Source organism: Mesorhizobium sp. M0518, from assembly GCF_040321125.1.
GTDB lineage: Bacteria > Pseudomonadota > Alphaproteobacteria > Rhizobiales > Rhizobiaceae > Mesorhizobium.
This window is the reverse complement of record NZ_JAMYQY010000001.1, coordinates 56,971-113,093: the sequence shown is the minus strand read 5'-3', so window position 1 is coordinate 113,093 and position 56,123 is coordinate 56,971. Positions and strand designations below refer to the sequence as shown.

Annotated in this window: 55 protein-coding genes and 1 tRNA gene (1 of these 56 running past the window's edge); 34 read left to right on the top strand and 22 right to left on the bottom strand. The window is 61.8% G+C overall.

The genetic code is table 11. From position 1 onward, the window contains the following. From NKI66_RS00540 to tkt, 7 genes are all read right to left on the bottom strand, one after another. Positions 1 to 257, bottom strand: the 5' end (the start) of a protein-coding gene (locus NKI66_RS00540; protein ID WP_023810962.1) for an SGNH/GDSL hydrolase family protein. The gene continues 511 nt to the left of window position 1, outside the view; the window shows 257 of its 768 coding nt (coding positions 1-257); it begins with the start codon at positions 255 to 257; its stop codon lies beyond the left edge, outside the window. A gap of 62 nt (positions 258 to 319) precedes the next feature. Further along, positions 320 to 1,063, bottom strand: coding sequence for a DUF899 domain-containing protein (locus NKI66_RS00535; protein ID WP_023810963.1), 744 nt, complete (start codon positions 1,061 to 1,063; stop codon positions 320 to 322). 165 nt (positions 1,064 to 1,228) lie between these two features. After that, the gene (locus NKI66_RS00530; protein ID WP_023810964.1) at positions 1,229 to 2,254 is read right to left on the bottom strand and encodes a class I fructose-bisphosphate aldolase; all 1,026 of its coding nucleotides are present in this window, start codon (positions 2,252 to 2,254) and stop codon (positions 1,229 to 1,231) included. A 134-nt stretch (positions 2,255 to 2,388) separates the two neighbouring features. Beyond that, on the bottom strand, positions 2,389 to 3,585 hold the full coding sequence (locus NKI66_RS00525) for a phosphoglycerate kinase (protein ID WP_352442025.1): 1,197 nt from the start codon (positions 3,583 to 3,585) through the stop codon (positions 2,389 to 2,391). Positions 3,586 to 3,730: 145 nt separating this feature from the next. After that, positions 3,731 to 5,620 (bottom strand): potassium/proton antiporter, encoded by a 1,890-nt coding sequence (locus NKI66_RS00520; RefSeq protein WP_352442026.1) that lies wholly within the window; start codon positions 5,618 to 5,620, stop codon positions 3,731 to 3,733. Positions 5,621 to 5,838: 218 nt separating this feature from the next. After that, a complete protein-coding gene (gene gap, locus NKI66_RS00515) occupies positions 5,839 to 6,849 on the bottom strand; it encodes a type I glyceraldehyde-3-phosphate dehydrogenase (protein ID WP_128305873.1) in 1,011 nt (336 codons plus the stop codon). A gap of 154 nt (positions 6,850 to 7,003) precedes the next feature. Next, the gene (gene tkt / locus NKI66_RS00510; protein WP_352750521.1) at positions 7,004 to 8,995 is read right to left on the bottom strand and encodes a transketolase; all 1,992 of its coding nucleotides are present in this window, start codon (positions 8,993 to 8,995) and stop codon (positions 7,004 to 7,006) included. Positions 8,996 to 9,259: 264 nt separating this feature from the next. Here tkt and NKI66_RS00505 point away from each other — a divergent pair, with 264 nt between their 5' ends. The 4 genes from NKI66_RS00505 (at position 9,260) to NKI66_RS00490 (ending at position 11,812) form a co-directional block, all read left to right on the top strand. Beyond that, positions 9,260 to 9,532, top strand: coding sequence for a DUF4164 domain-containing protein (locus NKI66_RS00505; protein ID WP_013529251.1), 273 nt, complete (start codon positions 9,260 to 9,262; stop codon positions 9,530 to 9,532). 12 nt (positions 9,533 to 9,544) lie between these two features. After that, complete coding sequence (locus NKI66_RS00500; protein ID WP_352750519.1) at positions 9,545 to 9,910, top strand: cell division protein ZapA; 366 nt, start codon at positions 9,545 to 9,547, stop codon at positions 9,908 to 9,910. A gap of 222 nt (positions 9,911 to 10,132) precedes the next feature. Beyond that, the gene (locus tag NKI66_RS00495) at positions 10,133 to 10,792 is read left to right on the top strand and encodes a peroxiredoxin (RefSeq protein ID WP_127260439.1); all 660 of its coding nucleotides are present in this window, start codon (positions 10,133 to 10,135) and stop codon (positions 10,790 to 10,792) included. A 147-nt stretch (positions 10,793 to 10,939) separates the two neighbouring features. Next, positions 10,940 to 11,812, top strand: a complete 873-nt coding sequence (locus NKI66_RS00490; protein WP_352750517.1) for an MBL fold metallo-hydrolase — start codon at positions 10,940 to 10,942, stop codon at positions 11,810 to 11,812. Positions 11,813 to 12,112: 300 nt separating this feature from the next. Here the strand turns inward: NKI66_RS00490 and rpoH are convergent, their stop codons facing one another. Further along, positions 12,113 to 13,024, bottom strand: a complete 912-nt coding sequence (gene rpoH / locus NKI66_RS00485) for an RNA polymerase sigma factor RpoH (protein ID WP_352611781.1) — start codon at positions 13,022 to 13,024, stop codon at positions 12,113 to 12,115. A gap of 190 nt (positions 13,025 to 13,214) precedes the next feature. Next, complete coding sequence (locus NKI66_RS00480; protein WP_352750515.1) at positions 13,215 to 14,255, bottom strand: RluA family pseudouridine synthase; 1,041 nt, start codon at positions 14,253 to 14,255, stop codon at positions 13,215 to 13,217. A 28-nt stretch (positions 14,256 to 14,283) separates the two neighbouring features. On the opposite strand from NKI66_RS00480, the gene NKI66_RS00475 reads away from it, so the two are divergent. The 3 genes from NKI66_RS00475 to NKI66_RS00465 all read left to right on the top strand — a co-directional run bounded on the left by NKI66_RS00475 (position 14,284) and on the right by NKI66_RS00465 (position 15,288). Continuing rightward, a complete protein-coding gene (locus NKI66_RS00475; protein ID WP_013529257.1) occupies positions 14,284 to 14,667 on the top strand; it encodes a fimbrial protein in 384 nt (127 codons plus the stop codon). 48 nt (positions 14,668 to 14,715) lie between these two features. Continuing rightward, a complete protein-coding gene (locus NKI66_RS00470) occupies positions 14,716 to 15,123 on the top strand; it encodes a VOC family protein (RefSeq protein WP_023810974.1) in 408 nt (135 codons plus the stop codon). A 90-nt stretch (positions 15,124 to 15,213) separates the two neighbouring features. Next, a tRNA-Glu gene (locus NKI66_RS00465) sits at positions 15,214 to 15,288 on the top strand. Between the two features lie 105 nt (positions 15,289 to 15,393). Here the strand turns inward: NKI66_RS00465 and NKI66_RS00460 are convergent. Continuing rightward, entirely contained in the window at positions 15,394 to 15,951 is a 558-nt protein-coding gene (locus tag NKI66_RS00460) for a Swt1 family HEPN domain-containing protein (protein ID WP_352750512.1), read from the bottom strand. 31 nt (positions 15,952 to 15,982) lie between these two features. Then, entirely contained in the window at positions 15,983 to 16,609 is a 627-nt protein-coding gene (locus tag NKI66_RS00455; protein WP_352750511.1) for a DUF5343 domain-containing protein, read from the bottom strand. Between the two features lie 179 nt (positions 16,610 to 16,788). Between NKI66_RS00455 and NKI66_RS00450 the strand changes: the two genes are divergently transcribed. The 4 genes from NKI66_RS00450 to NKI66_RS00435 all read left to right on the top strand — a co-directional run bounded on the left by NKI66_RS00450 (position 16,789) and on the right by NKI66_RS00435 (position 19,559). Beyond that, positions 16,789 to 17,121: a hypothetical protein gene (locus tag NKI66_RS00450; RefSeq protein WP_352750509.1), complete on the top strand. Its 333-nt coding sequence runs from the start codon at positions 16,789 to 16,791 to the stop codon at positions 17,119 to 17,121. Positions 17,122 to 17,338: 217 nt separating this feature from the next. After that, positions 17,339 to 17,920 carry a VOC family protein gene (locus NKI66_RS00445; RefSeq protein WP_352442033.1) on the top strand — a complete coding sequence of 194 codons (582 nt, stop codon included), beginning with the start codon at positions 17,339 to 17,341 and terminating at the stop codon, positions 17,918 to 17,920. A 22-nt stretch (positions 17,921 to 17,942) separates the two neighbouring features. Continuing rightward, the gene (locus NKI66_RS00440; protein WP_352750507.1) at positions 17,943 to 18,800 is read left to right on the top strand and encodes a glutathione S-transferase family protein; all 858 of its coding nucleotides are present in this window, start codon (positions 17,943 to 17,945) and stop codon (positions 18,798 to 18,800) included. Between the two features lie 390 nt (positions 18,801 to 19,190). Then, a complete protein-coding gene (locus NKI66_RS00435) occupies positions 19,191 to 19,559 on the top strand; it encodes a UCP034077 family protein (protein WP_128305017.1) in 369 nt (122 codons plus the stop codon). Positions 19,560 to 19,569: 10 nt separating this feature from the next. Here NKI66_RS00435 and NKI66_RS00430 read toward each other — a convergent pair whose 3' ends face one another. After that, positions 19,570 to 19,782, bottom strand: coding sequence for a hypothetical protein (locus NKI66_RS00430; RefSeq protein WP_023810978.1), 213 nt, complete (start codon positions 19,780 to 19,782; stop codon positions 19,570 to 19,572). A 317-nt stretch (positions 19,783 to 20,099) separates the two neighbouring features. On the opposite strand from NKI66_RS00430, the gene NKI66_RS00425 reads away from it, so the two are divergent. After that, on the top strand, positions 20,100 to 21,014 hold the full coding sequence (locus tag NKI66_RS00425; RefSeq protein WP_128305018.1) for a DUF2865 domain-containing protein: 915 nt from the start codon (positions 20,100 to 20,102) through the stop codon (positions 21,012 to 21,014). Positions 21,015 to 21,138: 124 nt separating this feature from the next. Continuing rightward, entirely contained in the window at positions 21,139 to 21,375 is a 237-nt protein-coding gene (locus NKI66_RS00420; protein ID WP_013529265.1) for a hypothetical protein, read from the top strand. Positions 21,376 to 21,448: 73 nt separating this feature from the next. Here NKI66_RS00420 and NKI66_RS00415 read toward each other — a convergent pair whose 3' ends face one another. Next, positions 21,449 to 21,799 (bottom strand): hypothetical protein, encoded by a 351-nt coding sequence (locus NKI66_RS00415; RefSeq protein ID WP_027037074.1) that lies wholly within the window; start codon positions 21,797 to 21,799, stop codon positions 21,449 to 21,451. Positions 21,800 to 21,989: 190 nt separating this feature from the next. Between NKI66_RS00415 and NKI66_RS00410 the strand changes: the two genes are divergently transcribed. From NKI66_RS00410 to NKI66_RS00365, 10 genes are all read left to right on the top strand, one after another. After that, complete coding sequence (locus NKI66_RS00410; RefSeq protein ID WP_352722438.1) at positions 21,990 to 26,549, top strand: PAS domain-containing protein; 4,560 nt, start codon at positions 21,990 to 21,992, stop codon at positions 26,547 to 26,549. A 509-nt stretch (positions 26,550 to 27,058) separates the two neighbouring features. Then, positions 27,059 to 28,087: a PstS family phosphate ABC transporter substrate-binding protein gene (locus NKI66_RS00405; protein WP_023810982.1), complete on the top strand. Its 1,029-nt coding sequence runs from the start codon at positions 27,059 to 27,061 to the stop codon at positions 28,085 to 28,087. 95 nt (positions 28,088 to 28,182) lie between these two features. Continuing rightward, positions 28,183 to 29,649, top strand: a complete 1,467-nt coding sequence (gene pstC, locus NKI66_RS00400) for a phosphate ABC transporter permease subunit PstC (protein ID WP_023810983.1) — start codon at positions 28,183 to 28,185, stop codon at positions 29,647 to 29,649. Beyond that, on the top strand, positions 29,646 to 30,962 hold the full coding sequence (pstA, locus tag NKI66_RS00395; protein ID WP_023810984.1) for a phosphate ABC transporter permease PstA: 1,317 nt from the start codon (positions 29,646 to 29,648) through the stop codon (positions 30,960 to 30,962). Before pstC ends, pstA begins: the two co-directional genes overlap by 4 nt. Positions 30,963 to 30,979: 17 nt before the next feature. Further along, a complete protein-coding gene (gene pstB / locus NKI66_RS00390) occupies positions 30,980 to 31,798 on the top strand; it encodes a phosphate ABC transporter ATP-binding protein PstB (RefSeq protein WP_013529271.1) in 819 nt (272 codons plus the stop codon). Between the two features lie 26 nt (positions 31,799 to 31,824). After that, positions 31,825 to 32,532, top strand: a complete 708-nt coding sequence (gene phoU, locus NKI66_RS00385; protein WP_023810985.1) for a phosphate signaling complex protein PhoU — start codon at positions 31,825 to 31,827, stop codon at positions 32,530 to 32,532. A 16-nt stretch (positions 32,533 to 32,548) separates the two neighbouring features. Continuing rightward, a complete protein-coding gene (gene phoB / locus NKI66_RS00380) occupies positions 32,549 to 33,238 on the top strand; it encodes a phosphate regulon transcriptional regulator PhoB (RefSeq protein WP_010911896.1) in 690 nt (229 codons plus the stop codon). A gap of 534 nt (positions 33,239 to 33,772) precedes the next feature. Next, positions 33,773 to 35,197 carry an endo-1,3-1,4-beta-glycanase EglC gene (gene eglC, locus NKI66_RS00375; RefSeq protein WP_023810986.1) on the top strand — a complete coding sequence of 475 codons (1,425 nt, stop codon included), beginning with the start codon at positions 33,773 to 33,775 and terminating at the stop codon, positions 35,195 to 35,197. Positions 35,198 to 35,241: 44 nt separating this feature from the next. Next, entirely contained in the window at positions 35,242 to 36,999 is a 1,758-nt protein-coding gene (locus tag NKI66_RS00370; RefSeq protein ID WP_023810987.1) for a type I secretion system permease/ATPase, read from the top strand. A 3-nt stretch (positions 37,000 to 37,002) separates the two neighbouring features. Then, positions 37,003 to 38,322, top strand: a complete 1,320-nt coding sequence (locus NKI66_RS00365; RefSeq protein WP_352750505.1) for an HlyD family type I secretion periplasmic adaptor subunit — start codon at positions 37,003 to 37,005, stop codon at positions 38,320 to 38,322. 33 nt (positions 38,323 to 38,355) lie between these two features. Here the strand turns inward: NKI66_RS00365 and NKI66_RS00360 are convergent, their stop codons facing one another. Then, on the bottom strand, positions 38,356 to 39,600 hold the full coding sequence (locus NKI66_RS00360) for an ROK family protein (protein ID WP_023810989.1): 1,245 nt from the start codon (positions 39,598 to 39,600) through the stop codon (positions 38,356 to 38,358). Positions 39,601 to 39,869: 269 nt separating this feature from the next. Between NKI66_RS00360 and xylF the strand changes: the two genes are divergently transcribed. The 4 genes from xylF (at position 39,870) to NKI66_RS00340 (ending at position 44,976) form a co-directional block, all read left to right on the top strand. Beyond that, positions 39,870 to 40,910, top strand: a complete 1,041-nt coding sequence (gene xylF / locus NKI66_RS00355; RefSeq protein WP_023810990.1) for a D-xylose ABC transporter substrate-binding protein — start codon at positions 39,870 to 39,872, stop codon at positions 40,908 to 40,910. 145 nt (positions 40,911 to 41,055) lie between these two features. Then, entirely contained in the window at positions 41,056 to 42,408 is a 1,353-nt protein-coding gene (locus tag NKI66_RS00350) for a sugar ABC transporter permease (RefSeq protein WP_023810991.1), read from the top strand. 11 nt (positions 42,409 to 42,419) lie between these two features. Further along, positions 42,420 to 43,220 carry an ATP-binding cassette domain-containing protein gene (locus NKI66_RS00345; protein WP_023810992.1) on the top strand — a complete coding sequence of 267 codons (801 nt, stop codon included), beginning with the start codon at positions 42,420 to 42,422 and terminating at the stop codon, positions 43,218 to 43,220. Between the two features lie 127 nt (positions 43,221 to 43,347). Next, positions 43,348 to 44,976: a CHASE domain-containing protein gene (locus NKI66_RS00340; RefSeq protein ID WP_023810993.1), complete on the top strand. Its 1,629-nt coding sequence runs from the start codon at positions 43,348 to 43,350 to the stop codon at positions 44,974 to 44,976. A 96-nt stretch (positions 44,977 to 45,072) separates the two neighbouring features. Here the strand turns inward: NKI66_RS00340 and NKI66_RS00335 are convergent, their stop codons facing one another. From NKI66_RS00335 to NKI66_RS00315, 5 genes are all read right to left on the bottom strand, one after another. Beyond that, positions 45,073 to 45,318 (bottom strand): YMGG-like glycine zipper-containing protein, encoded by a 246-nt coding sequence (locus tag NKI66_RS00335; protein WP_023810994.1) that lies wholly within the window; start codon positions 45,316 to 45,318, stop codon positions 45,073 to 45,075. Between the two features lie 83 nt (positions 45,319 to 45,401). Next, entirely contained in the window at positions 45,402 to 45,728 is a 327-nt protein-coding gene (locus tag NKI66_RS00330) for a hypothetical protein (protein WP_023810995.1), read from the bottom strand. Between the two features lie 424 nt (positions 45,729 to 46,152). Then, positions 46,153 to 47,184: a sensor histidine kinase gene (locus NKI66_RS00325; protein WP_352750502.1), complete on the bottom strand. Its 1,032-nt coding sequence runs from the start codon at positions 47,182 to 47,184 to the stop codon at positions 46,153 to 46,155. Positions 47,185 to 47,360: 176 nt separating this feature from the next. Continuing rightward, positions 47,361 to 47,528, bottom strand: coding sequence for a DUF1328 domain-containing protein (locus NKI66_RS00320; protein ID WP_013529282.1), 168 nt, complete (start codon positions 47,526 to 47,528; stop codon positions 47,361 to 47,363). A gap of 171 nt (positions 47,529 to 47,699) precedes the next feature. Further along, positions 47,700 to 48,494: a response regulator gene (locus tag NKI66_RS00315; RefSeq protein ID WP_023810997.1), complete on the bottom strand. Its 795-nt coding sequence runs from the start codon at positions 48,492 to 48,494 to the stop codon at positions 47,700 to 47,702. Positions 48,495 to 48,707: 213 nt separating this feature from the next. On the opposite strand from NKI66_RS00315, the gene NKI66_RS00310 reads away from it, so the two are divergent. Together NKI66_RS00310 and NKI66_RS00305 are read left to right on the top strand one after the other, a co-directional pair. After that, positions 48,708 to 48,911, top strand: coding sequence for a NepR family anti-sigma factor (locus NKI66_RS00310; RefSeq protein ID WP_023810998.1), 204 nt, complete (start codon positions 48,708 to 48,710; stop codon positions 48,909 to 48,911). A 3-nt stretch (positions 48,912 to 48,914) separates the two neighbouring features. Then, positions 48,915 to 49,466 (top strand): RNA polymerase sigma factor, encoded by a 552-nt coding sequence (locus tag NKI66_RS00305; RefSeq protein ID WP_013529285.1) that lies wholly within the window; start codon positions 48,915 to 48,917, stop codon positions 49,464 to 49,466. A 13-nt stretch (positions 49,467 to 49,479) separates the two neighbouring features. Here NKI66_RS00305 and NKI66_RS00300 read toward each other — a convergent pair whose 3' ends face one another. Continuing rightward, the gene (locus NKI66_RS00300; RefSeq protein WP_050592687.1) at positions 49,480 to 49,791 is read right to left on the bottom strand and encodes a response regulator; all 312 of its coding nucleotides are present in this window, start codon (positions 49,789 to 49,791) and stop codon (positions 49,480 to 49,482) included. Positions 49,792 to 49,996: 205 nt separating this feature from the next. Between NKI66_RS00300 and NKI66_RS00295 the strand changes: the two genes are divergently transcribed. From NKI66_RS00295 to NKI66_RS00285, 3 genes are all read left to right on the top strand, one after another. After that, complete coding sequence (locus NKI66_RS00295; RefSeq protein WP_023811000.1) at positions 49,997 to 50,743, top strand: Crp/Fnr family transcriptional regulator; 747 nt, start codon at positions 49,997 to 49,999, stop codon at positions 50,741 to 50,743. A gap of 126 nt (positions 50,744 to 50,869) precedes the next feature. Beyond that, positions 50,870 to 51,196, top strand: coding sequence for an ElaB/YgaM/YqjD family protein (locus tag NKI66_RS00290; protein WP_023811001.1), 327 nt, complete (start codon positions 50,870 to 50,872; stop codon positions 51,194 to 51,196). A gap of 9 nt (positions 51,197 to 51,205) precedes the next feature. Beyond that, positions 51,206 to 51,664 (top strand): hypothetical protein, encoded by a 459-nt coding sequence (locus tag NKI66_RS00285; protein WP_023811002.1) that lies wholly within the window; start codon positions 51,206 to 51,208, stop codon positions 51,662 to 51,664. Between the two features lie 13 nt (positions 51,665 to 51,677). Here the strand turns inward: NKI66_RS00285 and NKI66_RS00280 are convergent, their stop codons facing one another. Then, positions 51,678 to 53,189 carry a sensor histidine kinase gene (locus tag NKI66_RS00280; RefSeq protein ID WP_031213178.1) on the bottom strand — a complete coding sequence of 504 codons (1,512 nt, stop codon included), beginning with the start codon at positions 53,187 to 53,189 and terminating at the stop codon, positions 51,678 to 51,680. A gap of 170 nt (positions 53,190 to 53,359) precedes the next feature. Here NKI66_RS00280 and NKI66_RS00275 point away from each other — a divergent pair, with 170 nt between their 5' ends. Further along, positions 53,360 to 53,563, top strand: a complete 204-nt coding sequence (locus tag NKI66_RS00275) for a hypothetical protein (RefSeq protein WP_023811004.1) — start codon at positions 53,360 to 53,362, stop codon at positions 53,561 to 53,563. Between the two features lie 29 nt (positions 53,564 to 53,592). Here the strand turns inward: NKI66_RS00275 and NKI66_RS00270 are convergent, their stop codons facing one another. Further along, positions 53,593 to 54,513 (bottom strand): diacylglycerol/lipid kinase family protein, encoded by a 921-nt coding sequence (locus NKI66_RS00270; protein WP_023811005.1) that lies wholly within the window; start codon positions 54,511 to 54,513, stop codon positions 53,593 to 53,595. A 254-nt stretch (positions 54,514 to 54,767) separates the two neighbouring features. Between NKI66_RS00270 and NKI66_RS00265 the strand changes: the two genes are divergently transcribed. Continuing rightward, the gene (locus NKI66_RS00265) at positions 54,768 to 56,105 is read left to right on the top strand and encodes a PRC-barrel domain-containing protein (RefSeq protein ID WP_023811006.1); all 1,338 of its coding nucleotides are present in this window, start codon (positions 54,768 to 54,770) and stop codon (positions 56,103 to 56,105) included. The last annotated feature ends 18 nt before the right edge of the window (positions 56,106 to 56,123 follow it).

Sequence of the window (56,123 nt, the reverse complement as noted above, 5' to 3'; positions counted from 1 at the left end):
CGCACGGCGCGGCCTGTACTCTGTGAAATCAGCACGGCGAGTTGCGCGGCAAGCCCGTCTTCCGAATTGCCGATGCCGACCGACGCGGCGGAGGAATCGCCCAGCACCAGAAGCGAGATATCAGGCGCCTTGCCTGGTATTTCGTGCATGACCGGCCCTTGCGCCGGCAGCATGCGCGTGGTGCGGCGTCGCACGCCGAGGCCTTGCCAAATATAGACCGGGAAGGCGAGCCAGGTGAGTAAGGCCGGGAAGCGCATAGCAGTACCGTTAAACGATCAGCGGCAGCCTTAGCGCATGTTTTGGTCGACGGGAACGCTCTTCAATCGCAGCAACTCGCCTGCCCCGCTTGCTTGCCCTGATGATATTCATCGTGCAGCCGCACCCAATCCATCAGTCCGTGATAGGGGCCGTTCTCGTTGCGGCCCTTCGGCGTCATGTCGAGATAGTCGTAGGCGCCGATCTGCGCCTCGCCGCCGCGGGCGCGCGACATGAAGGTGAGCAAGATGTCGCCGGTCTCGTCCCGGTAGAAAACGCTGGTGCCGGGAAGCTCCTTCGATGTCCGTGGACGGGTCTCGAAATTGTAGGTGGTGTCGCCGGCGGCGATCTGCTTGTCGGTGAAGGAGACCTGCATGTCGAAGTTGAAATCCGAGGCATAGGACGACACCCAGTCGAACTTCCAGCCCATGCGCTGCTTGTAAGGCAGAAGTTCCGCCAGTGGGGCGCGCGAAACCACGACCAGCGACACGTCGTGATGCCGCAGATGCTGATTGGCGCCGTCGATATGGTCGGCAAGGAATGAGCAGCCCTCGCAATGATTGACGCAGCCCGGCCCGAACATGAAGTGATAGACGATCAGCTGGCTGTTGCCGGCAAGCAGGTCGGCCAGTCTCTTCGGCCCTTGCCCGGTCTCGAAGACATCGTCCTTCCGGATCTTCAGCCAGGGCAATTCACGCCGCTCAGCCGCGATCCGCTCGCGGAGCCGCGTCAGTTCCTTCTCGCGCGCCAGATGCGCCTTGTGCGCCTGGAACCGGTCTTCGCGCGAAACGACCTTGTTGCGATGCATGAACCTCTCCCTGAAGTGTCATTCCAAGGACGTTCGGGATGAGCACAACCCGACATCGCCCGAGAGGAAATAAGGACGGAGAGGCTCCGCCCCAAGCCCGGCAAGTCACAAACAAAAAACCCGGGCGCATCGGCCCGGGTTCGAAGGAGGAAGAAAGGACTGTGGTCAGGCGGCCTGTTCCAGGCTCGCCTTCCATTTTCCGAGCGCTGCCAGATGGTTCATGTGGGCGCGATGGGTGAAGGCAGCCTGACCGGCGGCGACGTTCGAGGCCTTGCCGCTCCAGGCTTTCTGTGGCGCGGCCTGCAGCGCGCGACCATAGGAGAAGGTCAGCTTCCACGGGTGCGGCCCGATGGCGTTGATGGCGTTGAGGTTGGCGGTCGCTTCCTCGTCCTCCTGGCCGCCGGACAGGAAGGCGATGCCCGGCACGGCTGCCGGTACGGTTTCGCGGAACAGCTTTATAGTCTTTTCCGCGACTTCTTCAGGGCCACTCACCTTGCCTGATTTCCTGCCGGCCAGCACCATGTTCGGTTTCAGGATAGTACCTTCCAGCACGACGCGCGCCGCGTAGAGTTCGCTATAGAGCTTGAGCAAAATCACCTTGCTGATCTCGTAGCATGTGTCGATGTCGTGGGCGCCATCCATCAGCACCTCCGGTTCGACGATCGGCACGATGCCGGCTTCCTGGCAAAGAGCGGCATAGCGGGCGAGCGCATGGGCGTTGGAGCCGATCGAGGTCCCCGAAGGCACGCCTTTGGCGACATCGATGTCGATCACCGCGCGCCATTTGGCGAAGCGGGCACCGAGCTTGTAGTAGTCGGCAAGGCGCTCGCGCAGGCCATCGAGGCCTTCGGTGATGGTGTCGCCGGGAAACCTGGCCAGCGGCTTGGCGCCTGCATCGACCTTGATGCCGGGGATGGCGCCGGCCGCCTTGATGATGTCGACCAGCGGCGTGCCGTCGGCGGCCTTCTGGCGGATCGTCTCGTCATAGAGGATGACGCCGGAGATGTAGCGGGTCATTGCCTCCCTGGTGCGGAACATCATCTCGCGGTAATCGCGGCGGCTGTCGGCTGTCGATTCGACGCCAATGACGTCGAAGCGCTTCTTGATGGTGCCCGAACTTTCGTCGGCGGCCAGCAGGCCCTTGCCATCGGCGACGATCGCAGCGGCAATGTCTTCGAGACGTTCGCTCATTGTGGCTTCTCCTGAAACGGTTGTTCCGCGCTTAACGGAAGTCTACCGCCAAAGGAATGGCATCGGAAAGCTCGAATCGATTGAAAGCCTCGGGCGGCCTTGTTCGCTCTCCGAGTGTTGATCGCCTCGGAGCCTCAGCGCTTCAAGACGTCGACGCCGGGCAGCGGCTTGCCTTCCATCCATTCCAGGAAAGCGCCGCCGGCGGTCGAGACATAGGTGAAGTCGTCGGCGACGCCGGCATGGTTGAGCGCCGCCACCGTATCGCCACCGCCGGCGACCGAGACCAGCTTGCCGGCCTTGGTGCGCGACGCCGCGTGCTTGGCAGCTGCCACCGTCGCATGATCGAAGGGCGCGATCTCGAAGGCGCCGAGCGGGCCGTTCCAGACCAGTGTCGCGGCGCGGTCGATCCATTCGCCGATGGCCGTCACGGTTTTGGCGCCGACATCGAGGATCATGCCGTCGGCCGGCACATCCGATATAGCGACGGTCTCGCAGGCCGCGCCCGCCTTGAACTCCCTGGCGACGACGCCGTCGACCGGCAGGATGATGGCGCAGCCGGCCTCGGCCGCCTCGATCATGATCTGCTTGGCGGTCGCGGCGAGATCATGCTCGCACAGCGATTTGCCGACATTGGTGCCACGCGCGGCAAGAAAGGTGTTGGCCATCCCGCCACCGATGACGAGGGCATCAACCTTCTTCACCAGGTTCATCAACAGATCGATCTTGGTCGAGACCTTGGCGCCGCCGACAATGGCGACGACCGGACGAACCGGTTTTCCCAAGCCCTTCTCCAGCGCCTCAAGCTCGGCTTGCATGGTGCGGCCGGCAAAAGCCGGCAACAGATGCGCCAGCCCCTCCGTCGAAGAATGCGCGCGGTGCGCGGCCGAGAAGGCGTCGTTGACGAAGATATCGCCATTGGCGGCGAGTTTTTCCGTGAAGGCCGGCTCGTTCTTCTCCTCGGCCTTGTAGAAGCGGGTGTTTTCGAGCAGCAGCACGTCGCCCTTGTTCATGGCGGCGACAGCGCTTCCGGCCGTGTCGCCGACGCAATCCGAGGCGAAACCGACGGGACGGCCGAGCACGTCGGCTGTCGCCCTGGCGATAGGCTCCAGCGAGAATTCGGGCGAGGGGCCATTCTTGGGGCGGCCAAAATGGGCGAGCAGGATGACCTTGGCGCCCTTGGCCGATAGCTCGGCGATAGTCGGTGCGATGCGTTCGATGCGGGTGGCATCGGTGACCTTGCCGTCGGCGACAGGCACGTTGAGGTCGACGCGCACCAGCACGCGCTTGCCGCTGATGTTGCCGATATCGTCGAGTGTCTTGAAGGCGGCCATGCGGGTTCCTTTCGCGAAAAACCGGGGGACCATACCCCGCATCGGTGACGATGCAAGGCTTAGGGCGCGCTCGAACCGAAATTTTGAAGTGGGTACGATCTTGCGCCGGCGGGGCGGATGAATGGCAGCGCTCAATAGCGGTTTGTCAGCTTTCGGTTGCTGCCTTTTCCGGCGCTGGCTCCGGGGCCGGTTTTTCGTCCGTCCGCGCCTCGGCCTCCTGCGTCTCGGTCGGCTTGCGCCAGTTGCGGATGAAGGCGGAAAGCCGATCGCCGATTTCGCCGGCGCTGAGGAAGACCGGCACCCGCGCCACCGGCGCGGTCGGCTCGAAAGACAGACCGAGGCCTATGATCTTGCCCTTGTCGTCGACGTCGCGGACGATCAGTTCTATCGGGCCGAGCAGGACGCGGTCGGCATATTCGGCATGGCCGCCGAGCCGCGCCGTGACCAGCGCGCCAACGGTGAGCTTTTGCTCCGCTTCGGTCAGGCCCGGCGTATAGGCCGCTTCCAGTTCGGCGGCTGAGCGCGCGGGGTCGACCGCGAACGCACCGAAGAAATCGGCATCCTCGGGATCGACCACGGCACGGCTGGCGAACAGCTTGTCGAGCAGGCGCGGATAGCGGTCCGGCACGAAAATATAGACCTGGTCGCCGGCGGCGAGCCGGCCCATGTCCTGGAAGCGCATCGAGCGGCCGTCGCGCAGCACCAGCGAGGGCCGTGCCCAGCGCGGGATGCGCTCGCCGCGCGCCACCGGGCTGCCGTGTGCGACCCGATAGGCGAGAAGCTCGTGATGGGCCGAGCCCGGCAGTTCCAGCTCGACCTTGTCCAGCGGTCCGAGCCGTGCCGGCACGATCAGGCCGAGGCGGCGCGCCAGCGGTCCGACCGTCCAGCCCTGGATGACCAGCGACACGAGCACGATGATGAAGGCGCTGTTGAAGATGACACGGCCGTTTTCCAGCCCGCCGAGCAGCGGGGTGATGGCGAGCAGGATCGACACCGCGCCGCGCAGGCCGACCCACGAGATGAAGGCGACTTCGGGGCGCGGCAGACGGAACGGGATCAGGCAGAGCCAGACGGCGACTGGCCGCGCCACGAACATCAGGAATAGGCCGAGCAGCACCGCCGGCACCATGATCGCCGGAAACTGCGACGGCGTCGCGAACAGGCCGAGGATGAGGAACATGATGATCTGCGCCAGCCACGACATGCCGTCCTGGAAACGCTTGAGGATGGTGACGGCTCGGATGTCGGAATTGCCGGCGATAAGGCCGGCGATATACACCGCCAGGAAGCCTGAGCCGCCAATGGCGCCGGCTGCTGCAAACACCATCAGCGACAAGGTCAGCACGAAGATCGGCAGCAGGCCGTGGTCGAGATTGAGCCGGTCGACGAGGCGCACGATGGCGAGACCGCCCAGCACGCCTACGATTGCACCGAGGCCCATATTGAGGAGGAAGCCGAGGAACAGGCTGGTGACCAGAACATTGGTCTCGGGGTTGGCGTGGGCGGCGATGATCTCTACCAGCGTGATGGTCAGGAAGATGGCGATCGGGTCGTTGGTGCCGGATTCCACCTCCAGCGTCGAGCGCACGCGTTCGCGCAGATTGATCTCGCCGGCTCGCAACAGGAAGAACACGGCCGCCGCATCTGTGGAGGCGACGGCAGCCCCGAGCAGGAAGGATTCCAGCCAGGTGAGATCGAGCAGATAATGGGCGGCGGCGCCGAACAGGCCGGTGGTCAGAATTACGCCGAAGGTCGCCAGCGACAACGCCGGGCCTGCAGCCTGCCGCAAGGCGTTGAGCGGCGTGCCGAAACCGGAATCGAACAGGATGACGGCCAGCGCCAGTGAGCCGGCAAAATAAGCGATGCGGGCGTTGTCGAACTGGATACCGAGTCCGTCGGTGCCGGTGGCGAGGCCAATGCAGAGAAACAGGAGCAGAAGAGGGGCGCCGAAGCGGAAGGCGATCAGGCTCGAAAACGCGGCGGCGACGACAAGCGCTGTGCCGACCAGCGTGACGAGATAGATCGCATGCTCCATCCTGAAATCAGCCCCTCAAATTCGTCTGTCTCCTGCTTTGCGAGAGAGTGGGGCGAAGACGTGACCAGTGCAAGGCGGCAGGGTGGCTTTTTGGCCTATGCCGCTGATTTTTGGATGTTTTGGCGTCCAGGACACAATTTGGAAAGGCGCAAGCCGCCCTCATGAAAAACGCCCGGGCAAAGCCGGGCGTTCCAAGTCTCGAAAAGAGAGTTTTGTGATCAGGCGATGGTCTTGCCGAAGGCGACCGATGTGTCGCCCATGCGGTTGGAGAAACCCCATTCATTGTCGTACCAGGACAGCACAGACACGAAGTTGCCGTCCATCACCTTGGTCTGGTCGAGCGCCATGATCGAGGAGCGCGGATCGTGGTTGAAGTCGATCGACACGTTCGGGTGATGGGTGACGCCGAGAATGCCCTTGAGCTTGCCGTTGGAGGCGGCGATCACCGCTTCGTTGATCTCCTGCACCGTGGTCGACCGCTTGGCGATGAACTTGAAATCGACGACCGAGACGTTCGGGGTCGGCACGCGGATCGAGATGCCGTCGAGCTTGCCCTTGAGGTCGGGCAGCACCAGTCCGATCGCCTTGGCGGCACCGGTCGAGGTCGGGATCTGCGACAGGGCAGCGGCGCGGGCGCGGTAGAGATCCTTGTGCATGGTGTCCAGCGTCGGCTGGTCGCCGGTGTAGGAATGGATCGTCGTCATCATGCCCTTTTCGATGCCGACCGCCTCATGCAGCACGGCTGCCAGCGGCGCCAGGCAGTTGGTGGTGCAGGACGCATTCGAGATGACGATGTGGTCCTTGGTCAGCTGGTCGTGGTTGATGCCGTAGACAACGGTAAGGTCGGCGCCTTCGGCCGGGGCCGAAACGATGACGCGCTTGGCGCCGGCGGTCAGGTGTGCGGCTGCCTTGTCGCGGGCGGTGAAGATGCCGGTGCATTCGAGCGCGATGTCGATGCCCAGTTCCTTCCACGGCAGCTGCGTCGGATCCTTGATCGCGGTGACCTTGAACGTCTCCTTGCCGACGGTGATCTGGTCGCCGGAAACCGAGACTTCATGCGGGAAGCGGCCATGCACGCTGTCGTAGCGCAAGAGATGCGCGTTGGTCTCGACCGGGCCGAGGTCGTTGACGGCGACGACGTCGATATCCTTGCGGCCGGATTCATGGATGGCGCGCAGGATGTTGCGGCCGATGCGGCCGAATCCGTTGATGGCAACTCTGACGGTCATTATTCTCTCCCTGGGAGTTGGAGGGCAGACGATGGGTCCGCAGTTTCATAGCGGCGGAAGCGGAAAGAATCCAGCCGCAGCGACGTGGATTTAAATCGATTAAGTTGGTCCAGCCCGGCGAGGCCGCCTTACGCGATTTCGCCGAACCTTGAACCTACTTGGCATGCAGGCGGGTTTCCGCCGCCTTGACCGCGGCTTCGGCGGTGATGCCGAAATGCGGATAGAGCTGCTCAATGGTGCCTGAGGCGCCAAAGCCGGTCATGCCGACGAAGATGCCGTCGGAGCCGATCAGATGATCCCAGCCCTGGCGGATGCCGGCTTCGATCGCCATCTTGATTGGCGCGTTGCCGATCGTTTTCTTGCGGTAGTCGTCGCTCTGCTGGTCGAACAGTTCGAAGCAGGGCACCGAGACGACGCGGGTGGGATGGCCGTGCTTTTCCAGCAGGTCGCGGGCGCCGAGCGCGATCTCGACCTCGGAGCCGGTGGCGAAGATCGTCACCGCCGCTTCGCCGCTGGCGGCTGCCAGCTCGTAGGCGCCCTGGCTGCTGAGATTCTCAGCAACGAATTCGTTGCGTACCGTCGGCAGGTTCTGGCGTGTCAGCGCCAGCGTCGACGGCGTCTTTTCCGACTCGAGGGCGATCTGCCAGCATTCAGCGGTTTCGACCGCGTCGGCCGGGCGGAAGACATTGTGGTTGGGAATGGCGCGCAATGCGGCCAGATGCTCGACCGGCTGGTGGGTCGGGCCGTCTTCGCCCAGACCGATGGAATCATGGGTCATGACGAAGATGGAGCGGATGCCCATCAGTGAGGCCAGCCGCATCGACGGCCGGGCATAGTCGGAGAAGCACATGAAGGTGCCGCCATAGGCGATGAGGCCGCCATGCAGAGTCAGGCCGTTGATCGCAGCCGCCATGCCATGCTCGCGGATGCCGTAGTGGACATAGCGCTGGCCATAGTCGTCCGACGTGATGGTCTTGGTCTGGCTGGTCTTGGTGTTGTTGGAGCCGGTCAGGTCGGCGGAGCCGCCGATGGTCTCGGGCACGGCGCCGTTGATGACTTCCAGCGCCATCTCGGAAGACTTGCGGGTGGCGACCTTCGGCTTGTCGGCCGACAGCTTCTTCTTGTAATCAGCGATGACGGCGTCGAAATTGGACGGCAGCTTGCCGCTGATGCGGCGCTCGAACTCGGCCTTCAGCTTGGCATCGGCCTTGGCCAGGCGGCCTTCCCAGTCTGTACGCGCCTTGACGCCGGCCTTGCCGGCGGTGCGCCAGGCGTCGAGGATGTCGGCTGGAATCTCGAAGGGCGGCGAATCCCAGTTGAAGAACTTGCGCGCGCCGGCGATTTCGTCGGCGCCCAGAGGGGAGCCGTGCGCCTTGTTGGTGCCAGCCTTCGTTGGCGCGCCGAAGCCGATGGTCGTCTTGCAGGCGATCATCGTCGGCTTGTCGGAATGGCGGGCAGCTTCGATGGCATAAGCGATGGCTTCCGGATCGGTGCCGTCGATGTGGCTGGCATTCCAGCCGGAGGCCCGGAAGCGGGCGACCTGATCGGTGTTGTCGGACAGCGAGACCGGGCCGTCGATCGAGATGTCGTTGTTGTCCCAGAAGACGATCAGCTTGTTGAGCTTGAGATGGCCGGCAAGCGCGATGGCTTCCTGGGAAACACCTTCCATCAGGCAGCCGTCGCCGGCCAGCACATAGGTGTAATGATCGACGAGATCGTTGCCGAAGGCGGCGTTCATGATGCGCTCGCCGAGCGCGAAGCCGACCGAATTGGCGAGACCCTGGCCGAGCGGGCCCGTCGTCGTCTCTATGCCGGCGGCATGGCCATATTCGGGATGGCCGGCGGTCTTCGAGCCCAACTGACGGAAGTGCTTGATCTGGTCGAGGGTCATGTCTTCGTAGCCGGTCAGATGCAGCAGCGAATAGAGCAGCATTGAGCCATGGCCGGCCGACAGGATGAAACGGTCGCGGTCGGCCCAGTGCGGGGCCTTGGGATCATATTTCAGGAAGCGCGTGAACAGCACCGTGGCGATATCGGCGCAGCCCATGGGCAGGCCTGGATGGCCGGAATTTGCCTTCTCGACGGCGTCCATGGAGAGAAAGCGGATCGCATTGGCCATCCGGTCATGTTGTTCACGCGACGTCATGGTTCCTCCAGAAGTGGGGGTTTGGGGGGCTTGGGAGAGCCCTTGAAAAGGGTGCGCGACACATAGCAGGCGCGGGCTTTTAGTCAACAAATCGGGTGCACATTTGCCGGTCTTGTGATGCCGGCGGCGGACCTACATTAGCGTTAGCGGGGGACAGTCGCGAGAGCTTTGTTGACGTTGCCTTCACCCGGTGCCTAATGTTTCAGGGATAACGCGTTCTGAACGTGAACGATTCGGTGATGGGCAGGGCACAGGACGAAGGCCATGACCGGGGAAGCCACACTCAAGGAAGTCATCGCGAGGCTGGGCAAGGCCATCGAGGGGCTGGAAAACGCCGTCGCGGCCAAGCTCGAGCATGAACGCGACTACTCCGAAGCCGAGGCCGAGGTGCAGCGGATGAATGCCGACCGCTCGCGGCTGGCGCAGGAACTCGATAATTCCGAAGCGCGCGCCGAACGGCTGGAAGATGCCAACAAGGAAGTCTCGCGACGTTTGGTGACCGCCATGGAAACCATCCGCGCCGTGTTGGACAGATAGGAGCTGGCCCCGATGGCACAGGTCACGGTTTCAATCGACGGCAAGCAGTATCGCATGGCCTGCGACGAGGGCCAGGAAGAGCATCTGATCGACCTTGCCGAACGCTTCGACCGCTATGTTTCACACCTGAAGGACTCGTTCGGCGAGATCGGCGATCAGCGACTGACCGTGATGGCCGGCATCATGGTGATGGATGAACTCTCGGAGTTGCAGAAACGCGTCAAGGGCATGGAAAGCGAAGTGCTGACCCTGCGCAAGACCCGCGACGAGGCTCTGACCAAGGCCGACAAAAGCGATAGCGTGCTGAACAACGCGCTCGGCGCGCTGGCACAGCGCATGGAAGACCTGGCTGTGACGCTGGCGGTCAACAAAACCTGAGGCAGGAACCTTTCCTGTCCAGCCCAACAGGCTCTCATACGCGCGCAGCGTATTCGGCAGCATAAAAATGCTCGCCTGCCGCCGACAAGAGTTTCATATTATCTTGCAGCCACGATTTTTGCGCTAAGATGCAACGATGCCGGGCGGGACAGCTTGATGTCGGCGTGATTGCCGCGTGCTGTTCCTCGCTGCCGACGGTTCCGTTTACAGGGGAGATGTACCATGAGCCTTCGTATCAACGACATTGCGCCGGATTTTACCGCCGAGACCACGCAAGGGACGATCAAATTCCATGACTGGATCGGTGACGGTTGGGCGATCCTGTTCAGTCACCCGAAGAATTTCACGCCGGTCTGCACGACCGAGCTTGGCACGATGGCGGGGCTCGAAGGCGAGTTCAAGAAGCGTAATGTCAAGATCATCGGCATTTCGGTCGATCCGGTCGAAAGTCACGGCAAGTGGCAGGACGACATCAAGACGGCGACCGGTCATTCGGTGAACTACCCGCTGATCGGCGACAAGGACCTCAAGGTCGCCAAGCTCTACGACATGCTGCCGGGCGGTGCCGGCGAGACGTCGGAGGGCCGTACGCCGGCCGACAATGCCACGGTGCGCTCGGTCTACGTCATCGGACCTGACAAGAAGATCAAGCTGGTGCTGACTTACCCGATGACCACGGGGCGCAATTTCGATGAGATCCTGCGCGCGGTCGATTCCATGCAGCTCACCGCCAAGCACCAGGTGGCGACACCGGCGAATTGGAAGCAGGGCGAGGACGTTATCATCACCGCTGCTGTCTCCAACGAAGACGCGATCAAGCGCTTCGGCGCCTACGAGACCATTTTGCCCTATCTGCGGAAGACCAAGCAGCCATCGGCCTGATCCCAGGCGCTTCGGAACGATCTTTGGCCTTCTCGCCCTTGCGAGCCAAGTGATACTTGACTGCCGCACCCGAGCGGACAACCATGCTCCTCTCGGGTGTCGTCAGAGAAAATCATTCCTGGCGACCGAGAGTTGGGGAAGCCGGAATTGGACGTAGCTTTGGCCAAGCCGCAGGTCAGCGGCTTCTATGACAAGCCGACCGGGGCCATCCAGTATGTCGTCGCCGACCAGGCGGCGAAGCGATGCGCCATCATCGATCCGATCCTTGATTTCGACGAGAAATCCGGTGCTACGGCAACGACGAATGCCGATGTCCTGCTCGACTTCATCAGCGAGCAGGGACTGAGCGTCGAATGGATCCTCGACACGCACCCGCACGCCGACCATTTCTCGGCGGCACACTATCTGAGGGAGAAGACCGGCGCGCCGACGGCGATCGGCGACAGGGTCGTCGACGTTCAGAATTTGTGGAAAGCGATCTACAACTGGCCGGATTTTCCCGCCGACGGTTCGCAGTGGGACAGGCTGTTTGGTGAAGGCGAAACCTTCAAGGTCGGCACGCTTCCGGTCAAGGTGCTGTTCTCGCCTGGCCATACGCTGGCCTCGGTCACCTATGTGATCGGCGATGCCGCCTTCGTCCACGACACGCTGTTCATGCCCGACAGCGGCACAGCGAGGACGGACTTTCCCGGCGGCAGTGCCGCGCGGCTCTGGCGCTCGATCCAGGACATTCTGGCGTTGCCGGACGAGACGCGGGTGTTCGTCGGCCATGACTATCAGGCCGGCGGCCGCGAGCCTTTGTGGGAGAGCACGGTCGCCATACAGAAGGCGACCAACATCCATCTCGCCGCTGCCCGCAGCGAGGTCGAGTTTATCGCCCTGCGCGAGGCGCGCGACAGGATGCTGCCGATGCCAAGGCTGATCCTGCATGCGCTGCAGGTCAACATGAATGGCGGAAGGCTGCCCGAACCCGAAGCCAATGGCCGGCGGTACCTGAAGTTTCCGCTGGATGGGCTTTGAGGGGCTGTTGGCGAAGTTGCCAATCTCCCCCTTGCGGGGGAGATGCCCGGCAGGGCAGAGGGGGGTGCTGTCCCGCCAACCTGTCAGCTAATTGTGGTTGTGCCTTCAGTCTTTCGGTTGGGTGACTGACGCCGAAAAGTAGCGATCCTTCACACCCGCCTCTGTCCTGCCGGACATCTCCCCCGCAAGGGGGGAGATCGGATGTCGCCTTCGCTTTCGCCAACCACCATTGCAGTCCGCTACAAAAAAGGCGGCGCCAGTTTCCTGACGCCGCTTTGATTTTTGTAACCGAAGCTAACCTTACGCCGCCGGCTGTGCCTCGATGGTGCGCAGCGCCTGGATCTGGCGCTTGGCGGCGGCCTTGACCGCATCCTGCACCTTCTCGAAGGCGCGCACCTCGATCTGGCGCACGCGCTCGCGGCTGATGTCGAACTCGGACGACAGCTCTTCCAGCGTCAGCGGCTCCTCGGCGAGGCGACGGGCCTCGAAGATGCGCCGCTCGCGCTCGTTAAGCACGGCAAGAGCGCCCGACAGCATGCCGCGCCGGTTTTCCAGCTCGTCCTGCTCGATCAGCATCTCTTCCTGGCTTTCGTGGTCGTCGACCAGCCAGTCCTGCCACTCGCCGGACTCACCTTCGCTCGCCCGGATCGGGGCATTGAGCGAGGCGTCGCCCGACAGGCGGCGGTTCATCGACACCACCTCGGCTTCGGAAACGTTCAGCCTGGTGGCGATCTCGGCGATCTGGTCGGGCTTCAAGTCGCCGTCGTCCAGCGCCTGGATCTTGCCCTTCACCTTGCGCAGGTTGAAGAACAGGCGCTTCTGATTGGCGGTCGTGCCCATCTTGACCAGGCTCCACGAGCGCAGGATGTACTCCTGGATCGAGGCCTTGATCCACCACATGGCATAGGTCGCGAGGCGGAAGCCACGCTCGGGTTCAAATTTCTTGACGGCCTGCATCAGGCCGACATTGCCTTCCGAGATCACTTCACCGATCGGCAGGCCATAGCCGCGATAGCCCATGGCGATCTTGGCGACGAGTCTGAGGTGGCTGGTGACGAGCTTGTGCGCAGCGGAGGTGTCTTCATGCTCGGCGTAACGCTTGGCGAGCATGTACTCTTCCTGCGGCTGCAGCATGGGAAAGCGGCGGATTTCTTCCAGGTAGCGGCTGAGGCCGCCTTCGCCGGAAACGATACTGGGTAGTGACTGGGCCATGATAGCGCCCCCTCTCTATTGGAGTGATGCCCCCGAAACGCGGCGGGCATGTGACGCGAGCACCAAAAGGCTCGCCCGCGACATCAGATCTTATACAGGAACAAAACCAGAAAAGACAGGCATTTGTTCAACACGAAACAGTGTGTCACGGTGAAGTGAACAATGTCAGTCAGGTTTTTTGATGGCGAGTTCAGAGCTTGCGGAAGCCGCTGACGAGTTCCTCCATGTCCCTCGGTAACGGCGCCTCGAACCTCATCGTTAGATGGGTAGTGGGGTGGCGAAATGCAAGGAGCCAGGCATGCAAAGCTTGCCGGGGAAATGCCTTGACCTGACTTTTCAAGGGTTCGGGCAGCCGGTTGCCCTTGGTGCGGAAGGCCTGGCCATAATCGGGGTCGCCGATCACCGGATGGCCGATATGTGCCATGTGGACCCGGATCTGGTGGGTGCGGCCGGTCTCCAGCCGGCATTCGACCAAGCTGGCCGTGGCGAACTCCTTTTGGCTCTCGCCGAAACGCTCCTGCACGGCGAAGTGGGTGACCGCATGGCGGGCGTCGTCGCGTCCTTCCGGCACCACGGCACGGCGCACCCGGTCGGCGGCGCGGCCGAGCGGCGCGTCGACCCTTCCGGTCGGCCTCTGCGGTATCCCCCAGACCAGCGCCAGATAGGCACGTTCGAGATCGCCGGTCAGGCCGTGATCGGCGAAAGCCTCGGACAGTGACTTGTGGGCGCGGTCGGTCTTGGCGACCACCATGACGCCGCTGGTCTCCTTGTCGAGGCGGTGGACGATGCCTGGCCGCCGGACGCCGCCGATGCCGGAAAGGCTGTCGCCGCAATGATGGATCAGCGCGTTGACCAGCGTACCGGTCCAGTTGCCGGCGCCGGGGTGCACGACAAGCCCGGCCGGTTTGTTGATGACGATCAGCTCGTCGTCCTCATAGAGCACGTCTAGCGCGATGTTCTCGCCCTGCGGCTCCGCCGGCTCCGGCTCCGGCATGGTAACCGACACGCTTTCGCCCGGCGCCATCTTGCGCTTGGTCTCGTCGACAGGCTTGCCGTCGACCGAGACCGCGCCCTGCCTGATCAGCATCTGCACGCGGCTGCGTGATATGTCCGGTCCAAGGCTTGCGGCCAGCCACTGGTCGAGGCGCAGGCCGGCCGCATCCGCGCCCGCCACCAGCACGGTCGGTACCGCCTCTATCAATTCGGGGGCCTCTTCGCTATGAGCGCTCATTGAAAAACCGTTCCGGAACTGTTTTGCCATGGCCAGCCCGATCGCCGAAGAAGACCAGGATAAGCCGCTCGACCCCGAGGTCGAAAAGGTGCGCAGGAAACTCGTCCGCTTCGTCGGGATCAATCTCGGCCTGCTGTTCCTCGCCCTTATGGTGGTGATCGGCGCCCTTGTCTACAAAGCGCGCAATGCACCGCCGGCGAACCCGCCGCTGGCCGGCGATATCCAGACACCCGCCGGCGAACCGGTCAGCGGCGACATCGTGCTGCCGGTCGGGGCCAAGGTGGTCAGCCAGTCGCTGTCCGGCAATCGTGTCTCGATCGATGCCGAGCTTGCCGACGGCAGCCGCACGATCTTCGTCTACGACATCACCGAGCGACGCCTGATCGGCCGCTTTGCGATCCGCAACAAGTGACCGAGCCGCAACGATGAACGGCAGCAGGCCAATGAGCAAGCCTCAGGGATGAGCGGGTTCGCCGAGCATCGTCGCGTCGCCACGGTCGCCCTGGTCGTCGCCAACTATGACGAGGCGATCGCCTGGTATGTCGAGAGGCTGGGGTTCCTGCTCGTCGAAAATGTCGATCTCGGCGGCGGCAAGCGCTGGGTCACAGTGGCGCCGGCCAACGGGCAGGGCGCCAGGCTGCTTCTGGCCGAGGCTTCCGACGAGGCACAGAGCAAAAGCATCGGCAACCAGACCGGCGGGCGTGTCTTCCTGTTCCTGGAAACCGACGACTTCGCCCGCGACCACGCGGCGATGCTGGAGAAGGGCGTCGAATTCCGCGAAGCACCGCGCTTCGAGCCCTATGGCACGGTGGCTGTTTTCGCCGATCTGCATGGCAATCTCTGGGATCTGATCGAGCCGAAACGATAGGCTGACGGCCGGCTTTTCCTCGGCAAGGGAAAGCGGCCTAACCCCAGTTGCTTTTTCCCAGCGCTCAGCCTATATCGCCGGTTCTTGAACGCGCCCATCGTCTAGCGGTCAGGACACCGCCCTCTCACGGCGGGAACAGGGGTTCGATTCCCCTTGGGCGTACCAAGGATTTTCAAGCGCTTGGCTATCCTGCGTTGCCTTCCGTTCGTCGGGGAATGGGTCGAAATGTGCAACAAGAGTGGGCGATTGCGGTTCGCGAGGTTTCCTGAGTTAGCTCATAATTCGGAACCAATCACGCACGGTTAGTTGCAATCGTACAACTTCGTCCTCGGCTAGCGGAGAGCAGTGCGCAATTGGATTTCTGAGAGCGTTCAAACTAGCCATGACCTTCTCGACAGCCTTCTTGCTATTGAAGATCGCACCTCCAAAAATATCCCAGTTTACGGTGATGAGGCCCGACAGCTCACCAAAGGTCGTATAATCCAGTTCGTCTTCGGAGCGCCGCGTCACGCCAGCGTCAATTTCCTTCTGGATTCTGTTGGCGACCTCGGTCTGTATTGCAGGTGGTACTCGTGCCGAACTCCACCACGAAGGCGAGCCATGAGCATCTTCGATCACCTTCGAGACTAGCTGCCGTATCGACTTCTCTAGCGAATAGAACACCGCATAGTGCCGACCCATCTGGGCGGCTTCAGCTCGTACCGCCATGTCAAATTGCGGATAGTAAATATCGTCCCCTGGCTCGTCCGATTTAGTTGTGTGTCCCAACTCTATTGCATAGAATTTCTCGATCTTCGATAGGTCCTCGACTAGCATCTGGTTGGACATACCAAAAGCTTTAATCTCGTGAAGAGCCGACTTAATCATTGTTTGCCAACAAGTGCTCTTTTAGACTCTTAAAAATAGCATTAAAGACAGCTTGGTCGGATGTGGCTGGCAAGTTCAAATTAATGGTGTACGAAAGATTCAAACCGAGGCCGGCTGCGCGACTGCCGCCGGCCTCTGCTAGGGGCATCTTTGCAGTATTAACCGCAATTTCATTTGCTGAATCGTCGCCCGTCTCAAAATCTGCGAAAATCTTAAGATTCTTTAGTGTGTACATAGTCAACTTTGGAACAGGACTTTCAGCAGAGGCCCCAGTGACTTGTAGAATTAACGCCAAGAGATCCTTGTCACTAAGGTCGTAAAAATATTCATTCGCGTCCGTCAGCGCCTTGTAGCCAAACCGTATGGCATCAGCCGCAGCCTTCTTTGAAGCGCCTCCGCGAAACCGTCGGTAGATATCGGTTGGCGATCCATCTTTTCCCACAAATCCAATCTTCTTGAGGAATGACAGCATCGATGCACCGCTTCCACCCTTGAGTTGCAGCTTAGTTGCAACAAAATCACCCGTTACACGTTCTGGCGTAGCGGCGCTTTTTAGTTTCTCGAAGGCGTTAGTTATTGATCCTGGAGACGGCAGATAAGGTAAGAGGGCTTCAGCCACGATTTTTCTCCAGAATGTTGGACGATCTAGTCTACACGTAAAGAGTCACTTGGCAATAAACGGAGGCGTCGCGTAATTGTCTTTAGCGACTGGGGCGCAGGAATAAGGATTTGAGACCCCTTGGGCGTACCTGCCATGTGATGCTTGCGCCGCACGGCATGTTGCAGCAAGTTGGCTGCATGAAACAACTGGCCTTGGCGCTCCTCGTCTCCGTGTCCCTGGTTGCCCAGTGTGGTCCGTCCTTCTCCAAAGATAGGAAGATCACGGGCACCATTCGAGGTTTCGAATGCGGCGACAATTGTTACCTGACCATCGTCGACCGCAAGAAGGCCGAGCAGGTCGGCCTGTGTTCCGCCCCCGAGTGCGAAAGCTGGAACGAGCAAACCGTGATGCCGTCCCGCTACAAGGGAAAACGCGTGACGGTTACAGTCGGGCAAGGGCAGCAGGTCGATGACAGCGGCAACGTCATGGGAGAGATGATGTCTTTCACGAGGATCAGATTTCTCGACTAGCGTGCTTTGAGGCAATTCACTTTCGATCCTAGGCCACGAATCTCCTAGATCTCTCCACCAATCTTCCGATTCCTGGCCGCGTTCGTGGCTTCTGGCGCAGCGGCGCCGATTGCATTAGCATCGCGTCATGGGTCCTCGGGCACGGCTCCAGCGGCGCGCAGAACGCCGGGTGCCGGCAAGATCCGGACGGGCAGTCGATGCCTCGGGAGGGAGACCAATGCAGAAGCTGCAATCGCAGGGCGTCCATCACATCACGCTGGTCGGCGCCGGGCGCCAGACCTCGATCGATTTCTGGGAAGGCGTGCTCGGCATGCCGTTCATCTTCGAACAGCCCAATCTCGACAAGCCGAGGGAAAGCCACCTCTATTTCGATCCCGGCGACGGCCGGCTGATCACCATCTTCACCGACGAGAGCTGCACACCAGAGAAGCGGCGCACGCCGACCGATCCGGGTTGTGTCCACCACATCGCCTTCTCGGTGTCGCGCGTCACCTTCCTGCAGGCGGTCGCCCGGCTCGACGAGCGCGGCATCAAGCACAGCGGCGTGAAGGATCGCGGTTTCATGGATTCGATCTATTTCGAGGATCCGCTCGGCCTGCTGGTCGAGTTGGCGTCCTACCGCTTCGAACCGCCAGCGGGCTTCACCCATGCCGATGTGCTGATGGAAGCGCACAGGCTGCGGGTCGTGCGCGGCGACTACAACATCGCCGAAGTGCATCTCGCCGATGCGATCCAGGCGCTCGTCGAGCGTTCCCGCGCAACCTTGTCGGAGGACCGGGCAGCGAAGAACCCATACTGAACAGACCAGAGGGAGGAATAAGATGGCCAAGACAGCGACGAAGACTGCCGGGGAATCCGCGGCCAAAGCTGCCGCCAAGCCGGCGGCGAAAGCTGCGGCAAAGCCAAAAGCCAAGGCGGCCGTTAGGCCTGCGGTGAAGGCGACGGGAAAAGCCGCGCCCAGGGCCAAGGCCAAGCCGGCCAAGAAGCCGGCGCTGAAGCTCAGCATGCTGAAGCCCAGCGTCAACAACATGACCGTGCGGGTGTTTGCGCGCGCGGCCGGTTTCGACCATGCCGAGACGGATGCCTGGGGCCACACCCGTTCGCCGGAGTTCATGGCGCGAAACCCGGCCCATTTGACACCGATGATCGAGGACAAGAGCCTCCCCAGAGGCGTGCTGTGGGAAAGCTGCGCCATCATGCAGTATCTCGCCAACAAGCACGGACTGGAGAAATTCTATCCGAAGGCGCCGGCCAAGCGGGCGATGGTCGACAGCGCCATGTTCTACCTGATCGGCACGCTCTACCCCTATGTGGCGCGCGCCACCTACCCGGCGCTCGGCTTCCCGCATTATGCCGGCGAGGTCGGCCACAGCGACGCGCACCCCGACAGGAAGTCGGAGGCCCAGAAGGCGGCGATGGCCGCGATCGCCGAGCCGCTGGAGGTCTTCCACAGCTTCTTCAGGGACGGCAAGCCGTTCATCGGCGGCAAGCATCCTTCGATCGCCGATATCCGGCTGGCGGCGACGCTCGAATTCCTGGCCGTCGTCGACTATTCCTTGCCCCGATGGGCGAAGGACTATGTGGCGGCGATCGAGAAGACGCTCGGCAAGGCCTATAGCGAGCCGGCCGGCGACGTGCGCGGCTATATCGCGCATGTGAAGTCGCAGGCCAAGGCCTGAGGTTAAGGATGCGTTAACCAAAGCCCTGTCTACTGCGGGGCAATTCGCTTTCGGCCCGCGACCACGGATGTACTGGCGCAGAACGTCGTAGCGATAGGAAAGGTCGGCGCAATGCCGGCCTTTTTGCTTTCGCACGCGGTCTCTTTGTTCAACGCAATTCCCAAGGGAAGCGCCATGCGCTTTCCCCGGGAAAACCGTTTCACACTTTTCCTGGAATTGCTCTATCGCCGGGCGCGATCGAGCAGCGATCAGGCCACGCAAGCCTCGGCCGCTGTCGCTTTTTTGGCGTCAACTTTTGCGGAGAGATATTGTCATCGCCGGCGTTGACCCTACCATCCATTTCGGCAGTCCGGCATGGATTGTCGGTCAGGCGCGAAATGAGGGCTGGCGATGAAAAGCGTTGCGAAGCGGGTTGCGGTTGTGGGTGTGATGCTGGCGAGTGCTGTTCATCCTTCAAATGCGGCTGAACTGAACACAATGAACGATGTCGGGACCGCCATTCAGGCATGCTGGACACCGCCGGCGGATGCCGGAACCGCCAGCGTCACCTTGAGCTTCAGCTTCAAGCGGGACGGCACGCTAATCGGCCCACCGAGGCCGACAGCCATCAAGGTGGAAGGCGGTGCCATGGCGAAGAAATCGTTTGTCGACGCCGCGACAACCGCCCTGCAGAATTGTCTGCCCCTGACCTTCTCAGCGAAGCTGGCGCAAGGGATCGCCGGCAACGTGTTCACATTGCAATTCGCTTCTCCAAAATAGGCGCTGCCGCTCAGTGGTGACTGCGCCTTGCCTCGGCATGCCGGGCAAGATCGGGCGTCTCGAAGACGTAGTCGCTCCAGGCTGATTCAGGAACCTGGCCGGCCAGATAGCATTCCAGCAACAGGCTCTGCTCGGGATTGAGTGGCCTTGGCGCGCGCTGGTCCAGCCCCAGCGAGTGAAACAGGTTTCTTGTCAGGTCCGAGACGGTGAAGTGGATCGACATCTGCAATCTCCCTTTGGTCCTTCAACGCGGAAGGCCCGGCAAAGGTTTCGAACGCCTGGCGATAATGGCGCATTGATCTCGGTCCGTTGCGTTGCAAATCCTCGGCCACGGTCAGGCTTGCGCTTTCTTTCGAGGTTCGTCTCAATCTTGAAATAAAAATGTAATATCGAATTTACATGAGGTAACGTAGTACAATAGACAATAGGTCCTTCAGGTTGAAACTCTTTAGATTATTAGAAATTACTCATGTAGCTGAAGCTTGCTGAAGTAATGGGCTCTAGATTCCAGTTCTCCGCAAAAAGGACCAAGTTGTCCCGATGATCCGTTTCTGGCCTTCCATGGTGATCGCATTTATTTCACTGGCAGCAGTTTTGTTCGGTACGCTTTCGTCCTACGCGGACAGCTGCGGCGCGATCAGAAGCCAGTTGCTTTCGGCTGGCCGCAGCGGCGGGGCAAGCCCGGAGCTTGCCCCGTTGCGCCGGCAACTTGCAGCCATCCAGACTATCGAGAGACAGCGCCAGTGCACGGCGAAAAGTTCGCTTGGTGGTCTCTTCAACGCCTGCGCCGATCTCGCCAGGAGCCGCTCGGATGTGCAGCGCCGGATCGCTGCCGCCGGGAATTCGGGCCGCGACACAGCGGGCCTGCAGGCGCGCCTCGTCGCGCTTGGCTGTGCGCCTTCAGCAAAGCAACGGCCTGTGCGCGCCGCGCCCAGCACCCAATCGGCGACCACCACGTTCGCCGGCAATGCGATGCTGTTTTGCGTGCGTCTGTCGGACGGGTATTTCTTCCCGGCGCCAAAGTCGCAGTTCGCCGCCAGTGGCGATCTTAAGGAGACGGTCGATCAATGCCGTTACATCTGCGATGACCCCAGCGTCGACCTCTACACGTTGAGCGACGCCAGCCTCGAAACCGACCAGATGACCGCGCTCGACACGCGCAAACCCTATACCGAGCTGCCGGCAGCCTTCAGATATCGCGATGATGCGAATTTCAAGGCATGCGACGTCAAGCGCTACTACCAGCGGGTCACCGAACTGCGAGCCAGGACCGTGACGCCCGCCAACATGCGCAACGCCATTATTCCGCTGCCGACGGCGAAGCCGGATCTCGGCACGGTTGCGGCCGTCGCCGGGATCGATGCCGAAGCCCCAGGTGCGGCCCAGCACCTTTCGATCGAGGCCGGCGAGCGGCCGGTGCGCGTGGTCGGCCCGGCATTTTTCCCGGCCGAATGATCGCCGGTCTTCCCCGATCGGCGATCACCGGTGGCGGCGTGCGTGCTGCGATGCGGTTGCGCGATCCCTCTGGAACAGAGGGGCACTCACGGCGTTGTGATCGACATCAGCCGGGAGGAACGCCGTGGCTACGTTCAGGGAAATGCGGGTGCTGGAGATCGTCGAGGACGACTCGCTGACCACCGAACAGAAAATCGCCGAACTGCGCGAGATCGAATCCGAGGCGCGTGGGTTGCAGCGGGCTGCCTCGGAGGGTCCAATGGACGACGATGACGGTTGGCAGGAAGATCTGCGTCAGGTTCGTCTTGCACTCGACAAGCTCGGAGCGAAGGAGCCGAAAAAAGGCGCTGCTTCCCTGTGAAGGCCGGGTAACCGAGCTATCCGCGGATCGCGTTTTGTTTGATCGAATCCCGCTTTTAGAGACCCGCTCCAATCTAATCACAGACCATGCGAGCTCTCTTGCCGGGCTCGCTGACGTTCCTGCAGGTCAGCGGCTTCGCCGGCGCCGATAGGGACGCCGACGCAGGCAACCTCGTCTGGTGCCGTCTCGGTGCGGCATGGCTGACCTTGCGCTCGGAAAAACGCCGGGGTGGCTGCGGCGCCACCGGAAAAGCGCCGTTTTCGACCTCGGATTGGCCGTAGTCGACATTCGGTGGCGGCCGATCCCAGATGCGCCGGACATCGAGCGGTCTCGGGATGACGACCGTGCCGTCATAACTGCGAGAGCAACCGCCGCCGAAAAGCAGCGCCAGCCCCATGAAAAAAGGCACAATCCGTCCAAGCATCAGCAATACCCCTGCCGTTGCTTATATAGCGGGTTCGACCCTGCCGACAACCGGGCGGATGAAGCAGACCCTGCCGCCCAATCCTGTCTAACCAACCGTTAAGGTTAGCGGATCCTTAATGCTTCTCGGGCACATTCCGCCGACGAACCGCGGAGGAGGGTTCGGCCTTGGTTTTCGGGGTGGGGACGGCATGGCGGAAGCGAACGAAACAATCGGCGCGCGCGGCAAGCGCGAGCCTCGCAGATCCACTGCGCATGGCGATGATGCATCATCGTCCGCCTCTTGCATGGATTCGAACGATGCGCTTCGCCAACTCGTTGAAGCCGGTTCCGACTGGATCTGGGAGACCGACGCCGAACTGCGCTTCTCCTGGCTTTCGCAAAACTACCAGGCAGCCACTGGCACCGATCCGGCAAACGTGCTCGGCCGGTTCCGCTTCGACTTCCTCAACCAGGTCCTTAACGGCGATCGCAGTGGCGCCGCGCATCTGGAGGATCTGCAGGCGCACCGGCCTTTTCGCGACTTCGTCTACGAACTCAAGGGTGGCAACGCCGACTGTCGCTGGGTCTTGACGTCAGGCTTTCCGAAGTTCGACGACGAAGGAAGATTTGCCGGTTATCGCGGCATCGGCCGCAACGTCACGGCACTGGCGGGCGCCTTCAAAGATCCGGGGCCGGGACCATCGGCCTACGGCGAGCCCGACCAGCATCTGGCCGACCTCGAGCGGACCATGGACGCCATGCATATGGGCGTCGTGCTTCTCGATGCCAGGCTCGACACGCTGATCATCAACAAGGCCTATCGCGACCTCTCGAGGATTCCGGACGGCGCTGTTAGCGTCGGCGCTCCGTTCAGCCTGTTGATGGAGCTCAACCGCCGCAGCGGCATCTATGGCGACATCGACGAACAGCAATGGCAGCGCTACCTCGCCACCCGCCTCGACGAGATTCGCGCCGGATCCGTCGCGCCGCGCGAATTTGTCCATGCCAACGGCAGGACGATGATGTTCTCGGTGACGGCGTTGTCCGGGGGCAGGCGGCTGCTGACCTATTATGAGGTTACCGAGATCAAGCAGCGCGATGCGGAGATCAAAAGCGCCAATGCCAAGATCGCAGAGACCTTCGCCAGTCTCCGCACCATGGTCGACCAGATGCCGATCGGTGTCCTCGTCCTCGACGCCAATATGCGCGCGGAGATCATCAACCGTGCTTTCTATGATTTCTGGCAGATCGACGCCCGGCGCGCCGAGATCGGCTGCAGCTTCCGCGATCTGATGGACGCCAGCCGCGACATCGATCCGTTTGGTGCCGACGATGCATCATGGCAGCGGCATGTGGCAGAGCGCGAGGCGGAAATCAGGGCCGGGATCGCCGCCTCGCGGCAGTTCCCGCGCAATGACGGCCGCACCCTGATCTCGTCGATGGCGCCGCTGGCCGGCGGCAAGCGGCTGATCTCCTATGTCGACGTCACCGACATGAAGGACCGGGAGGCCGAACTTGCCGACGCGCTGGAGAAGGCGCGGCTGGCGGAGGCGGTGATCAACGCCGTCAAGGATCCGATCTTCGTCAAGGACGACCATCTGCGCTTCGTCTTCGTCAACGAGGCGTTCGCCGCTCTGTTTGGCCAGACGCCGCAAGCCATGCTCGGCAAGCCCGGCGGCGATTTCCTCCCGGCGAACGCTGTCGCGCTTTTCGAGCAGAGCGAAGGTGAGGTCCTTGCGACCGGGCGGCCGTACGAAGTGGAAGAGAATTTCGAGGTCGATGGCGCCAGCCGATCGCGCATCGTGAGGAAGAGCCGCGTCGGCATGGCCAGCGGCCGCGACTATGTTGCCGGCTTCCTGTTCGACATTTCCGACATGAAGCGCCGCGAGACCGAGGCGCAGGATGCGCGCAAGCATCTCGCCAGCGTTCTGGAATCCTTGCCGGCCGCCGTGATCATCTACGATAGCGACGACAGGTTCGTGTTCGCCAACCGCAAGATCCAGGATACGCTGCCGGCCTTGAAGCCGGCATGGCAGCCCGGCTGCACATTCCGCGAGGCACTCGTTCTGGGCCATGCGAACGGCTATTTCCGCAACAGCGGCGATCCACAAGTCGACCAGCTCTACGACAGCGACCATGACCGCTGGCTGGATGCGATCCTCGCCCGCTACCGCTTGCCCAATTCCTGCTACGAGCGTCATAACCCCGACGGCCGCTGGTACCAGGTCTACGACATGCGGACCGATGATGGCACCTTCATCGGTGTTCGCGTCGACATCTCCGAGATCAAGAGCCGCGAGGCGGCATTGCGCGATTCGATGCGCCAGATCGACCTGTTCCGGCACGTGATGGACGAGTTGCCGGTGGCCGCCTTCATCAAGGCGCAGGACCTGAGCATCGAATTCGTCAACAAGGCCTGGTGCGCGATCACCGGCTTGGCCAAGGAGGATGTCATCGGCCGCACCGACCGGCAGTTGTTCGGTGCGCAGGACGCCGATGGCTACAGCCATGACGACACGCAAGTCGTCGTGACGGGCGCCGTCAAGGAGGTCGAGGAACCCGTCACCCATCGCGACGGTACGGTTCGGCAGTTGATGACGCGCAAGAGCCGCCTGGTGACGCTGGACGGGTCGGTGCATCTGGTCGGTTCGAGCACCGACATCACCGACGTCAAGGCGCGCGAGCGTGCGCTGGAAGAAAGCATGCGCGAGAACGAGGTGTTCCGCAGCCTGATCGACAACGTGCCGGTATCGATCTACGCCAAGCGCTCCGATCTCCGGCAGTTCTATGTCAACAAGGGCTGGTGCGATCTCACGGGCTTCCGCAAGGAAGAGGCTATCGGCAAGACCGACATCGAGATTTTCGGGCCGGATGGCGAGGCTTTCGTCAATGGCGACCTCGCCGTGCTGCGCACCGGCGAAACCCAGGAGGTCGAAGAGACGGTGACGTTGGCCGACGGCAGCGTCAGGCATCAATTCGCCCGCAAGGGCGCGATGATCGCCTCCGATGGCTCGCTCTATTTGATCGGCTCGACCACCGACATAACCGAGCTGAAGATGCGAGAGGCCGAACTGCGCGAGGCGCGTCAGCGCGCCGTGCTCGCCGACCGCGCCAAGTCGGAATTCCTCGCCAATATGAGCCACGAGATCCGCACGCCGATGAACGGCGTGCTCGGCATGGCCGAACTGCTGGCCAAATCGGACCTCGACCCGAAGCAGAAGACGTTTACCGACATCATCGTGAAATCGGGCAATGCGCTGCTCACCATCATCAACGACATCCTGGACTTCTCCAAGATCGATGCCGGTCAGCTGGTGCTCGATCCGGCGCCCTTCAATCTGGCCGAGGCGATCGAGGACGTGGCGACGCTGGTGTCCACACGGGCCAAGGAGAAGGATCTCGAGCTGATCGTTCGTGTCGAGCCTCGGCTCGAGAGCCTGTTCGTCGGCGATGTCGGCCGTATCAGGCAGATCGTCACCAACCTGCTCGGCAACGCGGTGAAATTCACCGATGAAGGCCATGTGCTGGTCGACGTCACCGGCGAGAGTGTTCCAACCGGAACGAAGCTGACGATCTCGGTCACCGATACCGGTATCGGTATCCCCGAGGAAAAACTGAAACTGGTGTTCGAGAAATTCAGCCAGGTCGACACCTCTTCGACGAGGCGACACGAGGGGACCGGTCTCGGCCTCGCCATCACCTCGCGGCTCGTCGAGCTGATGGGCGGCGATATCGGGGTCGAAAGTGCGGAAGGCAAGGGCTCGACTTTCTGGTTCTCGGTGACGCTGCCGAGGGCCGGACAGCAGAACGGACAGCGCATCATGCCGATCGACGTGACCGGTGCGCGTGTGCTGATCGTCGACGACAATGCCGTCAATCGGGCCATCCTGACCGAACAGATGACATCGTGGACGTTCGATTCCTGCGCGGCCGAAAGCGGCGCCGAAGGCCTCAAGGTGCTGATCGCCGCCGCGGCCTATGGCGTGCCGGTCGACTGCGTCGTGCTCGACTACCAGATGCCTGAAATGAGCGGCGCCGAAATGGCGCGGATCGTGCGCAACACCGCCGGTCTTGCCGGCACGCCGATCATCATGCTGACCTCGGTCGACCAGTCGCTCGCCAACACCAGCTATCGCGATCTCGGCATCGATGCCCAGCTGATCAAGCCGGCGCGCTCTTCGGTGCTGCTGGAAACGCTGGTCGCCACCATCCAGCGGCATCGCCACAATACTGGCGACACGCAGCCGCTCGCGGCCGACGCCACTCCAGGCAATGTTGCGCGGCCGCAGCCCTCGGCACCGTCCGAACAGCGGGCGCTGCTGCAGCCGCCTTCGATTCGCCCCCGGCCACCGGTGGCGGCTGGCGGCGACAGGCTGGATATCCTGGTGGCCGAGGACAATGAGGTGAACCAGATGGTGTTCACCCAGATCCTCGGCGAGACCGGTTATGGTTTCGAGATCGTCGGCAATGGCCGCAAGGCGCTCGACGCCTTTGGCCGGCTCAACCCGTGCATGATCCTGATGGATGTCTCCATGCCGGAGATGAACGGTCTCGAAGCAACCGCCGCCATTCGCCGGCTGGAGGAAGAAACCGGCACGCATGTGCCGATCGTCGGCGTCACCGCGCATGCGCTGAAGGGCGACCGCGAGCGCTGCCTGGAGGCAGGCATGGACGACTATCTGCCCAAGCCGATCAGTCCCCGGGCGTTGCTCGAGAAGGTCGAGCGCTGGGTCGGCGCCAGCCGGCAGGCGCAGCGCAACGCCGGATAAGGCCGGCTCTGCCCGAGTGCCGGGAATACGGCGAAGATTCGCGCCCCTGTCAGCGGCCAAGACTATGGTGCGATCGCACCATATGAAAGGCGGCATCCAGCCGAGACAATGGCGACATACGAATTCCGCTCTTCCCAGTTACGGGCGGGAGCAGCGACCGCCGGCATGAGACAGCGTCAACCTACCCCAACGGACCTGTTTTCGGCGATGGCCCGGCCACGACACCGTCTGGCTGAGAGCAACGCGCTCCCGTCCGGCTTTTCTTCATAAAGGCCGGCTGATCTCCAAATCGCCGGCCAGCCTCGACCGAATCGAGCAAGTCCCTGATTCCGGTGACAAAGCCGGGCTGCGTCGGGAGTGCCGGCCAGGCGGCATTCTGCTCATCCCGATGACGCGTTACCGGGGTGACATCAAACTGTCATGCGACTGTTATAATCGAAGGCTATTGGCCTCAGCGGGTGCCGACTGACGAGCGCCGAGAGACCATCTTCCGAACAGGAGCAGGCCACATGAAGAAATTCCTCTATACGGCGTCGGCCGCTGCGCTTGCGCTCGCCGCGACGTCCGGCTTCGCCGCTGCGCGCGACCAGATCCAGGTCGCCGGGTCATCGACCGTGTTACCTTATGCCAAGATTGTCGCCGAGCAGTTCGGCGAAACATTCACCAACTTCAAGACCCCGGTCGTCGAATCCGGCGGCAGCGGCGCGGGCATCAAGGAATTCTGCAAGGGCGTCGGCGAAGACACAATCGACATCGCCAACTCGTCGCGTCCGATCAAGGCGGACGAACTCAAGTCCTGCGCCGACGCCGGCGTGAAAGAAGTCCAGGAAGTCCGGATCGGCTATGACGGCATCGTCTTCGCCACCGACATCAAGGGCCCGGATTGGGCGCTGGTTCCCGCCGACATCTACAAGGCGCTCGCGGCCAAGCTGGTCGTCGACGGCAAGCTGGTCGACAATCCGAACACCAAGTGGAGCCAGGTCAATCCGAAGCTGCCCGACTGGGACATCGCCGCCTACATTCCGGGCGAAAAGCACGGCACGCGCGAAGTGTTCGAGACCAAGCTCCTCGATGCCGGCTGTGACAAGGCTGCTCTCAAGGCTGCCGGCATTGCCGACGACAAGGAAATCGGCAAAACCTGCATCGCCATCCGCAAGGACGGCAAGGCCGTCGACATCGATGGCGACTATACCGAGACGCTCGCCCGCATCGACTCCAACAAGACCGGCGTCGGCGTGTTTGGCCTCGCCTTCTATGAAAACAATGCCGACAAGCTGAAGGTCGCCACCGTGGAAGGCATCGTGCCTTCGACCGAGACGATCGCCAGCGGCAAGTATCCCGTCTCGCGCCCGCTGTTCTTCTACGTCAAGAAGGCGCATCTGGGCGTCGTTCCCGGCCTCAAGGAATATGTCGAGTTCTTCCTTGACGACCAGATGGTTGGCCCGGAAAGCCCGCTCGCCGAATACGGCCTCGTTGCTGCTCCGGATGCCGAGCGTCAGGCCCAGCGTGACGCTTTCGCCGCCGGAAAGTCGATGTAATCAGCTGCCGCACCGGGGTGCGGGCCAATCCCGCGCCCCGGTTTCATCGCAGGCCGCAATGGCGGCTGCGTAAGAATTTCTCTTGGGGTGGGTCCATGTCGTCCTTGCTCGTACTGGCCATCGTCGTTGCCGTCGGCCTGGTTGCCTTTTTCATCGGCCGGCAACGTGCCGCGGCCCAGGACAATGGCAAGGTCAAGCCGCATTCGCGCGCCCACTATCATGGCTGGTGGGCCTTCCTGCTCGCCGTTCTGCCTGCTCTTTTGCTGCTTGCCGTCTGGACCGTCGGGTCTTCCATCTATCTGGACCGACACATTCACGCTGCCTTGCCCGAGCGCACCGTCGACAGCAAGGTTGCCAGTGAGGCACTGGATGTCAGCCTGGTAAAGAGCCTCGCCAGGGGCCTGCGCAAACTCGATGCAGGCACACTGGCCGCAATGCCTGCCAGCTTTGCCGAGCTGCAGCCGCTCCTCGCCGCCAAGGGTGTGGCACTGGCGAGCGACACGCAGGATTACATGATCCCGATCGCCGTCGAGGCGAACAAGGTCCAGGACCGGCTCGGCCTGTTCGGCGCCATTGTCATTCTCGTTTCCTCGATCGCCGGCGCCTTCTATGCGCTCAGGCAGATCGAGCCGCGCGCCAGGGCACGCAACAATGTCGAGAGGCTGATGCTGTGGGGGCTGCTTGCCGCCTCCACCATCGCTATCCTGACCACCATCGGCATCGTGCTTTCGATGCTGTTCCAGACGATCACCTTCTTCGAAAGCGTCTCGCCGATGAGGTTCTTCTTCGGCACCGTCTGGGATCCGCGTTTTTCCGCTGCCGGTTCGGGCGGCAGCCAGGGCCAGTTCGGCCTGATCCCGCTTCTTGCGGGCACGCTCTACATCGCCGCCGTCGCACTGCTGGTTGCGGTGCCGGTGGGGCTGATGTCGGCTGTCTACATGGCCGAATATGCAACGCCCAGGGTGCGCTCGGTGGTCAAGCCGGCGCTTGAACTGCTGGCCGGCATACCGACCATCGTCTATGGCATCTTCGCCGTCGTCACGCTTGGGCCATTCCTGCGCGATCTGTCCGCGGCACTGACCGGCGGTTCGCCCTTCATCCAGGGCCAGAGCATCTTCACCGCCGGCCTGGTCATGGGCGTCATGCTGATCCCGGTCGTGTCCTCTCTTTCGGACGACATCATAACCGCGGTGCCGCGCGCCATGCGCGACGGGTCGCTTGGCCTCGGCGCGACCCGCTCCGAGACGATCAAGCGGGTGATCCTGCCGGCTGCACTGCCCGGCATCGTCGGCGCCATCCTGCTGACTGCCTCGCGCGCCATCGGCGAAACGATGATTGTCGTGCTGGCGGCGGGCGTCGCCGCTAACCTCACCATCAACCCGTTCGAGGCGATGACGACCATCACCGTCAAGATCGTCAACCAGCTCACCGGCGACCTCGAGTTCAATTCGCCGCAGACGCTGGTCGCCTTCGCGCTCGGCCTGACGCTGTTCGCGCTGACGTTGGTGATGAACATCGTCGCGCTCTACATCGTGCGCAAATATCGGGAGCAGTACGAATGACCGACATTTCCATGGATACGATGGTCAGGGCGGCGGCCCATCCGCGCCGCGACATCGGCCTGAAGGCCCGTTACGCTGCCGAGCGCCGATTCCGCATCTATGGCGTCGTGGCGATTTCCGTAGGCCTGGCGTTCCTGGCAATCATGCTGATCACCATCGTCTCGAAAGGCTACACCGCCTTCTGGCAGACGACGGTATCACTGCCGATCTCGTTCGACGAGAAGGTGATCGATCCTTCCGGCAAGCGCGCAACCGATCCGAGCGTTCTGATCAAGGCGAATTATCCCAAGCTCGCCGAAAACGCGCTGGTGGCCAAGCTCGGCATCAATCCCGACGACAAGCCGGCGATCAAGCAGCTCAAGGGCTTCCTGTCGGAAGGCGCCCGCGTCCAGTTGCGCGACATCGTTGCCGCCGATCCGTCCGTGATCGGCACGACGCGCGACGTCAACATCCTCGCCGCCGCCAATCTCGACTCGGCTTTCAAGGGTCAGATCGACCTCAGCGTCGAGGAAGCGCGACGCAAGGTCTCGGACCAGCAGATCACCTGGATGAACAAGCTCAAGGCCGAGGGCGCGATGGCCGAGCACTTCAACAGCGGCCTGTTCACCTACGGCGCCTCCAGCCGCCCGGAAACCTCGGGCATGGGCGTGGCGATCATCGGCTCGTTCTATATGATGGTGATCGTGTTGCTCCTGGCGCTGCCGATCGGCGTCGCCGCCTCCATCTATCTGGAGGAGTTCGCCAAGAAGAACCGTTTCACCGACCTTATCGAGGTCAACATCAACAATCTGGCCGCGGTGCCGTCAATCGTCTTCGGCTTGCTCGGCCTCGCGGTGTTCATCAATTTCCTGGGCATGCCGCGCTCCGCCGCTTTCGTCGGCGGCCTGGTGCTGACACTGATGACGCTGCCGACGATCATCATCGCCACGCGCGCCGCACTTGCCGCGGTGCCGCCGTCGATCCGCTCGGCGGCTCTCGGTCTTGGCGCCTCCAAGATGCAGATGGTGTTCCAGCACATCCTGCCGCTTGCCGCGCCCGGCATCCTCACCGGCACCATCATCGGTCTGGCGCGTGCGCTCGGCGAAACCGCGCCTCTGCTGCTGATCGGCATGGTCGCCTTCGTCGCCGATCCACCGACGACGCCTTTCGATCCGGCCACCGCGCTGCCGGTGCAGATCTATATGTGGGCGAACGAGGCCGAACGCGCCTTCGTCGAGCGCATGTCGGGCGCCATCATCATCCTGCTCGTCTTCCTCATGGCCATGAACATCACCGCGATCGTGCTTCGGCGTCGGTTCGAGCGGCGCTGGTAGAAAAAAGGCATCTTGGTATGAACATCATGACCGAACAGTCCCTTGAAAACGCAGTGGGCGACAAGATGAAGTCGAACGAAGTAATCAAAATGCGCGGCGACAAGGTCGGCGTGTTCTATGGCGAGAAGCAGGCGCTGTTCGACGTCGATCTCGACGTCCGCCTGAACCAGGTGACGGCGCTGATCGGCCCCTCCGGCTGCGGCAAGTCCACCTTCCTGCGCTGCCTCAACCGCATGAACGACACCATCGATTCAGCACGGGTAACCGGCAAGATAACGCTCGACGAAGAAGACATCTACGACAAGAACATCGATGTCGTCGAACTCAGGGCGCGCGTCGGCATGGTGTTCCAGAAACCCAATCCGTTCCCCAAATCGATCTACGAGAACGTTGCCTATGGTCCGCGCATCCACGGATTGGCCAAGCGCAAGGCCGACATGGATCAGATCGTAGAGTCGAGCCTGAAGAAGGCGGCGATCTGGAACGAGGTCAAGGACCGTTTGCAAGAACCTGGCACGGGTCTTTCCGGTGGCCAGCAGCAGCGTCTGTGCATTGCACGCGCCATCGCCGTGTCACCCGAGGTGATCCTGATGGACGAACCGTGTTCGGCGCTCGACCCGATCGCCACTGCTCGCGTCGAGGAACTGATCGACGAACTGCGTCAGAACTATACCATCGTCATCGTCACCCATTCGATGCAGCAGGCAGCACGCGTGTCGCAGCGCACCGCGATGTTCCATCTAGGCTATCTGGTCGAGGAGGGCGCCACCGACAAGATGTTCACCACCCCCGACGACAAACGCACCCAGGACTACATCACCGGCCGGTTCGGCTGAGCTCAGGCATACGAGGGACGAAGATCATGGGTGAACATACCGTCGCATCTTTCGATGAGGATCTGGAGCAGATCAGCCAGCTGATCCGCGACATGGGCGATCTCGCCTGCTCGATGGTCAGTGGCTCGACCAGGGCTTTGCTCAATTCGGACAATGCGCTGGCGCAGCGCGTGGTTTCCGATGATGCCATCATGGATGCACGCCAGCGCGAGCTGGACGATCGCGCCATCACGCTGATCGCCAAGCGCCAGCCAATGGCCAACGATCTGCGTGCGGTGGTCGGTTCGATCCGCATGGCCGGCGACCTTGAGCGCATCGGCGACCTTGCCAAGAACATCGCCAAGCGCGTCGGCACTGTCGGGCTGAGTGTCACGCCGCACGACCTTTCGCATTCGATCGACGCGATGGCGCAACTGGTGCTGATCCAGGTGCAGGGGGTCGTCGACGAGTATGCCGCCGCCGACCCGGCAGCGCTTGCCACGCTCAGAAACAATGACGAACGCATCGACGTCAAATACACCTCGGTGTTCCGTGAGCTGCTGACCTACATGATGGAAGATCCCCGCAACATCACGGCGTGCACGCACCTGTTGTTCTGCGCCAAGAACCTCGAGCGGATCGGCGACCACGTGACCAACATCGCCGAAAATGCCTACTATGTTTTGACCGGCACGCAGCTGCCAGCCAATCGTCCGAAGCAGGACGAGACGGCAATGTCCGCGCCAGCGGCATAACAGGGGTGACCAGCCGATGATCGCACCACGCATCATGGTGGTGGAGGATGAGGAGCCGCTAGGCGTGCTGCTCCGCTACAATCTTGAATCCGAAGGTTACCAGGTCGAGGTGGTGACGCGCGGCGACGAGGCCGAAATCCGGCTGCAGGAGAACGTTCCCGATCTTCTGGTGCTCGACTGGATGGTGCCTGCGGTTTCCGGTATCGAACTCTGCCGGCGCCTGCGAATGCGTCCCGAGACCGAGCGGCTGCCGATCATCATGCTGACCGCGCGAGGCGAGGAAAGCGACCGCGTGCGCGGCCTGTCGACCGGCGCCGACGACTATCTGGTCAAGCCCTTCTCGACGCCGGAGTTCATGGCCAGGGTCAAGGCGCTGCTGCGCCGGGCCAAGCCGGAAGTGCTGTCCAGCGTGCTAAAGGTCGGCGACATCGTGCTCGATCGCGAGTCGCACCGGGTCTATCGCAAGAAGAGCGAGATCCGGCTCGGGCCGACCGAGTTCCGCCTGCTCGAATTCATGATGCGCCATCCAGGCCGCGTGTTCTCGCGCAGCCAGCTGCTCGACAATGTCTGGGGCGAAACGATCTACATCGACGAGCGCACGGTCGACGTGCATGTCGGCCGGCTGCGCAAGGCGGTCAACAATGGCCGGATGCCGGACGTCATCCGCACGATCCGCGGGGCGGGCTACGCGATCAGGGAAGACTAGGTGCTGTTTCGTCCCGATAGATCGGGAAAACTCGATTAGCACGCGGTCGCCAACAGCCGGTGGAATGTTGCACTCGTCTCATCAATGGGGAGCGAGCACGTGACGCCAGGAGCGGTCATCCTCATCAGGTTTCGAATGACTGCATTTGGGCCAAAGCGACAGGCAGCTTCTCGCGTCCCTCGATCTCCCAAACTCTCTATTGGGCCCCGGCTGGCCAAGAGGCACGGCGAATTACTTGATAGGTCGCCATCTTTCCCGCAGACTCCAACCAGAAAGCCACGCAAGAATGCATTTGAGTTAATTTAGATATACGTTCGTCGAATGACGCGCATTCTGCAGAAATATACAATTTTAATAAATTTACTTCAAATTATTGCGAGTCCTCTCCTCTTTATTCATCGCTTGTCCGTCGATTGTTCAATGCGATCTCGGATCTAATGACGATTCCGTGGAACGATCTCGTTCTTTGCAGCGTTGCTTGGAAGCGGTCGCCGGACCTTTGACCAGGTCGGACACCATGAGGAAGGATTTCTGATGAGCACGGTCTTAAACGCCAAGGGCATCCCTCTTGCCTACACCGGCGCTTCCACTCATTGGTTCTCGGCCACCGGGTCTGGACCGGAACTGCATGGCACCTCCGGCAACGACTCCTTCTGGGGAGATACCGGCGTCAATGTCACGATCTACGGTGGCGCCGGCGACGACTACTATCATCTCTATTCCACCAACAATAAGGTGGTCGAGGATCCTGGGGCAGGGATCGACACGATCGACACATGGATGAGCTACAAGCTCCCCGACAATTTCGAGAACCTCGTCGTTACCGGCGCCAATCGATTTGCGTTCGGAAATGCGTTGGACAACATCATCAAGGGCGGGTCGGGTCACCAGACGCTGGATGGCGGCAAGGGAAATGATGTCCTGATCGGCGGTGATGGCGCCGATACTTTCGCCATTTCCAAAGGTAATGGAAGTGATCTTATCTTCGATTTCGGTGCGACCGATGCGGTCCGCCTTGACGGTTACGACTTCACTTCGTTCGATGCCGTCCGTTCACAGATGGTCCAGGTGGAATCGAACGTGATGCTGAACCTCGGATCCGACGAGATCCTGGTGTTCAAGAATACGACCATCGACAAGTTGCAGCCCACCCAGTTCGAACTTCCGATCGACAAGTCCGCAATGACGCTGTCCTTCTCCGACGATTTCAACACGCTGAGCCTTCGGGACGGGCAGGACGGCACCTGGAATTCCAATTTCTGGTGGGGAGCGCCGAACGGCAGCACGTTGAGCAGCAATGGTGAGTTGCAGTGGTATATCGACGCCAATTATGGCCCGACGAGTTCGGTCCATCCGTTCAGCGTTGAGAACGGCGTCCTCACCATCACCGCCGCGCAGGCGCCGGAGGACATCAAGCCTCTGATCAACAACTACGAATACACCTCGGGGATCCTGACGACCCACGACACCTTCTCGCAAACCTACGGCTATTTCGAAATGCGGGCGGATCTCCCTGAAACAGCCGGAGCCTGGCCGGCGTTCTGGCTGCTTCCGGAGGACGGCTCGTGGCCGCCGGAGCTGGACGTTGTCGAAACGCGTGGCCAGGACCCGAACACGCTCTACATGACGGCGCATTCCAATGAGACGGGAGCGCACACGAAGGTTTCGTCAACGGTGAACGTTGCGGATACCGACGGTTTCCACACCTATGGCCTACTCTGGACGAAGGATGAGCTTGTCTGGACCTATGATGGTGTAAAGGTCGCTCAAGCAGCGACGCCGGCCGACATGCACGATCCCATGTATATGCTGGCCAATCTCGCGGTGGGCGGCATTGCCGGCCAGCCTCCTGACCATCTGGCTACGCCAGCGGAGATGAAGATCGACTACATCCGCGCCTATACGCTGGACGACCTGCAGCACCACCCCTTGGACATCGCCGGCGACCATTCGGTCTAAGCGACGCCCTAATGTTGGGGCCATGAGCCGTTAGGAGCGCGGGAATGATTGCACGGTCTGATCTGCGGGCAGTCTTGAGGCGCGCCCTCGCCGATGTCGGCGTTTTTTCGTTCCTCATCAACATCCTGCTATTGGTGATCCCCCTTTATCTCTTGCAGGTCTATGACCGCGTCCTGCCTTCCTCCAGCGTCGAGACGCTTCTTTACCTCTCTGCTATCGCGGTTCTCGCACTCGCCTTTCTCGGTCTCCTTGATGCGGTCCGCTCCGTTTACACGCAGCGCGTTGCAGCCATTGTCGACAACAGACTGGGCGCGAGGACATTCGCCGTCTCGCTGGAGGCTAAGTACGCTGCGGGAGCGGCCCTGTCTCCACTGCGCGACCTTGCCTCGGTATGCGCCTTCATCAGGTCACGTGGCGCGGCGGTCTTGTTCGACCTGCCGTTTGCTCCGTTCTTCCTCGCCCTGCTGTACCTCATCCATCCTTTGCTGTTCTGGCTTACGCTGGCGGGATCTGGTCTGTTGCTTGCGCTGGTCGTGGCAAATCAGTTTGCCATCGGCAAGAATGATGCCTTGTCGGCGGAACGCTCGGCTGTTGCCAGCCTGTCGGAGCAGGCCTTTGCCCGGAATGCAGAGACGCTGCGCGCCATGGGCATGATCCAAAACGCCGCGCGAGTGTGGGGAAGGCACGTGGCGGAGGCGCTAGTCCTGCATGACCGTTCGTCGATGGCCAACGCGATTTTCAGTGGAACGTCGCGAGCCGTACGCATGATGCTTCAGCTGGCAATACTGGGTGTCGGAGCATGGCTCGTGCTGCAAGGGAAGATGACGGCCGGCATGATCTTCGCGTCTTCCCTGGTGTCGTCCCGCGCGCTGCAGCCGCTCGACCAACTGATCGGGTCATGGCGGCAGATCGTCGACGCCAGACGATCGTGGAAGCGGTTGGACAAGGCGTTTTCCGCCCATCCGGCGCTTGCGCAAAAACTGACCTTGCCGGACCCGTCCGGCGAAATTGTCGTGCAGGGCCTCATCTTTGTCGCGCCGAACGCCACACCCGGCACCGAACCCATCATCAAGAGACTGAATTTCCGCATCGGCGCAGGCGAAGCGGTGGCGATAATAGGTCCGAGCGGAGCCGGCAAGTCCACCCTGGCAAGATTGCTTGTCGGTGCGATTCAGGCAACCAGCGGCTGCGTCAGGATTGATGGCGCCGATCTCAGAACCTGGGACGAGAAGCAGCTTGGCCGGCATATCGGATATCTCGCTCAGGAGGTGGAGCTCTTTCCCGGATCGATCGCGGAAAATGTCGCCCGCTTTGAACCCGATGCGAATGACGCCTCTATCGTCGAGGCAGCAAAGAATGCCCGGGCGCATGAGCTGATACTGGAGCAGCGAGACGGCTATCAGACCAGAATAGGTTCGTCGGACAGAACACTGTCGGGCGGCGAACGCCAAAGGATCGGGCTGGCGCGCGCTTTTTACGGCAATCCGCATGTTCTCGTTCTGGATGAGCCCAGTACCCATCTCGACGGCAGCGGCGAAGCCGCGCTCGAAGAAGTGCTTGCCGCCGCGAAAGCGGCGGGCGTTACGACAATCGTGATAACGCACCGCCCTTCGGTCGCCGCAGCCTGCGACCGCGTGATGCTTCTACGCAGCGGAGTGATCGCAGCCTTCGGTCCAAGCGGCGACGTGATGCGGCAGCCAATCGCCGGCATCGGCCTTGCCCCACAGCGCAGCATGGCGGTGACAGGGTCTTTTGCAACGACGAACCGCGGCACCCCTCATAGTGTCCGCTTTGGATCGTAGAAGATGACAGCACAGAGCCTCGTCCGGGAAGGCACAGCACGCACCGACATTCGCCGGGTGGCATTCGCCGGATACGCGGCAATGGCGATATTGATGGGTTGCTTTGGCTATTGGGCAGTCAGTGCACCGTTGTCCGGCGCGGTCATCACGCAAGGCACAATCTCGGCGACAGGCGGGAACATCCTCATCCAGCATCCCGAGGGCGGCATCATCCAAGAGTTGCTCGTCCATGAGGGTGATCGGGTGCAACAGGCCCAGGAACTGATCCTGCTGGATCGAACAGCCGCGCAAGCCGAACTCAACCGGCTGACGAGACAGTCGATCGCGTTGAAGGCCAGCGCCTCGCGGCTGGAGGCGGAACGCGACGGGTTGGATCGGCTTGCGCCAATCACAGAGGCTGCGCCGGCACCGTTCCAGCACAATTTCGAGGTCCTGGTTCAAGAACAGCAGAAGGAATTCAACGCCAGGCTCGCCCGATTTCGATCGGAACAATCGATCCTCAGGCAACGGGTTGCCATGCATCGCCAATCGGTCGTCGGGTTGCAGGCCCAGAAACAGGCCATTGAGCAACAGGCCGAAATCGTGAAGAAAGAACTGGGCATCAAGACCAGCCTTTTGGACAAGGGCCTCACCAATCGCACTGAATATTCACAGCTTTTGCGTAGCGAGGCCGATCTCGTCGGGCAGGCAGGGGCGCTGGAGGCAAATCTTGCATCGGCCAACACCCAGATCGTCGAAGCGCAGCAGCAGATAGAGCGCCTGACCACGCAACGCGTGGAGGAAGCCCTGACGAAACTCGACGAGGTACGTTCTTCGCTGGCTGACATTGACGAACAGATGCGGGCATCCGAGGCAGTGCTGCGGCGGACGACGATCAAGGCGCCGGCGGCGGGCATCGTGGTATCGTCCACCTACAATTCCAAGGGCAGCGTGATTGCCCCCGGCGAGAAGATCATGGAGATTCTGCCTACGGCATCGGGCTTGATCGTCGATGCACGGCTGCCGCCGAAAGACATTGACCAGGTTCGTGTCGGCCAGCCGGCAAGACTGCGACTATCAGCGTTGAACATGCGGCTCACCCCCGAGATTTCAGCCATGGTGACACAGGTTTCCGCAGATCGGCTCATCGATCAGGCTACGCATGAACCCTATTTCCGCGCCAAGCTGAAGATTGCCGCCAACTTGCCGCCCGGCGTGAAAGCGGAGCAGCTTTACCCTGGAATGCCGGTAGAAGCGTTCATCGGCACCGGCGAACGGACTTTCTTCGAGTATCTCGTACGGCCGATGCGCGATTCCTTCGCGCGCGCTTTCACGGAGCGGTAGATGTTGCGGACCGCGCAATTTTGACCCTGGCCCTCACGCCACGCTCTTTCCGGCGCTCCCTCTCGCCTGCACGCCCGGCGCAAAAATCTCCTGATCGACGAAGATCAATGCCCGCATGGCGCAGCCTTCGCGGATCAGCGGCAGTTCGTTCGGCTCGGTGTCGAAGGAAATCGATTTGGAATGCTGGCCGCCGGCGGTCTGGGCAATCGCTTGCCGCAATGCCGGCTCGATCAGGTCGAAGGCGGCGGCGCTGACACCGACCATGGCGACCGGCGCCGGATCGATCAGCGCGAACAGGCTGCCGAGGCCGTAGCCGAGCGCTTCGCCGGCCTTGCGATAGGCTTCCCGTTCGGGTCCGTCACCTTCGCGGGCCGCGGCAGCCAGGGCGCGCATGTCGGCGTCGCTGACATCGGCGACGGGTTCTGCATCCTCGCCCATCTGCCTGGCGTTGCGCCAGATGGCGTAATTGCCCGCATAGGCTTCGACGCAGCCGCGCCGTCCGCAGCGGCAGAGCGCGCCGTTCGGCCGATGGATCATGTGGCCGAATTCGCCGCCCGAGGAATGGGTGCCGGTGAACAATTCGCCCTTCAGCACCAGGCCCATGCCGATGCCGTGCGACAAAAGGATAGCGATGAAATCGTCGCGGTAACGATCGGGGTCGCGCCACCGCAGCGCCACCGCCATCATGTTGCAGTCGTTCTCCATTATGGCGGGGATGCCGAACGCGTCTTCGAATATGTCAGCGAAGGCGATATCGGTGTGCGGCGTGATCGGCGACCACAGCATGGCGCGGGCACGGGTGTCGGTAATGCCCTGGATCGCCAGCGCGATGCGGGCGATGCTGCGCACGTCCAGGTCGGGATCTGCCAGGCGGCGCCGCACGATTGCCGTGCATTCACCGATCAGCGACTCGCGCGACATCGTCAGCGTGTCCAGCCGGCGCTGTTCCTCGGATACTACCTGGCCGGCATAGTCGATGACGGCGACGGAGAGGAAGTTCAGCGACAGCACCACGGTCATTACCGCGGCCGCTTCCGGATTGAGGCTGAGGCCGACCTGCGGCCGGCCGCGTTTGAGCGAGCCGGCCTCGCTCGGCTTGCTTTCGGTCAGGATGCCTTCGACGATCAAGTCGGAGGAAATCGCCGAGATGGTCGAATGGCTGAGGCTTGTGGTCGCGGCGATTTCGGTGCGGGACGGTTGTCCGGCCTGGCGCACGGCCGCAATTACCATCGCCCGGTTGCGGCGACGCAGATCGTCGTGGCGGATTCCGACCGACATGTTCTTTCACGTCCTCCCGGTCGCCGCGGTTCTTCCTGCCCTGGAACGCTGTCGGTGACGCAGGTAAATACTGGCAGAAGCTGCACGCCCTGTCATTTATTTATTCCGAGACTCGAAAAAAACTCGAAATGACATCAAAATCCATCAGAATCGATGTTGACAGCGTTCGGACGTTGGCCCAGTGTTTTTTCGAGGCTCGAAAAAATAGGGCTTCTGTGCCGGCCCTCGGGTCAGTTTGGTCGCGCCATACGCGGCGCAGGGAGGATAATATGAAAAGATTCACAGCCGCCATCCTGGCGGGTGCCGCCATGTCGCTGACGCTCGCGTCTGTCGCGCAGGCGAAGGACAAGGTCGTCGGCGTTTCGTGGTCCAATTTCCAGGAAGAGCGTTGGAAGACCGACGAGGCCGCCATGAAGACGGCGATCGAGGCCGCCGGCGACAAGTACATCTCCGCCGATGCGCAGTCCAATCCCGGCAAGCAGCTCACCGATGTCGAAAGCCTGATTTCGCAGGGCGCCAATTCGCTGATCATCCTGGCGCAGGACGCCTCGGCCATCGGCCCTGCGGTGCAGAAGGCGCTGGACGAAGGCATTCCGGTCGTCGGCTATGACCGGTTGATCGAAAACAAGGACGTCTTCTATCTGACCTTCGACAACAAGGAAGTCGGCCGCATGCAGGCCCGCGAAGTGTTCAAGGTCAAGCCGGAAGGCAACTACGTCTTCATCAAGGGCTCCGGTGCCGATCCCAATGCCGACTTCCTGTTCTCGGGCTCGATGGAAGTGCTCAAGGAAGCCATCGACAGCGGCAAGATCAAGAATGTCGGCGAAGCCTACACGGATGGCTGGCTGCCCGCCAACGCCCAGAAGAACATGGAACAGTTCCTGACCGCCAACGACAACAAGGTCGACGCGGTGGTCGCGGCCAATGACGGCACCGCCGGTGGCGTCGTCGCGGCGCTGACGGCGCAAGGCCTTGCCGGCACAGTGCCGGTCTCGGGTCAGGACGGCGACCACGCCGCGCTGAACCGTATCGCGCTCGGCACGCAGACCGTTTCGGTATGGAAGGACGCGCGTGAGCTCGGCAAGACCGCCGCCGAGATCGCTTCGCAGCTCGCAGACGGCAAGAAGACCGGCGACATTGCCGGCGCCAAGGACTTCACGACGCCGGGCGGCAACACCGTCAAGTCGCTGTTCCTGACCCCGATTGCCATCACCAAGGACAATCTCAACCTCGTCATCGACGCTGGCTGGATCAAGAAGGAAGAAGTCTGCACGGGCGTCGCTGCCGGCACCGTCGCGGCCTGCAACTAAAAGCTGGCTTGTGCCTGCATTCTCAACGCCGCGGCCCAAAAGCCGCGGCGTTTTCTCAAAAACTTTTGTGTTTCCGCATCATGCGGATAGCTTCTAGGCTGGGCTCCGGCATGCGCGTCAGACGGCCAGTCGGTGGGAGGAAATCATGACCGATACGACGTCCAACCCACAGGCCGATACGGCGCGCGCGTCGGAACTCGGGGCCGTCGCCCGGTTCCTGAAGGCGACCGAGATCGACACCCGCATGCTCGGCATGATCGGTGCGCTGCTGGTCATCTGGATTGGGCTGCATGTCATTTCCAGCCTGCGCCTGGGCGTCAACCCGCTCGATTTCGACAGCCGCACCTTTCTCACGCCGCGCAATCTGTGGAACCTGTCGGTGCAGACATCCGCGGTTGCCATCATGGCCTGCGGCATGGTGCTGGTCATCGTCATGCGCAACATCGACCTGTCGGTCGGTTCCGCCGAGGGCCTGATCGGCATGGTAATGGGATTTGCTCAGGTTCATTTCCTGGTGCGCTTTGTCGGGCTCGAACTCGGCAATCCGTGGATCTGGGTCCTGGCGCTGGTCATCGGCCTGGCGCTTGGCCTGTTGATCGGCGCCTTTCAAGGCTTCGTCATCGCCTATCTCGAAGTGCCCGCCTTTATCGTGACGCTGGGTGGCCTGCTGGTCTGGCGCGGTGCGGCCTGGTGGGTCACGTCAGGCCAGACCGTGGCGCCGCTCGACGCCACCTTTCAGCTGATGGGCGGCGGGCCGGCGGGATCGATCGGCGCGACCTGGAGCTGGGTCGTCGGGATCGTCGCCTGCCTCGCCGTGGTGTTTGGGCTGTTCAACGGCCGGGTGCAGCGCAAGCGTTTCCGGTTTCCGCTACGTCCGATCTGGGCCGAGACGCTGCTCGGAGTCGTCACCTGCGGCGCCATCATGGGCGCGGTCTGGCTCGCCAATTCCTATCCCTGGCCGATCGGCATCGTGAACAGATATGCGGCCGCCAACAACATCACCCTTCCCGAAGGCGGCCTGTTCATCGCCCACGGTATCGCCATACCGGTGCTGATGGCGGTCGCCGTCGGGCTGGTCATGACCTTCATCACCAACCGCACCCGCTTCGGCCGCTATGTCTTTGCCATCGGCGGCAATCCCGAGGCGGCCAATCTCGCCGGCATCAACACGCGCTGGATCACCATGAAGGTGTTCATGATCATGGGCGTGCTGGCCACGATCGCCGCGGCAATCTCCTCGGCCCGGCAGAATTCGGCCACCAACGTGCTTGGAACGCTCGACGAACTGCTGGTCATTGCAGCCGCCGTAATCGGCGGCACGTCGCTTGCCGGCGGATCGGGAACGATCATCGGCGCCATGCTGGGCGCGCTGCTGATGCAGTCGCTGCAGTCCGGCATGGTGCTGCTCGGCGTCGACTCGCCGCTGCAGAGCATCGTCGTCGGGGCCGTACTGGTCATCGCCGTGTGGCTCGACACCGTCTATCGCAAGCGCGTCTAGGAGGGCATGCCATGATTGACAAGACTGCTCCTGCAGCCACCGCGCTGATCGACATGAGGAACATCTCGATCGCGTTTGGCGGCATCCGCGCCGTCGACGACGCCTCGATCGATCTTTTCCCCGGCGAGGTCGTGGCGCTGCTCGGCCATAATGGCGCCGGCAAGTCGACATTGATCAAGATCCTGTCCGGCGCCTACAAGCGCGATTCGGGCCAGATCTTCGTCAACGGCGAGGAGGCATCGATCTCCAATCCACGCGACGCCAAGAAATATGGCATCGAGACGATCTACCAGACGCTGGCGTTGGCCGACAATGTCGATGCCGCCGCCAATCTGTTCCTCGGCCGCGAGCTGATGACCGCCTGGGGCACGCTCGACGACGTTGCCATGGAGGCCGAGGCGCGCAAGGTGATGGGTCGGCTCAATCCCCGGTTCCAGCGCTTCAAGGAGCCGGTGATCAAGCTGTCGGGCGGCCAGCGGCAATCGGTGGCGATCGCGCGTGCGATCCTGTTCAACGCCCGCATCCTGATCATGGACGAGCCGACGGCGGCGCTTGGTCCGCAGGAAACGGCGCAGGTCGGCGAACTGGTCAAGCAGCTCAAGTCCGACGGCATCGGCATCTTCCTGATCAGCCACGACATCCACGATGTGTTCGAGCTTGCCGACCGGGTCTGCGTCATGAAGAACGGCCAGGTCGTCGGCACCGCCCGCACCACCGATGTCACCCAGGACGAGGTGCTGGGGATGATCATTCTGGGCAAATGCCCGCCGGGCGCCATTCCCGGACCGGGCGCGCTGAAGATAGCGGCCTGAGATCGAGCCAGATCGCGGTTGCCGGACAAGTGATATGCCAGCCGTAAGGATGGCTTGGCCTTGGCATTGTGTTGGCACGGCGACTTGCCCATAAAGGTCCGACATTGCTCAGGGACCGCACGATCCGTTGAAGAAGCTTTTTCCGATCATCGCCTTTATCGCCGTCGCGCTGATCAGCATGGTGATGGCAGGTTTTGCCTATTTCGCCACGCAGGAAGCCGCGCGCATCAAGTTCGAGGCGACTGCCGACGATGCGCTCAACCGGATCGAGAGCCGCATCGACCTGCATCTGTCGCTGCTGCGCTCAACGCAGGCCCTGTTCGACGCCCGCAATGGCGATATTTCTCGCAATGAGTTCAAGGCGTTCTTCAACGCGCTCGATGTCGACAAGAATTTCGCCGGCTTGCGCGGTATCGGCTTCCTCAGGCTGGCAAAGGCGGGCGACGAGGCGACGGTCGAACGCGATATGCTGCACGATTATGGCGACAGTCATCCAATCTATCCGGATACCACTCAACCCTGGCGCACCCCTATCGTGCTGTTCGAACCGCTGGATCCATCCAATCAAGCCGGCATCGGCTATGACATGTTCAGCGAACCGGCGCGGCGTGTGGCGATCGAAAAGGCGATGTCCAACGACCAGCAGCACGCCAGCGGGCTGGTGCAATTGGGCCAGGACACGGGCGCCGCGCAGACGTTCACCGGCTTCTTCGTTTTCGTGCGGCTCAATGTCGAAACCGCTCCCGACGTCATCAATGCTTCGAGATCCTCGACGGCCGGTTTTCTCTATGCGGCCTTTCGGGCTCGCGATCTGTTCCAGACCGCGCTCAGCCGGTCGCCGTTGCTGCCGGTCAACACCGAAATCTATGATGGCGATGGTGCCGTGAACGGCGATAATCTGCTGTTCCGGTCGGAGACGCCGCCGGCGTCGACTTTCGGCGACAGGCTGCTGGTCACCCGAAAGATCATCGTCGCCGGACGGCCGTGGACTGTCCTGTTCCGGCCGACAAGCGCCTTCTCGCAGCCGTCGTCGCGCGCCATTCCGGTGATGCTGGGGCTGTTCGGCCTGCTGTTGGCGGGCGCCATCGCGCTGGTGGCGCGCTATCAGGAGCGGGCCTATGAGGCAGCGTCGCGATTGCACGAAACGACGGAAAAGAGCCTGATCGAAAAAGACCTGATGCTGCAGGAGATGAAGCATCGCATCAAGAATTCGATTACCAGGGTGCTGGCTATCGCGCGCCAGACGGCGTCGCGGGCTACCGACGTCAACGAGTTTTCCGCATCCTTCTCGGCCAGGCTGCAGGCGATGGCGGCGTCCCAGGATATGCTGACGCGCTCGCGCTGGCAGAAGGCCGATCTTGGCGATCTCCTGCGCATCGAGCTGGGTCAGGTGTTCGGCAAGGAGCTACCCGATGAGCTGTTGTCGGGACCACAGGTGCTGCTCGACGAAACCACGACGCAAGCGCTCGGCCTGACCTTCCACGAACTGGCGACGAATGCGCTGAAATACGGCGAAGCCGGCAATTCCGTCGGCGCGCTGAAAGTGGACTGGTCGGTCGAAGGGCGCGGGCGCGACAGGACGCTGGCTCTCAATTGGCGCGAAAACGGGCAGACCAAACTCGAAGCGCCAGCCAAGACCGGATTCGGCACCAAGCTGATCGATCTCAACGTGACGCGCGAACTGCGCGGTACGATTAAACGCGATTACCAGGCCAATGGGCTGAACGTGGAAATCAAAATTCCACTCGCCAACTGAGCGCGACCTTCACCCGAAAAGGATCAAGCGTCCAGACATGAAAAATCCGAAGGCCAGCGGACCGGCCTCCGGATCGACGTTTCGATGATCGCCGAATTAGTTGCAGCGAGCCGTGTAGATCCGGCCGCGATGATCGCGATATTGGCAATAGCCGTTGCGCAGATTGCGCACCAGCAGGCCGGAACCGGCACCAACGGCCGCGCCGATCAGCGCACCCTTGCCGCCGCCGACCAAGCCGCCGACACCGGCGCCGATCAAGCCGCCGCCAACCACGTCCTGCTCGGTCGAGGTGCAGCCGCTGACGGCAACCACCGCAACCAGTGCAATAATCATCTTCCGCATAGAGTCACTCCTCACTTTTTGTCCTCACTTGGTAAAGCTCCAGCTGCCATTTAGCATGAAATGACGGCCTTTGCTGCTGCAATCTATTGTTGGTGAAGATAGTCTTTTTCTGGGCGTGCCGCGTTCGACGCCATTACGAGGCTGGAAATTGCCAAAGACGCGTCAAGCGTACCATCGGCGCGCACATTCCAGACGATCTTATCATAGTCGTCTTCAAGCGCCGGATCGACGGCAAGGCATTTGGCGACGATGTTGTCAGCCTGCCCTTGCACGTCGCCCAAGGCGAACGGGCGTTCGGCCACGCATTGCTCGGCGCTCGCGAAAACGCTTCTGGGCACCTGGAGTTCACGGCAGTCGGCCATCGTGTTCGAGCAACCGATGACCAGCAGCAATGCAGCGATATGTTCCATGGCGGGAAGTCCTCTCGCCATAGTAACGGTCTACATTCGCCAAAGTTCCTGGCTCGCTGGGCCGGGCAGGGAAGTAAGAGGGCGACAATCGATTCTGTCACCGGCCGAAACGAGCTGGCCTCAGACCAATTGGTACAGGGCGACCACCGCGATCACGGCCAGCAGGCCCAGCGACAAGGCGCAAGGCCCCATTGGGAACAGGGGCCAGCGGTGGCGCGGATGCCTCGGAGTCCTCAAACTCGCCCATGGAAATCCGGGCGGCCTGCTCCAGTCTGTTCATGTCGGCAACCGTCAAGGCATTCCTCCCGCACCATGCTGCAATCCTGCTGCGGAAATGTTCGGTGATGCAACAAGTTCCAGCGGTATCTGGGAAAAACAGCATCTGCTTTTATGGTGAACAGCTGGTTAAGGAAGCTCGGGTCGCTCAATCCGTCTCGAAATTGCCGTGCGGAACGACAAGGCGGTACTCGAGACGGCCAGCCGCGATTTCGAGCGTCGCCGTTCCGTTCAGCGACGTCGGCACGACCCGTTCGAGTGCGACGCTGCCGAAGCGCTTCTCGCTACGCCTAACATCACTGGCTCCGATTGCCTCGGCCCATGTCAGGGACAGGGAGGTTCCCGTGTCGGCGGCGGTCAGGTTAGCTGTAACATCGACGAATCCATCGGGCCGCGACAGGGCGCCATAGCTCACCGAATTGACGGCGAGTTCATGCATCGCAAGGCCGATATGCAGGGCAGCGTTGGGATTGAGATAGGGGTTTGCCCCCTGAAATCTCAGGCTGCGAACCGGATCGCCGCCGTAGCGGCCCACCTGGCCCGATACGAGTTCGCGAAGTGCTGCACCCCGCCAGTTGGAAGAGGTCACGAGATCTTGGGACGAAGCCAGCGATTGCAGCCGGCCGCGAAAGCGTGTCAGGAAATCGCCGATGCTGTCGGAGTAGCGACCGGTTTGGGTGGCTATGCTCTGGATGATCGCCAGCAGGTTTTTGGAGCGATGGCTTACCTCCCGCAACAGCGTCGTCAGGGTCTGCTCGCGGCGCTTTTGCTCGGTCGTCTCGACCATTGTGGTGACGACGCCTTGCACCGTGCCGCCGTCGCCGTGGTCGGCATCGATCCAGACCTCAAACCAGCGGCTGCCATCCTCGACGGGAACGCTGATCTCGAGACGTTGGGGGTTGCCGGATGCAATGACGTCGCGCTTGGCCGCGCCGATGCGGTCGGCCTGCGCCTCCGGCAGAATACCGATGCTGTCGGTGGTGTCCGAAACCCAGGGCGCACGCATGTTGCGCGCCCATACGGTTTTCATCTCGCGATCCTGGTAGAGAACGGAAATGCCGGCATTGTGCAACGCGTGAAGAAGGGCGCGGCCGAGCTGCATGCCGCTTTCGGCAGGATGGAGGGCGATGACTTCATCGCTTTGCACGTCGTCCTTCCTGTTTCTGGTCCTGGAACCCATCGGCCAAACTGTCCACCCAATTCAGGCTGAACGGCTCACCGGTGAATGGGTTCCAAACAGGTTTCCCGAACCCGCCGCCAAAAAACGGTCCGCCGGACGGCGTCCTTTAGGACACCGCCCGGCGGTGGCTGGAAACCGTTTGAGGGGTGCGGCTTCCAGTGTTCGGCCGTTCGTTGTTATGAAGCCCGTTTGAACAGGCCCGCAAGAAGCGAAATGACCAGGAAAGCGAGGAAGATGAAAAACAATATCTGCGCTATGCCGGCAGATGTACCGGCGATGCCGCCGAAACCAAGCGCGCCGGCGATGATCGCAACGACGAGAAATACGAGCGCCCAGTAAAGCATGATGCATCTCCTTCGAATGGTGCGATAAAAACGTGGGTGGCTGCGGTTTGTTCCCACCCTTTGCCGAAAAAGACCGAGCTTGCAAATCGTTCAAGCAGGAAGCGCGCAGGAATTTCACCGTCGCCGCCCGCGTGCATCAGGCGGCACGATTACCACTTCCCCAATTCACGACTATGCGGCGGCTTTCGCCTGGCGGTCAAAGAACAGTGCCTGGCTGATCAGCGCCTTGACCATGTCGGGATTGAACGGCTTGGTGACCAGAAAGGCCGGTTCCGGCCGTTCGCCAGTCAAGAGGCGCTCGGGGAAGGCGGTGATGAAGATGACCGGCACCGACGTCGATGACAGGATCTCGTTCACGGCCTCGATGCCGGAACTGCCGTCGGCAAGCTGGATGTCGGCCAGCACCATCTTCGGCCGTGTCTTGCCGAACATCATCACTGCCTCGGCATGGGTGCGCGCCGTTCCAACGACGCGGTGCCCGAGGCTCTCTACCATTTCTTCGATATCCATGGCGATCAGTGGTTCATCCTCGATGATCAGAACGTCGGTTGCCACCTGACGGGATATCTCGTTGCTCGCCTGGGCAAGCAGCTCTGAAAACTCCTGGTCGCCGACGTCGAGGATCTCAGCCGCTTCGTCCTCGCTGAAGCCTTCGACAGCCACGAGCAGAAAGGCCTGACGAGGCCGCGGCGCGATCGCATTCAGATTGGCGGCGGTGCGCTGTTCCCACGCCGATTGCGCCTGCTCCTGCGGGACGCGGATGGCGACGGATGTGAACAGCTTGGCGAAAACCTTGTACAGCGCGATGCGGTCGCTCGATGCTTCGGGAAATATCTCGATATCGGCGATGATGGCCTCGAGCATCGCGGCTACCAGCGCATCACCACTCTCTTGCGACCCGGAAACAGCCCGCGAGAAGCGGCGCAGGAAGGGCAGATGTGGTGCGATGGTGGCGGATAAGCTCATGGTAAGACGTCTCCCTCAGAATGACGTGATTGCATAGGTCAAGCTGACTGCAAGCCCTGACGTTAACGCGGATTTTTTGAAAAAGTTCCGCCTCGACGGAACAAAAGCCGGGGAGTGGCGTTTGTGGTCGGGATGGGCAACCAGACGAGGGCGCCGCTTGCGTTGTGTTGAGTATGATAAGAGCGGCTTGAGCGCTGGGAATACAAGGGCAAAATGAAGGATATGACGAAAGATATTCTGGCTGGCGCCGAGAGCAGGCGCCGGAACGGTTCTGGTGATGCTCTTGGACCGAACTCCGAAATCGGACGCAAACTCAAACAATATTACGACGCGCTGGTCTCCGACGATGTGCCGGATCGCTTTTCCCAGTTGCTTAGCCAGCTGGAACAGGCTGAACCCGCACAGAAGAAGGACTGAGGCATGGCCGCGGTCTCCCAAGGCTTCAAGACCGATCTGCTTGGGGCAATCCCAAGTCTGCGCGCGTTCGCCGTGTCGCTGACTCAAAATGCCGATAAAGCCGACGACCTCGTCCAGGAAACGCTCGTCAAGGCTTGGGACAAGCATGAGAGCTTCCAGCCCGGCACCAACCTCAAGGCCTGGCTTTTCACCATCCTGCGCAACGAGTTCTATTCGCAGATGCGCAAGCGCGGGCGCGAAGTGCAGGACAGCGACGGTATCATGACGGCCAGGCTTGCCGTTCATCCGGCTCAGCACGGCCAGCTTGACCTGAAGGATTTTCGTGGGGCGCTGGAACAATTGCCGGAGGACCAACGCGAAGCCATCATCCTCATCGGCGCGTCTGGTTTCTCCTACGAGGAGGCCGCCGAGATCTGCGGTTGCGCGGTGGGGACGATCAAGAGCCGCGTCAGCCGAGCCCGTACGCGCTTGCAGGAGATCCTGAAAATATCAGGCGAGGACGAGTATGGTCCGGACGCAATTTCGGCCCAGGTAACGAGCTCGCCGGCAAGCTGACCGCGATCGTGTCTCAAGCGCGTCCGCAGGCCGCGGCGACCGCTTGCACGAGGTCTTCACCCGAATAGGGTTTGCCAATCAGCCTGACGCCCGGAAACGATGCCTTGATCTCCTCTGCATCCGAATAGCCCGACGCAAACACGAAAGGTATGCCTGCCGCGCGCAGGCCGGAGGCGAAATCGATCGTCGAGACACCGCCCAGCATCAAGTCGACAATGGCTGCATCGAATCGCGTGGCGACCTCGCGGCCATCGACCTCGGTCAGGTCACGGGCGATCACCACCTCATCGGCGCCATGGTCGCGGCAAAGCTGCTCGACATCCATGGCGATCAGAAATTCGTCCTCCAGGACCAGAATCCGCAATCCGTCAAGCAATGTGGGCACAGGCAAAGACTCCTTGAAACGCCGGAGTCATGATCGCTAATTCGCTTGCTGTCATTTAAAAAAGACATGTGGCAAGCGGGCGGAATCTCAATCCTTGCAACGGGAAACGCGCTCCTCCAAGAGCGGGCTTTCGAAGGGGGTCGAAATGTCAGTCCAGAACAATAGCCAATATCCTTGCGAGAACTGCCCATTGCGGCCGTTGCCGATTTTCCGCGATTTCGAAAAACAGGAACTGGCCTTCATCAGCAAATTCAAGAAGGGCGAACTCGCAGTCGAAAAGGGTGGCACGGTGCTGGTGGAGGGAAGCCATAGCGCCCATCTCTACACCGTGCTCTCCGGCTGGGCGTTTCGCTACAAGTTGTTGCGGGACGGCCGCCGCCAAATCCTCAACTATCTCATGCCCGGCGATCTGATCGGCCTGCAAGGCAGTGTGATGGGCGAGATGCAGCATTCCGTAGAGGCACTGTCGCCGATGCTGCTGTGTGTTTTCGAGCGCGAATATCTGCATGAGCTGTACCGCAATCATCCCGGGCTGGCCTATGACATCACCTGGATCGCATCGCGTGAAGAGCGGATGCTGGACGAGAACCTGCTCAGCCTCGGGCGCCGCAGTGCGATCGAGCGCGCTGCCTATCTCATCGCCTTCATCGGCAGCCGCGCCAAGGTCGTTGGACTGAATGGCAACCAAACTGTCCAGATACCGATCACGCAGCAGCACATTGCCGATACGCTCGGCCTGTCGCTGGTTCACACCAACAAGACGATCCGCAAGCTGATGGATCGCAAGCTGATCGTCTGGCGCGACGGCGGCTGCGTGGTCTCCGACAATGAAGGCCTCAAGCGGCTCGCCGGCTGGGAAGGGCTGGGTGAAGCGCGCCGGCCATTAATCTGAGGAAGCGTCTCTTGCCGGAGCCGACGGACCGGTGCGCGCCGATGCGTTTTCGGCTACTTTGTCCCAATGCCGGAACCTTGAGGCGGGCAGCGCGTTTGAAACCAAGCAATCACAAGGAGTTAAGCCATGGCCACTGCCGCAGGAAAGACCGCAAACGACGCCCGTGCAAATGCGGACCTGGAAGCCGACATCAGGCAGTTGAAGGCCGACATCGACAAGCTCACCAAACAACTGGCCAAGACCGGCGAGCATGGTTATGGCACCGCGCGCCGCGCAGCCACGGAAGGGGTCGAGCAGTTGCGTGCGCAGGGCGAAGCAGCCTTTGACAGCCTGCGCAGCAATGCCAAGGACATCGAAGCGCAGATGATGGCAAGTGTACGCGAAAAGCCGGTGACGTCACTGGCGATCGCCGCCGGCGTCGGCTTCCTTTTCGCACTCATCGCGCGTCGCTAGTCGCTTCGGATGGGAATGCTGGCAACCCTGATCTCGGGTCTCGCCTCGGGGGAGACCGTGGCCGCCATATACCGGGCGCGCACGGCGGCAATCGTCTATGTGATCGCCATGGCCGCCGCACTTTGCGGTCTCGGCTTTCTTGTCGGGGCCGCCTATATCTGGGCGGCGATGCGCTATGGGCCGCTTGCCGCGGCACTGGGGTTCGGCGTCGGTTTTCTGGTGCTTGCCGGGCTTGTCCTGCTGGTCTACCGGATATCGGCAGGCTCGCGTGCCCGGCGCCGGGCGCAGCGCCGCAATGCCGACATGAAGGCGATCGGCATCACCGCCGCACTCGCCGTGCTGCCGAGCCTGCTTAAGGGAAAAGGCGGTCTCGGCGTCATTCTGGGGCCGGCCGTGGCCCTCGCGGCCTACGCCATCTACCGCGAGAATGTGAAATCCGACGATCCGGACGAGAGCGAGCGGAGATAGAGCTGTCGGGAGGTCACTTCGACAGATCTTCCAGGGGCATCGATATTTCGGCAAATACGCCTTCCGGCCGGAATTCATGGGTCACTTCGCTGGAAATGACCTTGGCAAGGCTGCGGCGAATGAGGATCGAGCCGAAGCCGTGCCGATCCGGCGGAGCGACTTGCGGGCCGCCGCTTTCACGCCAGGTCAGCACAAGACGCCGGGCATCCCTCCTGCCTTGCGTCCTCCAGCCGAGGTCGACCCTGCCTGACGGCACCGACAGCGAGCCATATTTCAGCGCGTTGCTGGCGAGTTCATGCAGGATCAGGCCAAGCCCGATGGCCTGGTCGGGCGACAGCAGCAGGTCGTCGCCGGAGATCGTCATGCGCGGCTGCTCGGCCGTTTCGAAAGGTTTGACCTCGATTTGGACGAGTTCACTGATGCCGATGCCACGCCACTCGCGGTCCGACAACAGATTGTGGGCGATGCCCAAGGCCTGAAGCCTGGCGCCGAAGGCCTCGAGGAACTGGCTTGGCTGGCGGGCATGGCGCACGGTCTGTGTTGCCAGCGCCTGGACGGTCGCCAAAGTGTTCTTGACGCGATGGTTGAGCTCACGCAGCAGCAGCCGTTGCCGTTCGTCGCCGAGCTTGCGCTCGGAGATGTCGTAGTTGACGCCGAAGATCAATGTCGGCTTGCCGTCGCCGTCACGCTCGATCACACGGCCGCGCGTGGCGAGCCAGCGCGGCGGGTGAAAGCCCTTCACCCGGTATTCGCCGAAATAGTCGTCGCTGCCGGTCAGGGCGTCGCGAAAGCGGGTTTCGGTCTGGTAGACGTCACGCGGATCGATGGCGGTGAGGATGTCGCGTGCGCGCAACCGGTTGGAGCGCGGCAGGTTGAACAGCTCCGACATCAATGTGTCGCATTCGATGATATCGGTACGGATATCCCATGCCCAGCTGGCGAGCGATGCCGCATCGAGTGCGATGGCGCGCCGTTTTTCCTCGCGAACCAGTGCGGCCTCGGCGATCGTGCCGCTGCGGGTTGCGTCCTTGAGGGTGAACAGGCTGGCGGCGAGGCCGGCGAGCGCCTTCAACTGGTCGAGCTCGGCGCGGGATGGAGAACCATGCGGCTCGCGGTCGAGCACGCACAGCGTGCCGATGCGGGCACCTGCCACGATCATCGGTGCGCCGGCATAGAAGCGGACATGGTGCTTTCCGGTGACCAGCGGGTTTGTCTTGAAACGGGGGTCCGTCGTTGCATCCACGACAACCATCGGCTCGTCGCCGGCGGCAATCGCATGGGCGCAGAACGAGACGTCGGTCGTGGTTTCGGTCTCGTCCAGGCCGAAGCAGGATTTGAACCACTGCCGTTCCAGGTCGACGAGTGTGACCAGAGCAATCGGCGCCTGCATCACCGCCGCGGCAAGGCTGCTGACGCGGTCGAAATCCGGGTCGGCCGCCGTATCCAGCATCTCCAACCCGTGCAGCACAGCGAGCCGGTCAACATCCCTGACTGCGCGCGCAACTTCGGCGGGCAGCTCGGGCACTGTTTGCGTCTTGCCAGTCACCCCAATTGCCTCGTCCCGGTCATCGCCGCCGCATGCTTGCGACGGTGCAAGGCCAACGCGCTTTTCCGGAACCATCCTAGCGAGGAACCGTTACCCGACAATGATTTGCCGAGCGCGCCAGTTGGTGCAGAATGAGACAGGGATCGAGCATGGCCAAGATCATTCCAGAAAACAAGGCCCGGCAGGGGCGATGGGGCTGGCATGGATTTCGAATCCTGATCGCCGCATTGCTTCTGGTGTTTGCCGCGTGGGGCATTGCCGAGATCTATGGAGTGTTGATCAAGACGCCAACCAGCGATGAACAGCATGTCCCCACACCGCCCAACACCACCGAAGAGGCTCCTGCTGGTTAAAGCCGGTTTGTTGGATGCAACGCACCGCATCAGGCGGCTCTCGATTGAGCCGCGCTCGCCGGCACCAGTACATTCAGCGCGCCAGGCTGGATCTCGATTACCGTTTCACGGTCAAGCCTGACCAGTTCGCCGTCCATGACGGCGCGAAACTTGCGGCTGCTCGAATGGATTCTCAGCACCGTTCTGTTCGTCTGGTGGATTTCGACATGTTCGTTGTCGCGCCATTTGCCGCGCGCCACGTTGAAGAAGAACTTGACCAGTTCGGCGCGCTGCTTCGCCACCGTGACATAGACACCAAGCACGCCGCCCGCCGGATTGTCGGTGTAGGGCAAATGGCCTTCGCCGAACAAATTGTTGGTGACGCCAATGCCGGTGATGCGGGCCGCCATTTCGGCCTCGCCGATGCTGAGTGTCACATTCATCGCAGGTGGATTGTTGATCGTCGCCCAAGCCGCCTTGGCCGAGGCGCGGATCTTTCCCAACCGCGAACCGAACTCCATCTTCTGGCGCAGTTGCACCATCTTCGCATGCATGCCGATCGAGAACTGGTGCACGAAAGGTTGGCCATTGGCCGTCGCCACGTCCACTGCGATGATTTCGCCGTCGGCGAAGGATTTCAGCGCGCCGTCGAGCGACTGCGGAATGCCCAGCCCGCGTGCGAACAGGTTCATGGTGCCGGCCGGCAATATGGCTAGCGCCTTCTTCGTGCCCATCAGCCGGGCAGCCGCGGCGGAAATGGTCCCGTCGCCGCCACCCGCCAGCACGATGTCGACCGAGCGACGCGAAGCTGCGCTGTCGAGCGTTTCCACCACGTCCTTGCCGGCGACAATTTCGATGCTGAGCGAGTGACCCGCCGCTTCCAGCGTTTGATGCATCCGGTCGGAGAATGCGGCGAGGTCGGTGGTGCGCAAAGTGCCGCCATCCCGGTTCAGCACCGCTGCGAATTTCATGCCCCGCTCCACCATGTCAGCCGAAAAGTGGCCGGGACACACCCAGCCGATGGCTGAAACGCGGCGGCGACGGAAAGGTTCCCTAGCTACGCGTGGGCTGCCCGGCGGCCCGATATTTCTGTGGTTTCGTTTCCCGGACGGCAGCGGTTTGTCGGAACAACAGACTGGTCACGACGTTGTGAACCTGTAGATGCCGCGTCCGATTTCCCCAGCGAAGACGCGGCGCATGAGATCAGGCACGAGGAGAGACTATCATGATCCGCAATCTTTTAGCCACGACCGCACTCGCAACACTGATCGCCACCGGCGCTTATGCGCAGAGTGCGACGACCCCGACGCCGGCGCAGAGCCCCGCCGTTCAGGAGTCAGGCGCTGCAGCAGTCCGCGCAGAGGGCAGCATCGTCACCAACATCATCGGTGAATCCGTCTACAACGGCACCGGCGATGATGCCGAGAACATCGGCAAGGTCAGCGACGTCGTCTTCGACAAGGATGGGCAGGCGAAATCCGTTGTCATCGACGTCGGCGGTTTTCTGGGCGTCGGCGCCAAAAGCGTTGCCTTCGACTACAGCAAGCTGCAGTGGGCCGAAAAGAATGGTGACCGCTGGCTGGTGGCCCCGACGACCAGGGACGAGCTGACGGCACAGGCAGAATTCGACAGCAAGCCCTACGCGCCGGCCCCGGCGCCTGCCGCATCGACCGACGCGACAGCACCGACGGCACCCGCTACGACGGATACGGCACAAAAGCCGGCCGACATGAACGCCGCACCGGCGGAACCGGTGAAGCGCGCGGATGGTAACCTTGCCACCAACATCATCGGTGAAAACGTCTATAACGGCACCGGCGACGACGCGCAGAATATCGGTGACGTCAATGACATCGTGCTGACTAGGGAAGGCAAGGCCGAGTCCCTTGTCATCGGTGTTGGTGGTTTCCTTGGTCTCGGCGCCAAGAACGTCACCTATGACTTCTCCAAGGCGCAGTGGGCCGAGAAGGATGGCGACCGCTGGCTGGTCGCCCAGACCACCAAGGAAGAGCTGCAGGCGCAGCCGGATTTCGACCGCAAGGCCTATGATCCGGCGCCGGCAACGACGGCTTCCAATGAGCCTGCGGCCACCGCTCCGGCAGCTGTGCCCTCTGACACCACGGCTCCTGCTGTCGCTCCGGCAGACAAGACCGCCGAAGCTCCGGCCGCGACGACCCCTGACGCCTCGGCTCCCGACCAGACACAGACTGCCGCCATCGACAAGTCGACGTTGACCGAGATGCCGGTCGGCGAGATTCGTGCCGATGACCTGAAGGGCACGACTGTCTACGGCGCCAACGACGCCAGGGTCGGCGAGATCGGCGATGTCGTGCTTGCGCCCGACAAGAAGGCCGACGCGGTGATCGTCGACGTCGGCGGCTTCCTCGGCATCGGTGAGAAGGAGGTCGCGGTCGGCATGGATAATCTCAAATTCATGACCGATAAGGACGGCAACAAATATCTTTACACGACCTTCACCAAGGAACAGCTTGAGGCTCAAACCGCCTATGACAAGGGCAGCTATGCCGAACAGCGCGATCAGCAGCGCATGATCGTAAGGTAATTCTGTTCAGCCAAATGA

Coding starts and splice junctions, on each gene's coding strand:
- NKI66_RS00535 (WP_023810963.1), bottom strand. CDS start 1,063: ATGCATCGCAACAAGGTCGTTTCGCGCGAAGACCGGTTCCAGGCGCAC.
- NKI66_RS00530 (WP_023810964.1), bottom strand. CDS start 2,254: ATGAGCGAACGTCTCGAAGACATTGCCGCTGCGATCGTCGCCGATGGC.
- NKI66_RS00525 (WP_352442025.1), bottom strand. CDS start 3,585: ATGGCCGCCTTCAAGACACTCGACGATATCGGCAACATCAGCGGCAAG.
- NKI66_RS00520 (WP_352442026.1), bottom strand. CDS start 5,620: ATGGAGCATGCGATCTATCTCGTCACGCTGGTCGGCACAGCGCTTGTC.
- gap (WP_128305873.1), bottom strand. CDS start 6,849: ATGACCGTCAGAGTTGCCATCAACGGATTCGGCCGCATCGGCCGCAAC.
- tkt (WP_352750521.1), bottom strand. CDS start 8,995: ATGACGTCGCGTGAACAACATGACCGGATGGCCAATGCGATCCGCTTT.
- NKI66_RS00505 (WP_013529251.1), top strand. CDS start 9,260: ATGACCGGGGAAGCCACACTCAAGGAAGTCATCGCGAGGCTGGGCAAG.
- NKI66_RS00500 (WP_352750519.1), top strand. CDS start 9,545: ATGGCACAGGTCACGGTTTCAATCGACGGCAAGCAGTATCGCATGGCC.
- NKI66_RS00495 (WP_127260439.1), top strand. CDS start 10,133: ATGAGCCTTCGTATCAACGACATTGCGCCGGATTTTACCGCCGAGACC.
- rpoH (WP_352611781.1), bottom strand. CDS start 13,024: ATGGCCCAGTCACTACCCAGTATCGTTTCCGGCGAAGGCGGCCTCAGC.
- NKI66_RS00480 (WP_352750515.1), bottom strand. CDS start 14,255: ATGAGCGCTCATAGCGAAGAGGCCCCCGAATTGATAGAGGCGGTACCG.
- NKI66_RS00475 (WP_013529257.1), top strand. CDS start 14,284: ATGGCCAGCCCGATCGCCGAAGAAGACCAGGATAAGCCGCTCGACCCC.
- NKI66_RS00470 (WP_023810974.1), top strand. CDS start 14,716: ATGAGCGGGTTCGCCGAGCATCGTCGCGTCGCCACGGTCGCCCTGGTC.
- NKI66_RS00460 (WP_352750512.1), bottom strand. CDS start 15,951: ATGTCCAACCAGATGCTAGTCGAGGACCTATCGAAGATCGAGAAATTC.
- NKI66_RS00450 (WP_352750509.1), top strand. CDS start 16,789: ATGAAACAACTGGCCTTGGCGCTCCTCGTCTCCGTGTCCCTGGTTGCC.
- NKI66_RS00445 (WP_352442033.1), top strand. CDS start 17,339: ATGCAGAAGCTGCAATCGCAGGGCGTCCATCACATCACGCTGGTCGGC.
- NKI66_RS00440 (WP_352750507.1), top strand. CDS start 17,943: ATGGCCAAGACAGCGACGAAGACTGCCGGGGAATCCGCGGCCAAAGCT.
- NKI66_RS00435 (WP_128305017.1), top strand. CDS start 19,191: ATGAAAAGCGTTGCGAAGCGGGTTGCGGTTGTGGGTGTGATGCTGGCG.
- NKI66_RS00430 (WP_023810978.1), bottom strand. CDS start 19,782: ATGTCGATCCACTTCACCGTCTCGGACCTGACAAGAAACCTGTTTCAC.
- NKI66_RS00425 (WP_128305018.1), top strand. CDS start 20,100: ATGATCCGTTTCTGGCCTTCCATGGTGATCGCATTTATTTCACTGGCA.
- NKI66_RS00415 (WP_027037074.1), bottom strand. CDS start 21,799: ATGCTTGGACGGATTGTGCCTTTTTTCATGGGGCTGGCGCTGCTTTTC.
- NKI66_RS00410 (WP_352722438.1), top strand. CDS start 21,990: ATGGCGGAAGCGAACGAAACAATCGGCGCGCGCGGCAAGCGCGAGCCT.
- NKI66_RS00405 (WP_023810982.1), top strand. CDS start 27,059: ATGAAGAAATTCCTCTATACGGCGTCGGCCGCTGCGCTTGCGCTCGCC.
- pstC (WP_023810983.1), top strand. CDS start 28,183: ATGTCGTCCTTGCTCGTACTGGCCATCGTCGTTGCCGTCGGCCTGGTT.
- pstA (WP_023810984.1), top strand. CDS start 29,646: ATGACCGACATTTCCATGGATACGATGGTCAGGGCGGCGGCCCATCCG.
- pstB (WP_013529271.1), top strand. CDS start 30,980: ATGAACATCATGACCGAACAGTCCCTTGAAAACGCAGTGGGCGACAAG.
- phoU (WP_023810985.1), top strand. CDS start 31,825: ATGGGTGAACATACCGTCGCATCTTTCGATGAGGATCTGGAGCAGATC.
- phoB (WP_010911896.1), top strand. CDS start 32,549: ATGATCGCACCACGCATCATGGTGGTGGAGGATGAGGAGCCGCTAGGC.
- eglC (WP_023810986.1), top strand. CDS start 33,773: ATGAGCACGGTCTTAAACGCCAAGGGCATCCCTCTTGCCTACACCGGC.
- NKI66_RS00370 (WP_023810987.1), top strand. CDS start 35,242: ATGATTGCACGGTCTGATCTGCGGGCAGTCTTGAGGCGCGCCCTCGCC.
- NKI66_RS00365 (WP_352750505.1), top strand. CDS start 37,003: ATGACAGCACAGAGCCTCGTCCGGGAAGGCACAGCACGCACCGACATT.
- NKI66_RS00360 (WP_023810989.1), bottom strand. CDS start 39,600: ATGTCGGTCGGAATCCGCCACGACGATCTGCGTCGCCGCAACCGGGCG.
- xylF (WP_023810990.1), top strand. CDS start 39,870: ATGAAAAGATTCACAGCCGCCATCCTGGCGGGTGCCGCCATGTCGCTG.
- NKI66_RS00350 (WP_023810991.1), top strand. CDS start 41,056: ATGACCGATACGACGTCCAACCCACAGGCCGATACGGCGCGCGCGTCG.
- NKI66_RS00345 (WP_023810992.1), top strand. CDS start 42,420: ATGATTGACAAGACTGCTCCTGCAGCCACCGCGCTGATCGACATGAGG.
- NKI66_RS00335 (WP_023810994.1), bottom strand. CDS start 45,318: ATGCGGAAGATGATTATTGCACTGGTTGCGGTGGTTGCCGTCAGCGGC.
- NKI66_RS00330 (WP_023810995.1), bottom strand. CDS start 45,728: ATGGAACATATCGCTGCATTGCTGCTGGTCATCGGTTGCTCGAACACG.
- NKI66_RS00325 (WP_352750502.1), bottom strand. CDS start 47,184: ATGGGTTCCAGGACCAGAAACAGGAAGGACGACGTGCAAAGCGATGAA.
- NKI66_RS00320 (WP_013529282.1), bottom strand. CDS start 47,528: ATGCTTTACTGGGCGCTCGTATTTCTCGTCGTTGCGATCATCGCCGGC.
- NKI66_RS00315 (WP_023810997.1), bottom strand. CDS start 48,494: ATGAGCTTATCCGCCACCATCGCACCACATCTGCCCTTCCTGCGCCGC.
- NKI66_RS00310 (WP_023810998.1), top strand. CDS start 48,708: ATGAAGGATATGACGAAAGATATTCTGGCTGGCGCCGAGAGCAGGCGC.
- NKI66_RS00305 (WP_013529285.1), top strand. CDS start 48,915: ATGGCCGCGGTCTCCCAAGGCTTCAAGACCGATCTGCTTGGGGCAATC.
- NKI66_RS00300 (WP_050592687.1), bottom strand. CDS start 49,791: ATGGATGTCGAGCAGCTTTGCCGCGACCATGGCGCCGATGAGGTGGTG.
- NKI66_RS00295 (WP_023811000.1), top strand. CDS start 49,997: ATGTCAGTCCAGAACAATAGCCAATATCCTTGCGAGAACTGCCCATTG.
- NKI66_RS00290 (WP_023811001.1), top strand. CDS start 50,870: ATGGCCACTGCCGCAGGAAAGACCGCAAACGACGCCCGTGCAAATGCG.
- NKI66_RS00285 (WP_023811002.1), top strand. CDS start 51,206: ATGGGAATGCTGGCAACCCTGATCTCGGGTCTCGCCTCGGGGGAGACC.
- NKI66_RS00275 (WP_023811004.1), top strand. CDS start 53,360: ATGGCCAAGATCATTCCAGAAAACAAGGCCCGGCAGGGGCGATGGGGC.
- NKI66_RS00270 (WP_023811005.1), bottom strand. CDS start 54,513: ATGAAATTCGCAGCGGTGCTGAACCGGGATGGCGGCACTTTGCGCACC.
- NKI66_RS00265 (WP_023811006.1), top strand. CDS start 54,768: ATGATCCGCAATCTTTTAGCCACGACCGCACTCGCAACACTGATCGCC.